Source organism: Pseudomonas avellanae BPIC 631, assembly GCF_000444135.1.
In the GTDB taxonomy this organism is placed as follows: domain Bacteria; phylum Pseudomonadota; class Gammaproteobacteria; order Pseudomonadales; family Pseudomonadaceae; genus Aquipseudomonas; species Aquipseudomonas avellanae.
Window position 1 is genome coordinate 1 of sequence record NZ_ATDK01000562.1, and the last position, 43397, is coordinate 43397.

Sequence of the window (43397 nt, forward strand, 5' to 3'; positions counted from 1 at the left end):
TTGTCTACACCCTCCTAGGGCGCGGTGACGTCAAACAGCGTATACGCCAGGGTCAGATGCTTCACATCGTCAGGCAAATCCCTATCCACGATGAAGCGCACCGGCATTTCGATGCGTTCGCCCGGCTGTAACGTCTGTTGAGTGAAGCAAAAGCATTCGGTCTTGTGAAACCAGGGCGCTGCCTTTCCAGGAGTAATGCCCGGTACGGCCTGGGCCTTCATCGGTTTTTCTGTAGGGTTTTGGGCCACGAAGATCATTTCGTTGACCGCGCCCGGATGCACATACATGCGGCCTGCGCGGGGATAGAACGTCCAGACCATGCCGGCAGAATTGGACGACGTGAACTGCACCTCGATCTGACGCGCCGTATCGATCGGCTGTTCGTCCGTAACGTCACGCAGCGAGTGATAAATCGGTGTCAGCGCAAATCCACACGCACACATGATCGCCACCAGCAGAAGCAGGCGGAAGACGAGCCGTTCAGAGGTGATGCGCTGAGTCATGAATGGCTCACTTTTGCGTTGGGCAATGTGTCGGGAAGAGGGCGGTCACCTTCAGAGTAGTCCGCTTATTGCAAAGACAAGGTGCCCGGCGCGTCGATGTTCAAGCACTTCGGTGCACGCGAGCAATGATTGTTTTTTGACCAAGTGATCAAAAAAAGGCAAAAACCCCGTTGATATAGCCAATGTATATAAATGTGCACCGGTTATGACAAAAGTGTCTTAGGCATTTAGTTAACCGAGCTAACGTATGATCTTCCCTAACTGCAGCACAGGGCGTAACGCCCTCAGGAGTTCCAACTGCCATGAACACCGCCGCATTGCGCGAGCAGATACAACGAGCCCATCAACATGAGGCCAAGACCGGCCACCTGTTGCAACAGTTGGAACAAAAGCTGCCCCATCTTCACCCCGCCATCCACTTGCCGGATGTCGATGCGAGAGAAGTGCTGGCGCGTTTCGTAACCGCTTATATTGATCTGGTGCCCGACCTGCTGGACGTTGCTCACGAGGTTGCGGTGGAAGCCGGGATCGAAGGGCAGATAAAACCGGTGCTGAAAATCGCCGAGCACTTTTTTGCCGCGCCGCCGCCGGTCATGGCCGGGCACGAGGGGCTGGAAAGCCTGCTGGATGAGGCTTACCTGGCGCACCGGCTGGTGGAAGAAGTGAATGATCTGTACATCAAGCATTTCGGTCAGCCGCTGATACCGTCCAATACCACGGTTGCCAGCGTGATCGCCCACCAGTTGATCGGCGAGCAATTTGCCAACGAGCTGGACGAAGCGGTGCATCATGCGGTCGATCAGCTTCTCGACGACGATAGCTTTGCGCTGGACTCGGTCGAAGCCTATCGCGAGAAACTGAGCAGCCCTGAAACCGGTGCAGCCTGGAAGCGCTGGCCAAGCCTGTCACGTCAATTGGGTATCGGCCTGGAGCTGGAACGCTCCGTCATCTGATTCAGACGCCCGCGTCATTGTCTTCGCCCGCAACGGAAGGAGCCGGATATCGCTCCGCTGCTACGCGAAGACCCATCCGGCTCCTTCGATTACCCTGTGTTGCGACGATCAGGTTGCGCCTGAACCAATCCCTGTGGTCGTGTAGACCCGCCCTTCAAGACGACGCTTCAAGCCACGCGGCTCAATGAGCAGCCGGGTTCCGTGAGCCGCGTTGGAGCGGCCCCACTCTTCCAGCAGTTCCAGACACGAGTGATCGATGTAAGACAGGTTGCCCAACGGCACATGCACGGTGCTGCCTTGCGGGATAGTGGCCAATGCCTGAGTCAGCGCTGGCACCTTGAGGAAGGTCGCAGCGCCCACCAGACGCAGCTCACACTCTTTTTCGCCCGCCAGCGGTACCACATTGATCTTCAGGCGCGATGCCTTGAAGGCCAGTTTGACCAGCGTCAGGCCGAAACCGACCAGCACACCTGTCAACAGGTCGGTAAAGACGATCGCCACGGCGGTTGCCGCATAGGTGAACATCGGCATCCGGCCATAGCGGCCCAGACCGCGAAACGCTTTCAGATCGACCAGTTTCAGACCGGTGTAGACCAATACGCCTGCAAGGCTTGCGACCGGGATGCTTTGCAATACGCTCGACAGCAGCAAGACGAACGCCAGCAGCCACGTACCGTGGAGTATGGTCGAGTAACGAGTCTTGGCACCGGCCTGAACGTTGGCCGAGCTGCGCACGATCACGCCAGTCATCGGCAACGCACCCAGCAGTCCGCAGAGCATATTACCCACGCCTTGAGCGCTCAGTTCCTTGTCGAAGTCCGAACGTTCGCCGCTGTGCATGCGGTCCACCGCCGAGGCAGAAAGCAGCGTTTCGGCACTGGCAATGAAGGCGACGACAATGGCGGCAACCAGAATCGCCGGGTCCGCCAGGTTCATCAGGTCCGCAGGGCGCAGCCAGTCGATGGCATCGGCCAGGTTATCGGGCACTTCAACGCGCTTGACCTGCAAGGCCATGAACAGGCTGATACCGGTGGCAATACCGACACCCAGCAGCGCGCCGGGCACGAAGCGCAAGGATTGTGGGCGCAGTTTCTCCCAGCCCCACATGATCAGCATGGTGCCCAGACCGAGCATACCGGCTTGCATGCCGGTGCCTGGCCCGATGGCCTGAACCAGTGTGGCGGGGAAGCCGATCAGGTTATCCAGCCCGGAAGGTTTAGGCCCGCTGTCGAACATGACGTGCGCCTGTGACAGGACGATCAGCACGCCGATGCCGGCGAGCATGCCGTAGACCACCGCAGGTGCGGTTACCCGGAACCAGCAGCCAAGCTTGAATCGACCCGCCAGCAACTGAAGCAAGCCTGCCAGCAGCAGGATCGGCCCGAGCATCGCCATGCCATGCTCACGCACCACTTCAAAGACCAACACAGCCAGGCCCGCAGCCGGACCACTGACCTGCAGTGGCGAACCGGCTATCCAGCCGACCACCAAGCCACCAATGATGCCGGTGATCAGACCTTTGGCCGGCGGCATGCCGGATGCAATCGCGATCCCCATGCACAGCGGCAGTGCAACCAGGAACACGACCACGGAAGCCAGCAGCTCACGCGGTAAAGCGGATTTCAATTCTTTAATACCCATGGCGCTTCTCCGGGATTTTTCAGACGAAGCAAGGCGGGCGGCTCGCATCATGCGTAGCCGCCACCCGCTAAAACAAGGTGCTTGCCGTCAGTAGTGACTGATATCAGTCAGCTGAAAAGCGTGCTTTCGGGGAAGCCATCGGCGTCGGGCCGGTGCCATCGAGCGGCACGAAGGTGTCACGCTCTGCGTCGTAGGCCAGAATTTCGCTGGTTTCGATGCTGTAGACCCAGCCGTGGATGAACAACTGACCACTGGCCATCTTCGCTGCGACCGATGGGTGGGTGCGCAGGTGATGCAGCTGGGAAATCACGTTTTCCTGGGTCAGGACCTGCATGGTTTCCAGCTCGCCGCTGCAATTGCAGTTTTGCTCGACCACTGTGCGGGCTACTTCGGCATGACGCAGCCAGGCTTTTACCGTCGGCATCTTGTCCAGGCTTGAAGGGTTGAGCACGGCACGCATTGCGCCGCAGTCGGAGTGCCCGCAAACAATGATGTGCTGCACGCCCAAGGCGACCACTGCATATTCCAGAGCAGTGGACACGCCGCCGTTCATCTGGCCATACGGTGGCACGACGTTACCGACGTTACGCGTCACAAAAAGGTCGCCTGGCGAGCTTTGAGTGATCAATTCGGGCACGATGCGCGAGTCAGCGCAGGTAATGAACATGGCCCGTGGCGACTGCGCAGTCGCCAGTTTCTTGAACAGTTCTTCCTGCTGAGGGAAGACTTCTTTACGAAAATGAACAAAGCCATCGACGATATGTTTCAACGCTACGTCGGCGCTGTCCGCGTGGCTGGATGTGCTGGACGACGTAGCCGAATGCTGTTTATCAGTGTCTCTCATGTCTTCATCCTCTCTGACGGATTGATGTCGATTCTTCATGTCTGTTTGACCAGAGCCGGATGTGATCACCTGTAACGGGCATCACGAAAAAATCCTTTGAGCGCTATCGCTGCTGTCACTCCGAATTACAGACTAATCGCCCAAGCTTAAGCGAAACTGAATGCGATGGCTCTGGGACGCGGGTTTGCACGATGGTACCAAGTTCGTTACAAGAGTGACATTTGTTCTCCGGGCGGACAAAACGCATCACAATCGAGTGTGAAGCCGTCACGTTTGTTCAATCCGAGCCGTCTGATTGCCAAGGCATAGCGTTGCGCCAGCAGATCGGCAAAAGCTCCTTCGCCACGCATCCTCGAGCCAAAACGACTGTCGTACAGTGCGCCGCCGCGACTTTGGCGAACAAGGCTCATCACATGGTCGGCGCGCTGCGGGTAATGCGCCTTCAACCATTCGTCGAACAGCGGCGCGACTTCCCGCGGCAAGCGCAGCATCACGTAACTGGCGCTCAACGCACCCGCGTCCTTTGCCTCACTCAACAGCGCTTCCAGTTCGTGGTCGTTGATCATCGGGATCATTGGCGCGCACAGCACACCGACCGGCACGCCCGCCTGACGCAATACCCGAATGGCCCGCAAACGGGCCTTGGGCGCTGCGGCCCTGGGCTCGAGAATGCATTTGAGCTCGTCATCCAGCGTCGTCAGGCTGATGAATACCGATACCAGACGCAATTTCGCCATTTCCGCCAGCAGATCCAGATCCCGCAGGATCAGCGAGCCTTTGGTAATGATGCTCACCGGATGACGATAGCGCAGCAATACCTCAAGCGTGGCGCGAGTGATGCGGTGTTCACGTTCGATAGGCTGATACGGGTCGGTATTGGCCCCCAGGGTGATAGGCGCGCAGCGGTAGCCTGGCTTGGAGAGCTGTTGCTCCAGCAGCGTCGCCGCGTTGGTTTTGGCGATCAGTCTGGTCTCGAAATCGAGCCCCGGCGACATGTCCCAATAGGCGTGGCTGGGTCTGGCGAAGCAATAGATGCAGCCATGTTCACAGCCCCGATAAGGGTTAATTGACCGGTCGAAAGGAATGTCCGGCGAGGTGTTGCGGGTGATGATGCTTTTGGCGGTTTCCAGCGTGACGGTGGTGCCCTGCGTCAGCGGGACTTCCTGATACCAGCCGTCATCCTCGGCCACAGACTGGCTGGGCGCAAAACGATTATGCGGATTGCTGGCGGTACCGCGACCACGAACCGGGGACGGGCTGGACATCTGGCATTACTCGGATACTGTTTATCCGTACAGTAAAGCATGTGCCTTGGTGTGTCGCCCAATCAGATCGGTGAAACACCGCTCGGCTGACGAGCGGCGTGCGTGCGGCCCGTTCAGGCATCGCCCTCGTGAGTCAGTTCCAGTACCCGGTCAACCAGCTTGTTGATGCCTGATGCGGCCTCGCCAATGCTTTTGGCGACCATGTAGGCGGGCGTGCTGACCAGTTTGCGTGCTGGGTCTTCGACAATGTCATCGACAGCGCATTGCGCATGGCTGCCGCCCATTTTGGTGATGGCAGCCGCTGTTTCAGGATCGTTGCCGATGGTGCAGATGACGCCTGGGCCATAGATCTTGGCGGCCAGTGCCGGAGTGATGCAGATCAGCCCGACCGGTTTGCCGGCTTCGGCGAACGCCTCGGCCAGCTCCAGCAGCCCGGCTTCTACTTGGCAGGCATGCCCTTCAAGAGCGAGGTCCGAGAGGTTTTTTGCCGAGCCGAAGCCGCCGGGGATGATCAGTGCGTCGAAATCGTCGGCGTTGGCCTCGCGAATGTCTTTCACTTCGCCACGGGCAATGCGCGCCGATTCGATCAGCACATTGCGCGATTCGGGCATTTCTTCGCCCGTCAGGTGATTGATCACATGGTGCTGAGCGATATCCGGCGCGAAGCACTGGACCTGCGCGCCACGTTGATCCAGGCGCAGCAGGGTCAATACGCTTTCATGAATTTCTGCGCCATCGTAGACGCCGCATCCCGAGAGGATAACAGCCACTTTTTTCTGCATCGATTCGGCTCCTTGGTGCGTGAGCTACCTGAAACGTGTCTTTATTGGTCTATGCATTGATCGTTTTACCGGCCGAGTGTTCAGTCGGCACGGCATTGGCGATATTCAGGTGGGCAGATGCGCAAGGGGGCAGCGAGGTCAGACAGCGGCTGGGCGCTGCCGCCGAGTGAGGCCTGTGGGCCTGCACTCGGGAATAGACAGTAGCGCTTTACTCGTCGGTTTTTTTCGTCAGATCGACGGGTACTGCTGCAGGCATATCCAGGTCGGACGCGGCCGCCGATGCACAGAAACGGTCCTTTTCTGCGCGCGCTTCACGGGCAATGCGAGCGTTCTTGAAGCGTCTGCGGATCCACAGGCCAAGGCCAAGCAGTATCAGCGTGCCCAATACCCAGAGCTCGTATTTCTTCACGTTGCCCAGCAAGCCTTCGAGAATCGCGCCGAAGTGGTAAGCCGCCGAGCCCAGCGCCGCCGCCCAGACTGCTGCGCCGATACCGTTCAGCACCAGATAACGGGCGGGTGGGTAGCCGGACAGGCCGATGGCCACGGGCATGACCGTTCGCAGGCCGTACACGAAGCGGAAGCTCAGCACCCAGATGTCGGGGTGTTTGCGCACCAGCCTGAGTGCCTTGTCGCCCATGAGTTGCCAGCGAGGCTTGCGTGCCAGTAGCTTGCGGCCGTGTTTGCGCCCCATGAAATACCACAATTGGTCACCCGCATAACTGCCACAGAACGCGACGAGGATGACGATATTGAGGTCCATGTATCCGCGGAACGCCAGAAATCCGGCAAGAACCAGAATGGTCTCGCCTTCAAAGAAGGTGCCGAGGAAAAGGGCAAAGTAGCCGAATTCGTTCAAGAAATTCTGGAGCATTGTCTGGATGCTGGCGAAATGAACGCGCAGCCTAACGCGCCCAACGCAATGATGAAAGTGTCGATATGTGTCTCGACGTTAAAGATTCTTACAACCACAATGGTTACATCCACGTAAATGTTGTGACCGCGACGTGCAGTCGCAGGTCGAACCATGACTGTCACACATTGGTCATAATGGCGGCTTATAACTGTCGCGCTTGCCCGCGTAAGCGGGCTCAGGAGTCTCGCCGTGAGCTTTACCCCCGCCAACCGCCTGTTTCCTCTCACTCGTCTGCGCCGTAATCGCCGCGACGACTTTTCCCGTCGACTGGTGCGTGAGAACGTCGTTACCGTTGATGATCTGATTCTTCCCGTATTTGTACTCGATGGCGAAAACCGTCGTGAAACCATCGCATCGATGCCAGGCGTCGAGCGCCTGAGCGTCGATCTGCTGCTCAAGGAAGCTGAAAGCTGGGTTGCGCTGGGTATTCCTGCGCTGGCGCTTTTCCCGGTGACCCCGCCGGAGAAAAAATCTCTGGACGGTGCCGAAGCCTGGAACCCGGATGGCATTGCCCAGCGCGCCACCCGCGCCTTGCGTGACCGCTTCCCGGAGCTGGGCGTCATTACTGACGTGGCGCTGGACCCGTTCACTACGCACGGTCAGGACGGCATTCTCGACGAAGAAGGCTACGTACAGAACGACATTACTGTCGACGCGCTGGTAAAACAGGCGTTGTCGCATGCCGATGCGGGCGCTCAGGTGATCGCGCCGTCGGACATGATGGATGGCCGCATTCAGGCCATCCGTGAGTCTCTGGAGCTGGCCGGGCATGTCAACGTGCGGATCATGGCCTACTCGGCCAAGTACGCCAGTGCCTACTACGGCCCGTTCCGCGATGCCGTGGGTTCTTCATTGAACCTGGGCAAGGCCAACAAGGCGTCCTACCAGATGGACCCGGCCAACAGCAACGAGGCGCTGCACGAAGTGGCCGCCGACCTTGCCGAAGGCGCCGACATGGTGATGGTCAAGCCAGGCATGCCTTATCTGGACATCCTGCACAGGGTCAAGGACGAGTTCAAGGTGCCGACCTTTGTCTATCAGGTCAGCGGTGAATACGCGATGCACATGGCAGCAATCCAGAATGGTTGGCTGAGTGAAGGGGTGATTCTCGAATCCCTCACTGCCTTCAAACGCGCCGGTGCCGACGGCATTCTTACCTATTTCGCCGTCCGCGCTGCTCAACTGTTGAAGGGGCAATAGCCTCACAGGAACATTCATGAATACCGAAGCACTCATCGAAGCCGCTGTTGAAGTCGATGTCCAGGAGGCTGCACCGGTGGTCGAGCCTGATATCGAAGTAATCCCGGCCATCGAGGCGCCTGCCGCTTCGTTGCCCGCCATCGTCGCTCCGAACCTGGACGACAGCAGCCTGTATATCCACCGCGAACTGTCGCAATTGCAGTTCAACATCCGGGTACTGGAACAGGCGCTCGATGAGTCCTACCCGTTGCTGGAGCGGCTGAAGTTTCTGCTGATCTTTTCCAGCAACCTCGATGAGTTCTTCGAGATTCGTGTTGCAGGCCTCAAGAAGCAGATCACGTTTGCCCGCGAGCAGGCAGGGGCCGACGGCTTGCAGCCGCATCAGGCACTGGCCAGGATCAGCGAGCTGGTGCATGGTCATGTCGATCGGCAATACGCGATCCTCAACGACATTCTGCTGCCTGAGCTTGAAAAGCATCAGGTCCGCTTCATCCGCCGCCGTCACTGGACGGCCAAGCTCAAGGCCTGGGTGCGTCGCTATTTCCGTGACGAGATCGCGCCGATCATCACCCCGATCGGTCTGGACCCGACGCACCCGTTCCCGCTGCTGGTCAACAAGAGCCTGAACTTCATCGTCGAGCTGGAAGGTATCGATGCCTTCGGTCGCGATTCGGGCCTTGCGATCATTCCGGCCCCGCGTCTGCTGCCGCGTGTCATCAAGGTGCCGGAAGATGTGTGTGGCCCGGGCGACAACTTCGTGTTCCTGTCGTCGATGATCCACGCCCACGCCGACGATCTGTTCCAGGGCATGAAGGTCAAGGGCTGTTACCAGTTCCGCCTGACCCGAAACGCCGACCTGGCGCTGGACTCGGAAGACGTGGAAGACCTGGCGCGCGCGCTGCGTGGCGAACTGTTCTCGCGTCGTTATGGCGACGCGGTACGTCTGGAAGTGGCCGATACCTGCCCTAAACACCTGTCGGACTACCTGCTCAAGCAGTTCAACCTGCACGAGTCCGAGCTGTATCAGGTCAACGGCCCGGTCAACCTGACGCGCCTGTTCAGCATTACCGGTCTGGACAGTCATCCGGAGCTGCAATACCCGCCGTTCACGCCAGCGATTCCCAAGCTGCTGCAGAACAGCGAAAACGTTTTCAGTGTGATCAGCAAGCAGGACATTCTGCTGCTGCACCCTTTCGAGTCGTTCACGCCGGTGGTCGACCTGTTGCGTCAGGCTGCCAAGGACCCGCACGTACTGGCGGTGCGCCAGACGCTGTACCGCAGTGGCGCGAACTCGGAAATCGTCGACGCGCTGGTTGATGCCGCCCGAAACGGCAAGGAAGTCACTGCGGTGATCGAGTTGCGTGCCCGGTTCGACGAAGAGTCCAACCTGCAACTGGCCAGCCGTCTGCAAGCCGCGGGCGCGGTGGTGATCTATGGTGTGGTCGGCTTCAAGACCCACGCCAAGATGATGCTAATCCTGCGGCGCGAGGCAGGCGAGATCGTGCGTTATGCGCACCTTGGGACGGGTAACTATCACGCCGGCAACGCACGTCTTTACACCGACTACAGCCTGCTGACCTCTGACGACGCGCTGTGCGAAGACGTCGGCAAACTGTTCAGCCAGTTGATCGGCATGGGCAAGACGCTGCGCATGAAAAAACTGCTGCATGCGCCGTTCACGCTGAAGAAGGGCATGCTCGACATGATTGCCCGCGAAACGCAGTTCGCGCTCGACGGCAAGTCTGCGCACATCATCGCCAAGTTCAACTCGCTGACCGATCCGAAGATCATCCGCGCGCTGTACAAGGCTAGCCAGTCCGGTGTGCGTATCGATCTGGTAGTGCGCGGCATGTGCTGCCTGCGTCCGGGTATTGCCGGGGTCTCGCACAACATTCATGTGCGCTCGATCATCGGCCGCTTCCTGGAGCACACGCGGGTGTTCTACTTCCTCAACGGCGGCGACGAGCAGATGTTCCTGTCGAGTGCCGACTGGATGGAGCGCAACCTCGACAAGCGTGTCGAGACCTGCTTCCCGGTGGAAGGCAAGAAGTTGATTCTGCGCGTGAAGAAGGAGCTGGAAAGCTACCTGACCGACAACACCCACAGCTGGCTGTTGCAGTCAGACGGGCGTTACGTGCGCAGCACGCCGACCGGCAATCAGAACGCCCGAAGCGCCCAGGCGACCCTGCTGGAGCGCCTGAGCAACCCGGTTCTCAGCGTACGCTGAAGACGATGCCGACTCGGGTCAGCCACTCCGCTTCCAGCGCGAAGTCGGCCTGAGTCAGTTGGTTGTTTTCCAGCCAGCCCTGCGGGAACTCGGCGTCCAGGTTCGGGCCGTCGGCACGCAAGGTCACCCGTGGCATCTCTTGGGTGCCGCGAATGTGGTGGAACAGAATCGCAAAGCGCAACAGCACGCACAGGCGAATCAGCTTGATGCCTTCAGCGCCGAACTCGGCGAACTTGTCCTTGGGAATGTTACGGCGATGACCGCGCACCAGCAGCGCGAGCATTTGCTGGTCTTCGCGTGAAAAACCGGCCAGGTCCGAGTGCTCGATCAGATACGCGCCGTGCTTGTGGTAATGATAGTGGGCGATGTCCAGCCCGACTTCATGCACCTTGGCCGCCCAGCTCAGCAGTTCGGCGTAGCTCTCGTGCTGCAACTCCCAGCTCTCGGCAACCTGCTCCAGCGCATGCAGCGCCTTGGCTTCTACGCGCGCGGCCTGTTCCAGATCGACGTGATAACGCTCCATCAGCGAGCTGAGGGTGCGCTCACGCACGTCTTCATGGTGATGACGGCCCATCAGGTCGTACAGCACGCCTTCACGCAGGGCGCCTTCGCAGTGATCCATGCGCTTGAGTTCCAGCGCATCGAAGATCGCTTCCAGAATCGCCAGACCAGCCGGGAAGATGGCGCGGCGGTCGGGTTTGATGCCGTCGAAGTCGATTTTCTCGACGTCGCCCATCTTGAACAGCTTGCGTTTGAGCCATGCCAGCCCTTCGGCATTGACCTCGCCTGCGCCATAGCCGTTGGCTTTCAGCGCCAGGCCGATGGCGCGAATGGTGCCGGACGAACCGATGGCTTCATCCCACTTGAGGCGATGCAGCGCGTGTTCGATGCTCATGATTTCGAGGCGCGCAGCGGTGTAGGCCTGGGCGTAACGAGCGGGTGTCACCTTGCCGTCGCGGAAGTAGCGCTGAGTAAAACTCACGCAGCCCATCTGCAGGCTTTCACGCAGCAGCGGCTCGAAGCGCTGGCCGATGATGAATTCGGTGCTGCCGCCGCCAATGTCGGCAACCAGGCGCTTGCCGGGGGTGTCGGCCAGCGTGTGGGAGACGCCCAGATAAATGAGGCGTGCTTCTTCGCGGCCGGAAATCACTTCTACCGGATGGCCGAGAATTTCTTCGGCGCGATGAATGAAGTCGTTGCGGTTGCGCGCTTCGCGCAGGGCATTGGTGCCCACAATACGCACGGCGCCGGGCGGCAGGCCGTTGATCAACTGCGCAAAGCGTTTCAGGCAGTCAAGACCGCGCTGCATGGATTCTTCGGTCAGTTGACGCTCTTCATCGATACCCGCTGCCAACTGCACCTTTTCGCCGAGGCGCTCAAGAATGCGAATTTCGCCCTGATTGGCTTTAGCCACAACCATATGAAAGCTGTTGGAGCCCAGGTCGATAGCGGCGATCAGTGAAAGATTCTTGGGTTTGGAGTGCGGCATGTTCAGGAGGTCCCGTTCGATAACCGCACCATCGTGCCACGATCCATGCCTGCCGCCAACGCGAAGCTGTTCAGGTCCGGGAAATACCCGGTATTACTCTCGTGACATGGCGCATGGCTATCCGATTGATGTGATAGTTCTGTCACTGCCGCCCCGGTCGCTCCCACAGTATCGTGCGACGCTCCGCGTCGCATGCCGTTCTGGACGCTCCGCGTCCGGTGTTGACGGTGCTGCGGGTCACGCCTGTTCCGTTGTCCCGATGAAATTCGCCAGTTCCGGGGTTTTCGGGTTGGCGAACAGTACTTTCGGGTCGCCGACTTCATGCACCTTGCCCTGATGCATGAACACCAGTTTGTCGCCCACTTCACGGGCGAAGCGCATTTCGTGGGTGACCATGATCAGGGTCATGCCGTCGGCCGCCAGTTGGCGCACGACGCTGAGCACTTCGTTGACCAGCTCCGGGTCCAGCGCCGAGGTGATCTCGTCGCACAGCAACACCTTGGGCGACATGGCCAGCGCTCGGGCGATCGCTACACGTTGCTGTTGCCCGCCAGACAGGCGATCCGGGTAAGCATCGAACTTCTCGCCCAGCCCGACACGCTCCAGCATCGCTCTCGCCAGTTTCGCGGCTTCTGCTTTTGGCACCTTCTGCACGACCTGCGGCGCAAGCATCACGTTCTCGCCAACGCTCAGGTGCGGGAACAGATTGAACTGCTGAAACACCATGCCGACTTTCTGGCGCAGGGTGCGCAGATCGGCGCGTGCCGCATCCAGGTATTCGCCATCGACTTCAATCACGCCGTCGTTGATCGACTCCAGCCCGTTGAGCGTGCGCAACAGGGTGCTTTTGCCCGAGCCGCTGCGACCGATGATCGCCACCACCTGGCCTTCCTCGACCGAAAGATCGATGCCCTTGAGGACGTGATGATCGCCATAGTATTTATGCAGGGCGGAAATTCTAAGCAGAGGCATGCAGTCTCCTTTCCAGATGGCGCGCGCACAGCGACAAGGGGTAGCAGAGGATGAAATAGCCCAGGGCAACGAAGCCATAGACCATGAAAGGTTCGAACGTGGCGTTGGCCAGCATGCTGCCGGTCTTGGTCAGTTCGGTGAAACCGATAATCGAAGTTACTGCAGTGCCTTTGACCACCTGTACGGAGAAGCCGACCGTCGGCGCAACCGCGATGCGCAGCGCTTGAGGCAGGATCACGTAGCGCATCTGTTCCAGCGGCGTCATCGCAAGACTGGCCGAAGCTTCCCACTGGCCCTTGGAGATCGACTCCACGCAGCCGCGCCAGATCTCGGCGAGGTAGGCGCTGGTGAACAGCGTCAGCGCCAGGGCTGCAGCGGCCCAGGGCGAAATGTCCATGCCCATCAGGGCGACCCCGAAGAACACCAGAAACAGCTGCATCAGCAGCGGTGTGCCCTGAAACAGTTCTATATAAAGCTTGGCGACCACGCGCGGGCCGGATTTTTCCGACGTGCGCATGACCATCACCAGCAAGCCGATCAAACCGCCGCCGATAAAGGCCACCAGCGACAGGGCGAGGGTCCATTGCAGGCCGATCAGCAGGTTGCGCAGGATGTCCCAGAGAGTGAAATCCATCAGCTGCTCCTCGAAATGTAGCGACGCCCGATCCAGGCCAGCAACTGGCGGATCAACAGCGCCATCGCCAGGTAGATCAGCGTGGTCACAATGTAGGTTTCGAACGAGCGGAAGTTGCGCGACTGAATGAAGTTGGCAAAGAAGCTCAGTTCTTTAGTGGCAATCTGCGAGCAGACCGCCGAGCCCAGCATGACGATGATGATCTGGCTGCTCAGCGCCGGCCAGACCTTGCCCAGCGCCGGAACCAGCACCACGTAGCGAAAGGCTTCGTAGCGATTCATCGCCAGCGCTGCCGACGCTTCAAGCTGCCCTTTGGGAATCGCCTGAATGCCTGCCCGAATGATTTCTGTCGAGTAGGCGCCCAGGTTGATCACCATCGCCAGCACGGCCGCCTGCCATTCCGAGATCTGCACGCCCAGCGACGGCAGACCGAAGAAAATGAAGAACAGCTGAACCAGAAACGGCGTATTGCGGATCAGCTCGACGTAAATCGCGAAGATCGTCGCGAAGGGCTGGATTTTCCAGGCCCTGACGACGGCGCCGACAATACCGAGGCTGACACCCAGCAGGGTGCCAATGGCAGTCAGTTCCAGCGTGAACAAAGCCCCGCGCAACAGCACATCAATGTTCTGCAGGACCGGTGTAAAGTCGAAGTGATAAGCCATTGGTGAATCCTGTGACCGGAAAGCGGTGATCAGAGATCGGCGGGCAGTGGTTCCTTCAGCCAGGTCACGGACGCTTTTTCCAGCGTACCGTCAGCCTTGGCGGCGTTGAGGATCTCGTTGACCTTGCTCAGCAGCTCTGGCTGGCCTTTGTTCACGCCAACATAAACAGGCGAATCCTTGAGTTTCACTTTCAGCGCGGGAATGCGCTTAGGGTTGCGCTCGCTGATTGCGACCATCACCACGTTACCGCTGGCGATCAGGTCGGTCTGGCCGGCCAGGTAGGCGGCGATGGTCGAATTGTTGTCCTCGAAACGTTTGATGGTTGCGTCTTCCGGTGCAACTTTCGACAGCTCGATGTCTTCGATCGCGCCACGGGTAACACTGATGGTCTTGCCTTTCAGGTCAGCGATGTCCTTGACCGGAGAATCAGGCGGGCCGAACACAGCCAGGTAGAACGGTGCATAAGCGCGGGAGAAATCGATGACTTTCTCGCGGTCCGGGTTCTTGCCCAGGCTGGAGATCACCAGATCAACCTTGCCGGTGGTCAGAAACGGAATGCGGTTGGTGCTGTTGACCGGCGTCAGTTCCAGCTTGACCTTCAGCCTGTCGGCCAGCAATTGCGCTGTGTCGATGTCCAGGCCGCGTGGCTTCATGTCCGGGCCGACCGAGCCAAAGGGCGGGAAGTCCTGCGGAACGGCCACCTTCAAGGTGCCACGCGCTACAACGTCGTCCAGGCCGTTGGCGTGGGCGGGTGTCTGACTCAGCATCAGACTGGCAAACAAGGCAGTAAGCAAGGCGCTGTAACGCTTGGTCATGTGAAGGCTCCGGGCGAAACGAAAGATGTTGGCCAGTCTCCAGTGCACAGCGCATGCCATCCGCTCGTAACGCGCCATAACTCAAGGTTTGCAGTGTGATTACGGTCTTACTGGTCTGACCAGTTGGCGGCGCGCGCGCCCCGCTTTGGCGCGCCTCAAGCCCCGGCCGCCCCAGCGCTGGGCGTCGCTTGCCCAATTGCCGGGATGACGTTAAAAGGAATTTTTACTGGACTGACTGGCCTGAACAGTGATGCCTAACACTTCACTCGCAGTACCCGAATCAGCCCTGCGGGCCATTCGCAAGTTGATTGCCGAGCAAGGGTACAAGCCTGGCGAAAGCCTGCCGTCGCAGCGCGATCTGGCGGTTTTGCTGGGTGTCAGTCGTGCATCGCTGCGCGAAGCCCTTTCATCGCTCAGCGCGTTGGGCGTGGTCAGCGTTCAGCCCGGTAAAGGCGTGTTCGTGCAATCGATTTCTGAACCAGAACAGCGCACGGGCGGATTTTCCTGGCCGTTCGACGCTCAGGTTTCCCCCGCTGATACCTTCCAGCTGCGTTATGCGCTGGAAGGTTTCGCTGCGGGCCTGGCCGCCGTGACCCTGACCGCCGACGAGCGCGACGTACTGGAAGACAACGTCGAAGCCATGCGCCTGGAGTTGCGCGGCGGCGACTTCGAGGCCGCGGCCCGGCTGGATTTCGAGTTCCATCGGCATATTCTGGTCGCGAGTGGCAATCAGGCTATGTTGGGGATCGTCACCGCAGGCGCCGATATTTTTCTCGAAAGCCAGAAAATGCCGTTCATACGTGCGGCCAGGGTCATGGAAACCTGGCAAGAGCATCGCAAGATCCTTCGCGCGCTGGCCCGCCATGCGTCGGGGCCTGCGCAAAAAGCCATGCAGGAGCACATACGAGGCGCAGCGCTGCGCACCGGTATCGTGTTCGTTTCGCCCTCCGGCTGAAAGCCCTTGATAACGCCCGTCATGCGCCACCATAGCCAGAGTCAATGAACCTTCGCTTCCTGAATGACTTGAGGCCCGCTATGATGAGCGTCGTTTTTAGCCTATGACCTCGGAGACTTCCATGAGCAACGACCTGATCAAACACGTCACCGACGCCAGCTTTGAAGCCGACGTACTCAAGGCTGATGGTGCTGTACTTGTTGATTACTGGGCTGAGTGGTGTGGCCCGTGCAAGATGATTGCCCCGGTACTGGACGAAATTGCCACTACCTATGCCAGCAAACTGACCATTGCCAAACTGAACATCGACGAAAATCAGGAAACCCCGGCCAAGCATGGCGTGCGTGGTATCCCGACGCTGATGCTGTTCAAGAATGGCAACGTCGAAGCGACCAAAGTGGGCGCTCTGTCGAGGTCGCAGCTGGCCGCGTTTCTCACTGCTAACGATGTCGTCCCCGTGTGAAGCGCTTCAAAGCCCCGCAAATAGCGGGGTTTTTTTCGGGTGTCGTACTAGACGCCTGGAAAATCAGGTGGTACATTCGGCCCCGCAACGGCTTCTCCGTTGCCCCCTGCTAGCCGTCGCCGACGCTCTCCTTTCGATTTAGTACGCGATCCTGTCGCCTTTTCTGCGGCGCGGCCTCATTAAGCCAAAAGCTTAATTTCCCCCTCCATACATGATTACGTCATTCCCCATATGAACCTGACTGAACTCAAGCAAAAGCCGATTACCGAATTGCTCGAAATGGCCGAACAGGCTGGCATCGAAAATATGGCCCGTTCGCGTAAGCAGGACGTCATTTTTTCCCTGCTTAAACGGCACGCCAAAAGTGGCGAGGAAATATCCGGTGATGGCGTGCTGGAGATTCTCCAGGACGGCTTCGGTTTCCTGCGCTCTGCAGACGCGTCCTACCTGGCCGGCCCGGATGACATCTACGTCTCCCCTAGCCAGATCCGCCGTTTCAACCTGCGTACCGGCGACACCATCGTTGGCAAGATCCGTCCACCGAAGGAAGGTGAGCGTTATTTCGCTCTGCTCAAGGTCGACACGATCAACTACGATCGCCCGGAAAACGCCAAGAACAAGATTCTGTTCGAGAACCTGACGCCGTTGTTCCCGACGATTCGCATGAAGATGGAAGCCGGTAACGGTTCCACCGAAGACCTGACCGGTCGTGTGATCGATCTGTGTGCACCGATCGGTAAAGGTCAGCGTGGTCTTATCGTTGCTCCGCCAAAAGCGGGCAAGACCATCATGCTGCAGAACATCGCGTCGAACATCACGCGTAACAACCCGGAAGTGCACCTGATCGTTCTGTTGATCGACGAGCGTCCGGAAGAAGTAACCGAAATGCAGCGCACCGTGCGCGGCGAAGTGGTTGCCTCGACATTCGACGAACCGCCAACCCGTCACGTACAGGTTGCCGAAATGGTGATCGAGAAGGCCAAGCGCCTGGTCGAGCACAAGAAAGACGTCGTTATCCTGCTCGACTCCATCACCCGTCTGGCGCGCGCCTACAACACCGTCATCCCGAGCTCCGGCAAGGTACTGACCGGTGGTGTCGATGCTCACGCACTCGAGAAGCCAAAGCGTTTCTTCGGTGCTGCGCGAAACATCGAAGAAGGCGGCTCGCTGACTATCATCGCCACCGCACTGGTTGAAACCGGTTCGAAGATGGATGAAGTCATCTACGAAGAGTTCAAGGGTACGGGCAACATGGAGCTGCCTCTGGATCGCAAGATCGCCGAGAAGCGCGTGTTCCCGGCCATCAACATCAACCGCTCCGGCACACGCCGCGAAGAGCTGTTGACCGCTGATGACGAGTTGCAGCGCATGTGGATCCTGCGCAAGCTGCTGCACCCGATGGACGAAGTCGCGGCTATCGAGTTCCTTATCGACAAGCTCAAGCAGACCAAGACCAACGACGAGTTCTTCCTGTCCATGAAACGCAAGTAACAGACAGGCTGGCTCAAAAAATGGTGTCCTCCGGGGCACCATTTTTTTTGCCTGTGCGCCGCGGATTTGCTGCCTTGGCGGGCGGGAGCAGGTACGATGTGCGTCTATTTGGATAAATGGCCGGGTTAATGAAATTCAAAGATCTAAGGGATTTCGTGCAGCAGTTGGAGCAGCGCGGAGAGTTGAAACGCATTCAGATGCCGATCTCGCCTGTGCTGGAAATGACTGAAATCTGTGACCGTACCTTGCGCGCCAAAGGCCCGGCCCTGCTGTTTGAAAACCCGGTTGGCTTTGATATTCCGGTGCTGGGCAACCTGTTCGGCACACCCGAGCGCGTGGCCATGGGCATGGGCGCGGAAGCCGTCACCGAGCTGCGCGAAATCGGCAAGTTGCTGGCGTTCCTCAAGGAGCCCGAGCCGCCCAAAGGCCTGAAAGACGCCTGGTCCAAGTTGCCCATCTTCCGCAAAGTCATCGCCATGGCGCCCAAGGTCGTCAAGGATGCACCCTGCCAGGAGATCGTCATCGAGGGTGATGACGTCGATCTCGGCATGTTGCCCGTGCAGACCTGCTGGCCGGGCGATGTCGCGCCGCTGATCACCTGGGGCCTGACGGTGACCAAAGGCCCGAACAAGGAGCGGCAGAACCTCGGTATTTATCGCCAGCAGGTCATTGGCCGCAACAAGATCATCATGCGCTGGCTCAGCCATCGCGGCGGCGCACTGGACTTCCGCGACTGGTGCGCCAAGCACCCTGGCGAGCCTTATCCGGTGGCCGTTGCGCTGGGCGCTGACCCGGCGACCATTCTGGGTGCCGTGACGCCGGTGCCCGACAGCTTGTCCGAATACGCCTTCGCCGGGCTGCTGCGTGGCTCGCGCACCGAGCTGATCAAGTGCCGTGGCAGCAACCTGCAAGTACCGGCCAGCGCCGAAATCGTGCTTGAGGGCGTGATTCATCCGGGCGAGATGGCCAACGAAGGCCCTTACGGCGATCACACCGGTTATTACAACGAAGTCGACAGCTTTCCGGTGCTCACCGTCGAGCGCATCACCCATCGCGTCAAACCGATCTATCACAGCACCTACACCGGCCGTCCACCGGACGAACCGGCTATTCTAGGGGTGGCGCTGAACGAAGTGTTCGTGCCGATCCTGCAGAAGCAGTTTCCGGAAATCGTCGATTTCTACCTGCCGCCCGAAGGCTGTTCGTACCGCATGGCGGTGGTGACCATCAAGAAACAGTACCCCGGCCATGCCAAACGCGTGATGCTGGGCGTCTGGTCGTTCCTGCGCCAGTTCATGTACACCAAATTTGTGATCGTCACCGATGACGACATCAATGCGCGTGACTGGAACGACGTGATCTGGGCAATCACCACCCGCATGGACCCCAAGCGCGACACGGTCATGATCGACAACACGCCCATCGATTACCTCGACTTTGCCTCTCCGGTGTCTGGATTGGGATCAAAAATGGGCCTGGATGCCACTAACAAATGGCCAGGGGAAACCAGCCGCGAATGGGGCAGGGCGATCGTCAAGGACGAAGCCACTACCCGTCGGGTGGACGAGATCTGGACTCAGTTGGGAATAGACTGATGCGCGTAACCTTGCAGCCCTCAGGTGCGGTACTCGAAACCCTGCCGGGCGAGCGGATTCTGGATGCTGCACAGCGCCTGGGCTATGAATGCCCGCAAAGCTGTCGCAACGGTAACTGTCATGTCTGCTCGGCCTTGCTGGTCGAAGGGCGGGTCATGCAATCGGGGCAGGTGCTCGATCACGGCGAGATTCATACGTGTGTGGCCGAGCCGCTGGCAGCGTGCGTCGTGCTGTGGGATGGCGTGCTGGCCAAAGGTGAACTGCCGGTGCGCAGCTTTGCCTGCCAGTTGAGCGAGTGTGTCGAAATCGGTGGCGACGTCTGGCGTGTGGGCCTGCGTGCGCCGGCCGGCAAGCCGCCGCGCTATCACGCCGGGCAGTACCTGATGATCGAGCGGGAGAACGGCGAGAAATCGGCGTTCTCCATCGCATCAGCGCCGCACAGCGGTCGTGAGCTGGAGCTGCACGTGCTGGCCCGCGAAGACAGCGCACGCAGCCTCATCGAACAGCTGCAACGCAACAAAATGGCAAGGGTCGAACTGCCGTTTGGCGACACCCACCTTGCCGAGCTGCCGGACGGGCCGTTGGTGCTGATCGCTGCCGGTACGGGCATGGCGCAAATGAACAGTTTGCTTGAGCACTGTCGCTCCACAGGCTTTAGTCATCCTGTGCACCTGTACTGGGGCGTGCGTCGCCCCGAAGATTTTTACCAGGTCAGCCACTGGGATGAGTGGGCGACCCTGCCCAACCTGTTCCTGCACAAGGTCGTCAGCGATCTGTACGGTTGGGAAGGGCGCTGCGGTCTGCTGCACGAGGCAGTTTGCGAGGACATCAAGGATCTCTCGGCGGTTCACGTGTACGCCAGCGGTTCGCCGGCAATGATTTACGGGACGCTGGACGCGCTTGTCAGTGCCGGTATGGATGCTCATCAGATGCGCGCAGACGTGTTTGCCTACGCACCACGTCCGTGATGCCGGACTGACGGCTGTATAACTGGAGTGTAAATTGCTACAACTGCTTATAGCGTCTGGCGATGTCAACGAGTCGCCAGATGCCTTTTTGAAAAGACAGGCCTGTGGTCTGTGGCAACAACCGAACCACGACACCCTGATGCCGCTCACCCATGAGCGAGTCAGCGGGGCTCGGTAAAAACTGACAGCCAGACTGTCAGGGAGGCAAATGGAGAACCCAATCAACGAGTTGGCCGCTGCAGTGCACGACGGCCTCGGTCTGACGTACCCGCCCATCATCGACATGGGCCCACAGCTCACCCGCGAGCAACTGCTCGCATCCATGAGCGCCACCATGCGCCGCCACAAGGGCGGTCCGGTCTGGCTGTTCGCTTACGGGTCGCTGATCTGGCGTCCCGAGTGCACCGCCGTAGAGAGCCAGCGCGGTCGAGTGCACGGTTATCACCGCGGGCTTTACCTGTGGTCGCACGAACATCGCGGCACGCCGGAAGTCCCTGGCCTGGTATTCGGGCTGGACCGCGGCGGCTCATGCACCGGTTTCGCCTATCGCCTGCCGGATGATTGCCTCGAGAAGTCGCTGCTGGCCTTGTGGGAGCGCGAAATGCCTTATCCCTCATACCGGCCGCACTGGCTCAACTGCCGCCTTGAGGACGGCCGACAGGTACAGGCATTGGGGTTCGTGCTGGAGCGGCATTTGCCCAGCTATGCGGGCAACCTGCCAGACAGCGTGCTCAGCCAGGTGCTGGCCAGCGCGAGCGGACGTTACGGGACCACTCGCGATTACGTGGAGCAGACCGCCAAGGCGCTGCGTAGCCACGCCATGCCAGACCTTAATCTGGAGGCGCGGCTCAAGCGCTGCAAGTCAGAGACTGCCTGACTAGCCTTTGATGTCGCGGGACGTACTGGCGACCTGTTTGTGCCGCAGCGTTGGCGCAAGGAACACCATCGCCAGAATGCACGCGCCGATCAGCAGCACGAAGCCGCCATCCCAGCCGAAGTGGTCAACCGTGTAGCCCATCGCCGCGCTCGCCGCGACAGAGCCACCCAGATAGCCAAACAGCCCGGTAAAGCCCGCTGCCGTGCCCGCCGCCTTCTTGGGTGCCAGTTCCAGTGCCTGCAAACCGATCAGCATCACCGGGCCGTAGATCAGGAAGCCGATGGACACCAGCGCGATCATGTCGACGGTCGGGTTGCCTTCAGGGTTCAGCCAGTACACCAGCGTGGCAATGGTCACCAGAAACATGAACACCATGCCGGTCAGGCCGCGATTGCCCTTGAAGATCTTGTCCGACATCCAGCCGCACAGCAGCGTGCCCGGAATACCTGCCCACTCGTACAGAAAGTAAGCCCATGAGGTCTTGTCGACCGTGAAGTGCTTGGCTTCTTTCAGGTAGGTCGGTGCCCAGTCCAGCACGCCGTAGCGCAGCAGATAGACGAACACATTGGCCATGGCGATGTACCACAGGAATTTGTTGCGCAGCACGTACTTGACGAAGATTTCCCGAGCGCTGAATTCTTCCTCGTGGCTTTCATCGTAGCCTTCCGGGTAATCGTTCTTGTAGTGCTCGATAGGCGGCAGGCCCACCGATTGCGGCGTGTCGCGCATCGTGGCGAAGGCGAATACCGCCACCAGCAGCGCAACCGCCGCCGGCACATAGAAAGCTGCATGCCAGTCGTTGGTCCAGCCCATACCCAGCAGAAACAGCGGACCAATCAGGCCGCCGCCCACGTTGTGCGCCACGTTCCACACCGACACCACACCGCCGCGCTCTTTCTGCGACCACCAGTGCACCATCGTCCGCCCACTCGGCGGCCAACCCATGCCCTGCGCCCAGCCATTGATGAACAGCAGCACGAACATGATCGTGACACTGGACGTCGCCCACGGCGCGAAGCCGAAGATGAACATGATCCCGGCAGACACCAGCAGGCCGAACGGCAGAAAGTAACGCGGGTTGGAGCGATCCGAAATGATCCCCATGAGGAATTTCGACAAACCGTAGGCAATCGCAATGGCAGACATCGCCAGGCCCAGTTGGCCGCGCGTGTAGCCTTCGTCGATCAGATACGGCATCGCCAGCGAGAAATTCTTGCGCAGCAAATAGTAGCCGGCGTAGCCGATAAAGATGCCTGCGAAGATCTGCCAGCGCAGACGCCGATAAGTGCTATCGACTTTTTCTTCGGGAAGGGGTGCCTGGTGTCTGGCGGGGCGGAAAAACCCGAACATGGAGAAGCTCCTGATTATTGTTTTTTTGCGAATGCGAATATTACATTTTCATTACAGAAAAAAGCAGTGCCTCCGGGCTGATTCTTTGTAGGAAATGCGGACGTTTGCCTGTTCTTTTATGAACATTGGGCGAATGTTTGTATGTGTTTCAAACGTTTGGGATTACTCCTACAGGTCTATCGGAAGACGTGTGCTTACGGGCCTGTCGGCGGCCTTCTACCATCGTCGTCATTGCGCCAACGGGGCGCACCAAGACGATGAGCCCATACAACAATGAGAATTTCCGCGATCATGATTGCCGCAGCGCTGACCCTGCCTGTCAGCGCAGCCGAGTCATTTCTTGTGCCGATGCACACGCCGACACCGGTTTTTCCCGCTGAGTTGATCAAGACCCGCTACGCAGGCAAGGTTCGGGCGCAACTGTGGGTAAAATCCGACGGCCAGGTCCGCGAAGTCAGGGCCATAGAGAGCGGCCACCCACAGCTCACCGAAGCGGTGGAGCAAACGCTCCGCCAGTGGCGCTACAAACCCTGGATCGGCACCGTCGGCGCGCCCCCGCTGGCCACCATCACCGTCCCGGTGATTTTCGGCTCCCACGGCTATCGGCGCTTCAACACCGAAGTCACCGTCGGCCTCGGCAACATCCGTTGCGGCTACCTCAACCACGAAGTGAAATCCGCCCGCCAGGACTATCCCAAGGAACCGCTGAGTAAGGTCGACGTGTTTTCCTACACCGGGCAAGCCTTGTTCGGCAGCCATGTTGCGCACCAGCGCACTGAGCCCGAGCGCAAGGCGTTGCTGGAACAACTGGGTGCAGCGATACCGGCAGTGGTGAGCAACTGCCGAAGCAACCCTGACCACCGGTATGGGAATTACCTGCCTGCGCCAGTCAGGGTGTTGATGGTGGGGCTGGCTGAGGGCAGCGAATGAGCCGCGGGCTGAGCGTGATTATGCTTGCGGGGCTGCTTTGGGCGGGGGCCGCACAGGCATTGCCGTCGTATCCGGTGCCGTTGTACATGCCGGAGCCGGACTATCCGGCGTCGATGCGTCATACCTTGGTAAAAAACAGTGTCACCGTCAGGATTTTCATTCAGGCCGATGGCGGCGTGCGCTTCCTCGAAGTGCGGGGGGCAACTGATCCGAGGTTCATCAGCCTGACCCGAAGTGCTGTTGAACAATGGACCTTCGAACCCTGGGAGCCACCGGACTCTCATCCCGAGGGCGAAGCAGTCACGGTCACGTTTACCTTCACAGGGCGACCACACACCAACCCGCCGCTGACATCCAATGCCGAGCTGAAGCAGGAGTTGTGCTGGCAGTTGAATAGGGAAATGTTCGAGGGTCGCAAATGGCGCAAGGACGTCAAGCCGGACGTGATAACGCGAACAGAGCTTTACCTGTCGAGCGGTCCGGTCATAGAGCAATTCCTCACCCTGGACGAGCGTCAGGCACTGGTTGTTGCGCTGCGGGAGGCGGCGCTGAGTATTGTCGCTCAATGTCAAAAGAATCCGACGCGCAGGTACGTGGATTATTTGCCGGAGAATGTGAGGAATGCTTTGTAGGAAGGGGAGTGTCAGTGAAGTACCAGGACCAAAGCCATTTCAGAATGCGGCCCTGTGGTTGACGACGACCCTGTGTTTCATCAGAATGTTCGCGAGGGCTCAATAAGAGCAGGGCCTGCTCGATTCAATGACGATACTGGCGAGCAGGTGTGGATTGTGCGAGGCGTCACTCGTGCGGTAGCGGCAACTGGCGACAACGGTTGGCTTTCGACCCCTTTCAGGCCCCGTGTCTGGACGTGCTAAGCAAGCGCTGCGACTACCAGCCCTCTCGTACTCTAAAAAAGGCGCCTATGGCGCTTTTTTTGGTTTCAGTGTCCCTACTCTGATCGCCGGTCGCCTCCTGAGTATTTTGTAGGCAGTGACCACCGAGTAGAAAAACCCTCGTTCAGCTTCTTCTTGTGGCGACAAAATTGCGCACCCTTTGGCATTGCGTACGACTGTGAGTCGATGTCCATCACGCGTCTGATAACCCTCGCAATAAATCTGGGCGCCTGCGCTCAAAATTCCGGCAACAAATGCAGATGCATCCTGAATGGTTTTGCAGCCAGACTTGGCCAGTTGATGACCGTGCCCCTGCCAAATATGGTTGACCCCAAAGCCGCTACTGAAGCCGAAATGCTTACCTACACGCAAATAGATTTCTCCGCCTGGCAAAGTCAGATTGCGGCTCTCGTACATAGAAATGTAACCGAAGCTCAACTCTCCTGAGGTCGGGTGAGGGATGCAATAATCTTTGTCTAGAGTGGAAAAATCATAAGCTGTCGGCATATCCGCCGCGGCCAAAACAGTTGGTGTAGCCTGATAAGCCAGGTCAGGCCCGGTCGGCGGCGTTAATGCTGACAAAATCAAGTCGTCCGTAACAAGCAAGGCCCGAGTCGGGAAAGCGGCTATTTTCTCACAGCTTTATTCGTGTTAACGGCGAAGTTGCTATCAGTTATTTCAAGGCGGCGTAGAGGTCAGGGCCGAGCATGACCTGAGTAACGGTCGGGTCTGTTTTGAAGGCTTGCATCAGTTCCACTTGATGCACAGTGCCGGGGCCAAGGCATCATCGCCTTGGCCCCGGCCTTGTCACGAGAGATTAGTGAGTAGTGCTCATATTCTGAATCGTTTCGAGCCGGCTCATGTCGAGCGCGCCGTGAGGGTTGATCGCGTTCGAGAAGTCTGTGATCGCGATTTCGATAGTGCCTCTCAGTACTTTGATCGCGTCATCGATTTCTCGCGATGCCTCAGGTCCAAACGTCACCTCGACCGCATGACGGGATTCGGCCTCTCTGGTGCGAGTTTCCTCGGCGTTGCGTAGGGCCAGTGCGTGCTCCGCTTCTTCGACCTGACGCTGTGCAAGTTGTAACGCAGCCTCTATGGCCCGTTGCTGGGCAGCTTGTTCTTCTGCATGCCGTCGAGCAGCTTCTTCTGCTTGGCGTTGTGCGGCTTCTTGAGCAAGGCGCTCAGCGTGTTGACGACCAAGTTCTAATAGCCTGGCAAGTAAGTCTTCGATGCTGCGCTTGAAGTTTTCCAAAACAAGAACGCTGTCAAAAACGCTGTCTATGAAAGATCTGACTTCGGCTACCAAATCCACAAGGCCGCCATTCCCGGGTGCGGTGCGCATCTTTTCCTTAGGCGTATTGGCAAACTCGATATCTGTCGGCCGCACAAGTGCTCGTTTACTGCTGATCAGATGGTTGGCGGCATGTATGTGTTTGTCAGTTATTTCAATATAATTCATCCCGCCCCAGTCGCCGACGTGAGCCGCAATCTCGGCTTGTAGATCGCCAGGTAATTGCTGTAGGTGATGACGTAGTTCTTCCATGAGTGATTTCCTTTTTTATGGTGGTTGAGCTGATAGTGTAATGGGTACTTAATTTTTGAATCCGGGCTTGTCATTTTTTGCTCGCCACTCTTTTATTTCTTTCATGACTCCTGCGGCGCTATCCTCTCGGCCTTCGGGTGGGTAATACAATAGGTCCGATTTTTCTGGATGCTCTGTCACTTCTGTAATGTGGTCGACAAGGCTAATAACGTATTCTTCAGCATTTTCTTTGGTAGCGCTTACGCCGTTAAAAAGCTCGTTCAAGACTTCCATGAACTCAGCTTCGGTATAGTCTTCAAGTTTTTCTTTTATATAATTGTGGTCAATTTTTATCATGTTGCATACGTAGTTCTGGTGCCATAGGCCCCAGATGCCGATTCGCCATTTGTAATTTTGTTCCTGTGATCGATTTCGGATTTTACGTTTTGAATCCCGGCTTGCCATTTTTAGCTCGCCATTCTTTTATTTCTTTCATGACTCCGGCAGCGCTGTCCTCGCGATTCTCAGGTGGATAACATATAAGATCCGATTTTTCTGGGTGCTCTGTCACCTCTGTAATGTGCTGTACAAGACTGATAACATATTCTTCATTGTTGTTTTTTTTGTCACTCACTCCATTAAATAGCTCATTTAAAATCTCCATGAACTCGGCTTCTGTGTATTCACTTAGCTCTGATTTTAATTTCATTGATTTTGTTTCCTGTGAGTTTGAATATGGTCTTTTGGTGTCATGATAATCAAGTTGTCCAAATCGTAAACTGCTCCACCTTCTTTGACCCAGTGGTTGTGGTGAATCTCATATTTCAAGCGTTTGCCTATTTGATGTTCTGCTGGGACATAGGGGGCGCGTTTCTCTGATACCTCTCTAAGGCTTGCTTTCCCAAGCTGTCGGCTCAACTCCGGGTCTTTTGATACTTCCAACCAGATCGCTTCCCTCAATTTGTCAAAACTTGTGAATGGTCGCCCTCTCAGCTTTTCCGCGATACTCGAAGGAATGGGCGTCGGTTGACTTGCGGTCGACCCTCTCAGCCAGGTAGCTGTCACCGCCTCACCATACCCACTCGCAACCCCCGGAATCGACCTCGGGTCCTTGAACAGCAGGTAGGTGTTCGGCAGCCCGGAATCAATGGGTGAGATGAGAATGTAATCATCAGGATCATCTCTATCAATCGCCGGGTAAGCTTCAAGCTCGGGTACAAAAGGTGTCACCACGTTGCCTGGATCTTTCGGCAACGCGGGTGGCCCTGCGGGTGAGCTTGTGGAACTGTCCGCCGGTTGTGCTATTGGCGTCCATATCAGTGCCGGTGTCGATTCCCCGTCACGGATAAACTCGTAGGAATTGTTCTGTGCGTTGTAGGTGAAACTTCTTACACGCACCTTGGTGCCGACGGTCACACCGTCCGCAGACACCCAGCGCACAGCGCCGCTTGTTCCGGCTTCGTGGGACATCAGCCGATGAGGCACATCCAGCGTGCCTTTGACGCTGGCAAGGTATTGCAGATCGATATGCGGTGGCAGGTTGAGCTGCGACAGAGGTGTGGCGATCACAGCAGGCGGCAGCTCGGAGTCGCCCAGCGGTTGTGGATACATCGCCAACAACGTAACCAGATTGCTGCCCAGCGTTCTGGTCGCAACCCTGATGAGCTGGTCCTTCACGATGTTGGTCGCAATGGTTCTGATGCCCGATGCTGCAGTGGTGGTTGCAGCGGGGGCAACAGCTGACCACAGCGTGTCGATGCCAGCGGCCTGTCGCACTGATGCCCGCTCCGCATGCTGACTCGCCGCCTTGTTGGCCAGCGACAATTCAGCATGACGCATGGACAGCGCTGCTGATTGCTCATTGAGCAGCGTGATCGAATCGGCAAGAAGCTTTGCTTCGTAGGTTTGAGATAAAGCGTTTACCCACGCTTCATGGGCCTGTTGCACACGTTGAGGATCCCCCTGGCTGTAGTGCACCAGATAGTTCAGGTGGTCTTTTTGTGTAGCATGTTCAAGTTCTTGACCGGTCAGACTCAGAGCCTGAGTGCGACGTTCTTCCAGTAACGGCTGTTTGGTTGTGAGTAAGTAGTTGACGCGGGTTTCTTCTGAAGTATCAGTTCAAGAGCCTGCTTGTCGCTTGGGTAATCAACATTCAGGTCATGATCCGGCGCTATTTCTTTTTGAAGAGTATTCGGCAGCGATGCAGAAGCTAGTAAATAGTTTTGTGCAAATCCAGATTGTAACGACGGATAGGCATTTGTCAGCGCTTCAAGAGCCAGTCGATGGGCCTGATCCTTTTCGGCCTGTGCACGTACTTGCGCTTCAATACGTTCTCGCTCGGCGGCTTCTACCATTGCCTGGGCATGTGCCTCAGCCTGTAACCTTAGTTGGTGAGCTGCTTGTTCCGCTTCTTGCCGCCGAGCTAAAGCCTTGGCTTCCTTTTTTGCGCGGGCACGAGCGAGCGCTGCCCTTCTGGCTCCTTTATTGCCTAAGCCACCAAAACCACCACCAGAACCGTTCCCGGAGCCTTGGCCAAATCCATTCTGGTTTCCATCTGATCCTGTCTTTCCAGGTTTATTATCGTTGCCTTCAGTGACATATATATTTTTTTCAGGAGGATCATCGTTACTCATATTATCGCTCATACAATTTCCTTTTGTTTGTATGGCGATAGGCTAACAAAGGCTTTTTTCTAAAAGGTCATAATTATGTATGGATAATTTGGTATTTTTCTGATTTATATTGTCTGGTGGATTTGCAGTTTTCAAGTCAGAAATAAGGTCGCTGTGATTATTTAATGATGCTGAGTGGTTTATATGTTTTCCGTGCTTACTTTCCAATAAAGAAGGCGACGCGAGCAGTATGAGGTTTTTTTCTCAGCGCGCACAAAGCGTCAGTCACGGACATCGTGAGCGCCGCGTACTTGTGGGAGTGAGCTTGCTCACGAAGAGGTCAGTGCAGCCGGTGAAGATCGCACAGACACCTTTCGTTCCGAACTCGTCAGTAGGAATGCCTTTCGTGGGGCTCCGCGTCACCATTCGCGCCATGACGCATTTGATGCACAGTGTCCAGAAATGCATGCGCGAGCATTGGAACAAAAGGGTTTTGCTGCCTTGTAAATACGCTTTCGCGAGCAAGCGAAGCGTCGCCTGGCTCGGTCCCACATGTCAGGTAATTTCGCATGTTTTTGAGTGAGTTTCAGGCAGTCTTGCCTACCAACACCACCACCTTCCCCACAGCCCTACGCCCACCCAACAAATCAATCGCCTCCCCAGCCCGTTCCAGCGGGTAAACCGTCGACACCAGCGGCTTCAACTTCCCTTCTTCAAACCACGCAAACAACTGCTTGAAGTTCGCCGCGTTGTCTTGCGGTTGCCGCTGAGCAAACGAGCCCCAGAACACGCCGACCACCGATGCGCCCTTGAGCAGGGTCAGGTTGACGGGCAGGTCCGGGATGCGGCCGCTGGCGAAGCCGACGACCAGCAGGCGGCCGTTCCAGGCGATGGCGCGGATGGCTTGGTCGAAGAGGTCGCCGCCGACCGGGTCGTAGATCACGTCGGCGCCGTTGCCGTTGGTGAGGCGCTTTACTTCGTCCTTGAGGCTGGTTTCGCTGTAGTTGATCAGATCGTCTGCACCGGCGTTTCTGGCGACCTCGAGTTTCTCGGCGCTGCTGGCGGCGGCGATGACGCGTGCACCGAGGGCTTTGCCGATTTCCACGGCGGCCAGGCCCACGCCACCGGATGCGCCGAGCACCAGCAGGGTTTCGCCAGGTTGCAGGTTGGCGCGTTGCTTGAGGGCGTGCATGGAGGTGCCGTAAGTCATGCTGAATGCAGCGGCGGTGGTGAAGTCCATGCTCTGCGGGATCGGCAGCACGTTGTAGTGAGGCACGGCGACCTGTTCGGCAAAGCTGCCCCAGCCGGTGAGGGCCATCACGCGGTCGCCAGGTTTGAAATGGGTGACTTTTTCACCGGCTGCCGCAATCACGCCTGCGGCCTCGCCGCCCGGTGAGAAGGGGAAGGGTGGTTTGAACTGGTATTTGCCTTCTATGATCAACGTGTCGGGAAAATTCACCCCGGCAGCGTGCACATCAAGGAGGATTTCGTTCTTTTTGATCTCGGGGCTGGGCACGTCTTCCAGCACCAGCGTGCTGGCAGGACCGAAGGCTTTGCATAACAGGGCTTTCATCGGGCTATTCCTTTTCCGGTAATGGCCGATAAAGTCAGTTAAGCGGGTTCCCGGGTCAACAAGCATGGCCCTGCCTGATAAACACACATAAGCTGTAAGCTACGTGGCAAACCGTATTAAGGAGTGGACTGTGAAAGCGTGGATTCTGGTATTGCTGGCCTTGTCATTGCCCGCCATGGCGCAGGAAGAGGCCAAGGAAGAAGGCGGCCCGCCCAAAGCGGCTTATGTCTCGCTGACGCCGCCGTTCGTGGGCAACTACGCGCTGGATGGCGGCCCCAAACTGCGTGTCTACAAGGCAGACATTGCTTTACGTGTAACCGGTGCCGATGCCGAGGCGGCGGTGAAGCGCAATGACGCCTTGATCCGCAATCAACTGGTGTCGCTGTTCACTCAGCAGACGGTTGATTCGATGAGCAGCGCAGAAGCGAAGGAAAACATTCGTCAGGAAGCGCTCAAGCAGGTTCAGCGCGTCATGAATGATGAAGAAGGCAAGCCGATTGTCGAAGACTTGCTGTTCAATAACTTCATCGTTCAGTAAGTCTCTGTCAGCGCAGTGCCAGGATCGCCGCCCATTGTTCGGCGGTGACTGGCATGACTGACAGTCGGCTGCCTTTTTGCACCAGAGGCAGTTGCTCAAGCTGGCTTTGCTGTTTCAGATAGCCCAGCCCCAATACGTTCTTGAAGATATCCACAAACCCGATATCGATGGCACTCCACGGGTTTTTCTCCGTAGTGGCCTTGGCATCGTGATAGTGGCTGTCGGGGTCCAGTGCGGTGGGGTCTGGGTAAGCGGTTTTGACGATTTTGCCGATACCGGCAATTCCCGGCTCCGGGCAACTGGAATGGTAGAAAAAGAATTCGTCGCCCTCGGCCATGGCTCTCAGAAAATTACGCGCCTGATAGTTGCGTACACCGTCCCAGCGAGCTTTGCCCAGTCGTTGCAGGTCGCTGATCGAGAATTCGTCAGGCTCGGATTTCATCAGCCAGTAGGCCATTGCGCTTGCTCCAGAGACAAAAGGTTCACGGTATTACCAACCGTTTGATGACAAACCGACAGTCGGCTTGCGCCACTATTTGCGTACTGGTTCACGTTACCGCAAAATGCCGCCCTTTAAAGCTCCACGCTGCTGCACGGCCTCTACAAAACCGATGCTGACATCGTATTGATTTGCCTAAGGAGGGCAGTCAATGAAACGCAAGCCTGATTTACTCTGGATTCTGGTTATTTTGTTTGGCTTGGGTGTTGTGACGACCGGTTATGCACAGAGCTTGTGGACCAGCAAGGATGACGCTCCCGTCGAGATTACCCAGCAACAGCAAAAAGTCCCCGGCAGGCATTGAGCCCTGTCTCTACTCTGATCGTCGAGCGCCTGACTGGCTGAAACGATCAGAGCCTCTGCGTCAAATACCATTGCTTGTTCGATACAGTGCCCTGTAGCGGTACATCCCAACTGGCCTGCGCCAGTCGATCCACTTTCTGACACTCATGAGCCAAACCCAGCAATACCGGCTTGCGCCAGGTTTTTCTGCGCGCCAGATACGCCAGGCTGCGGTCGTAAAAGCCGCCACCCATGCCCAGGCGACCGCCTTCGTCATCGAAACCCACCAGCGGCATCAGTATCAGGTCGAGTGCCCACACGGGGCGTTGCCTGGCGCGGTTGATGCGCGGTTCGGGAATGCGAAAGCGATTGGGGATGAATTTCTCGCCGGGACGCACACGCTGGAAAACCATGCGGGTGCGTGGCCATGCGTTGAGCACCGGCAGGTAAGTCGCCTTGCCGCGACGCTGTGCTTCGCGCAGCAACAGGCGTGGGTCGATCTCGCCGTCCATCGGCAGGTACAGGGAGACGTGCCGGGCACGCCGGAACAGCGGGTGTTGCGCCAACTGCTGATAGAGGCCGCGGGCGGCTTCGCGTTGCTGGCTGCGAGTGAGCACTCTGCGCGCCTTGCGTAGCTGGCGGCGCAGTTGCGGACGTGTAAGCGATTGGGCGCTGATCATGAGCAAGAGGTCATGCAGGCTGATCCGGAAAGGAGGTTGAAACCAGAGCAGGATCGTCGTTGCCAGACAGCAGGGCTGGCAACGGATTGAATATGGACTCCCCGACGAACCGCTGTCGGTGTAGCCCTTGAACCCGAAAGTTCAAGGTGGAGATTGCAGGAGGTTTTAAGGCTTTCCGTCGAGCGGACATGCACACCAACCCCAACGTGCAACCCCCGTGGTTGTGCGTATCGGCTCAGGGACATGACCGACTGGCAAGCACTCCAGGGAGCAGCGCGAGTATACAGAAATGCCCCGCAATAATCAGCCCCGAGTTGAATCCGGTGTGCCAGGCGTGTCTGTGGCCAGTACCAGATCGACCTTGTCGAGCAGATCGCGAACCTGTTCGCGGGTCGAGCCGCTGCTCTGTACGTCAGGCAGATGCTCTTTGTGCAGCAGGTCGTGAGTGATGTTGAGGGCGGCCATGACGGCGATGCGATCGGCGCCGATGACTTTGCCGCTGCTGCGGATTTCACGCATTTTGCCATCCAGGTAACGGGCGGCGCTGACCAGGTTGGTGCGCTCTTCCTGAGGGCAGATGATCGAGTATTCCTTGTCGAGGATCTGAACGGTAACGCTGTTGCCATTGCTCATGAGTCTTGCTCCAGGGCTTTGAGGCGCGAAATCATTGACTCGACCTTCTGCCGGGCGATTTCGTTTTTTTCAATGAGTTGGGCGCGTTCCTCGCGCCAGGACTTTTCCTGAGCTATTAGGAGTGCGTTTTGGCCTTTAAGTTGCTCGGCATACTTCAGGAGCAGCTCCACACGTTTCATCAGCGCTTGCAGGTCGGTGTCTTCCATTGTTTTCCACTGAATACTTTCTGATGAATGGCAGGGGGAGCGATGCTTATCGTCAAGCTCGAACCGCCGTCCGGGTGATCTTGTCGCGCGGATAGTCTAGGATACAAGGCCTTCATTCTAGACATTGCGCCGTTTGGCGACTAGCTACCCATGCCCATTCAGAATTCTCCGTATAAAGCGTTCGCCACCCTGCTCAATAGCGGTGGCCATAAAGTATCCCCTGCCGAGCTGCACGGTCTGCTGTTGGGCCGCAGTTGCGCGGGCGCCGGCTTCGATAACGAAGGCTGGTTCGCCGACGCCTCGATGCTGCTGGAAACCGAGCCGCAAGACAACATTCGTGCAGCGCTTGTCGGCCTGCAAGAGATGGTCAAGGGCGAACTCACCGGCGATGACATGACCGTCGTGCTGTTGCTGCCGGGTGACGACGAGCCGCTCACCGAGCGCGCCGCCGCGCTGGGCCAGTGGTGTCAGGGTTTCCTCGCAGGCTTTGGTCTGGCCATCGGTGACAAGGTTCTGGGCAGCGAAGCGAAAGCCGTGCTCGAAGACCTGGCTGCCATTGCTCAGGTGCAGGACGCGCTGGAAGAGTCCGAGGACGGCGAGACCGACTACATGGAAGTCATGGAATACATGCGTGTTGCGCCGCTGCTGCTGTTCACCGAGTTCAACGAGCCTGCCGAGCCGCAACCCAAGCCTTCCCTGCACTGATAGCCCATCATTGCGACACCGGCCCGGGCTGGCAACCGCCCGGGCCGGTGGACTTTATCAGGACTCCCGCTGCCCATGACCCAGATTCCGAAGGCCGAATACGCCCGCCGTCGCAAGGCCCTGATGGCGCAGATGGAGCCAAACAGCATCGCCATTCTGCCGGCCGCTGCGGTGGCGATTCGTAATCGTGATGTCGAGCATGTCTACCGGCAGGACAGCGACTTCCAGTACCTGAGCGGCTTTCCCGAGCCCGAAGCGGTGGTGGTGCTGATTCCCGGACGCGAATATGGCGAGTACGTGTTGTTCTGTCGTGAGCGCAATCCCGAACGTGAACTGTGGGATGGCTTGCGCGCCGGGCAGGAAGGTGCGATTCGCGATTTCGGTGCGGATGATGCTTTCCCGATCAACGACATCGACGAAATTCTGCCGGGGCTGATCGAAGGCCGTGACCGGGTGTATTCGGCGATGGGCAGCAACCCCGAATTCGACCGGCACCTGATGGACTGGATCAACGTGATCCGCTCCAAGGCGCACCTCGGTGCCCAGCCGCCCAAGGAATTCGTTGCGCTGGATCATCTGCTGCATGACATGCGCCTCTACAAGTCGGCGGCGGAAGTCAAAGTCATGCGCCGTGCGGCAGACATCTCGGCGCGTGCCCATGTGCGTGCGATGCAGGCCTGCCGTGCCGGTCTGCATGAGTTCAGCCTTGAAGCCGAGCTGGATTACGAGTTCCGCAAGGGCGGCTCGAAGATGCCGGCCTACGGCTCCATCGTCGCCTCGGGTCGCAACAGTTGCATCCTGCATTACCAGCAGAACGATGCTGTTCTGCGCGATGGCGATCTGGTGCTGATTGACGCAGGCTGCGAAATCGATTGTTACGCCAGTGACATCACCCGCACCTTTCCGGTGAGCGGCACGTTTTCGCCCGAGCAAAAAGCCATTTATGAACTGGTGCTCAAGTCTCAGCACGCAGCGTTTGACGCCATCGGCCCCGACAGGCACTGGAACCAGGCGCACGAAGCAACGGTCCAGGTTATTACCGCAGGGCTGGTCGAGTTGGGCCTGCTGCGCGGCGATGTCGATCAGTTGATCGAGAGTGAGGCCTACAAGATGTTTTACATGCACCGTGCCGGACACTGGCTGGGCATGGACGTGCACGACGTCGGCGAGTACAAGGTCGGCGGCGAGTGGCGCGTACTGGAGGTTGGCATGACGCTGACCGTCGAACCGGGAATCTACATATCCCCCGACAACCTGGAAGTCCCGAAGAAATGGCGAGGTATTGGCGTGCGAATCGAGGATGACGTTGTGGTAACCCGACAGGGCTGTGAAGTTCTGTCCGGCGGCGTGCCCAAGACCGTGGCCGAGATCGAGGCGTTGATGGCCGCTGCCAGGGTGCAGGTCGCATGAGCCGCTTCAATATTGCCATCGTGGGCGGCGGGTTGGTTGGTGCAAGCCTTGCGCTTGCGCTGCAGGCCGGTGCCAAGGCGCGTGGCTGGAAGATCGTGCTTATCGAACCCTTCGCCCCGGGAGACGCCTGGCAACCCAGCTACGACGCGCGTTCTTCAGCGCTGTCGTTCGGCGCACGGCGGATCTACGAACGTCTGGGCCTCTGGCAGCAGATCTCCCGACGTGCCGAGCCCATTCTGCAAATTCAGGTGTCGGACCGCGGCCGCTTCGGCGCGACCCGCTTGTCTGCAATCGAAGAGGGCGTTCCGGCGCTCGGCTATGTTGTGGAAAACGCCTGGCTCGGTCAGGCGCTCTGGGCGGGGCTGGACCGAGACGTAGTCAGTTGGCGCGTGCCGGCCGAGGTCAGGCAGATGCAGCCGCTGGCCGATGGTTATCGCTTGACCCTCAGTGATGAAACCGAGCTGGAATGCGATCTGGCCGTGCTCGCCGATGGCGGTCGTTCCAGCCTGCGCGAGCAACTGGGTATCGGTGTGCGGCAGCGGCCTTACGATCAAAGCGCGCTGATCGCCAACATCACGCCGGGCGAGGCGCATTGCGGGCAGGCGTTCGAACGTTTCACCGACGACGGGCCGATGGCCTTGCTGCCATTGCCGGACAATCGCTGTGCGCTGGTCTGGACGCGACCGGGCAACGACACTCAACGCCTTGCCGAACTCGACGACCGCAGTTTTCTGGAAGAGCTGCAAGGCGTGTTCGGTTATCGCCTCGGCACCCTGCGTCAAGTCGGCGCGCGGCATGTCTACCCGTTGGCGCTGGTCGAGGCCGAGGAGCAAGTGCGCTCGCATCTGGTCATTCTGGGCAACGCGGCGCACAGCCTGCACCCGATTGCCGGGCAGGGGTTCAACCTTTCCCTGCGCGACGCCGATGCACTGGCCCAGACGCTGCTGGAGAGCGACGCGCCGCTCGGCGATCTGCCGACTCTGCAGCTCTACCGCGAACGCCAGCGTCAGGATCAGCAATTGACCGTGGGTTTCTCCGACAAGGTGACGCGGCTGTTCGGCAGCACTCAGTCGGCCGTCACCACCGGACGCAACCTCGGCTTGCTGGGGCTGGACCTCTTGCCCGCCGCCAAGCGCTGGTTTGCGCGTCAGGCAATGGGTCTGGGGACTCGATCCGATGTTTGACTCACATACTTCACATACACGGCTTCGGCCACAAGCGAGAACGCTTTGACCATGGAAACGCGCGCGGATGTGTTGATTGTCGGGGCCGGAATGGTCGGCAGTGCTCTTGCGCTGGCCTTGCAGGGCAGTGGCCTTGATGTGCTGGTGGTCGATGGCGGGCCTTTGAGTGTCAAACCCTTCGACCCGCAATCGACGTTCGAGCCACGGGTCAGCGCTCTGTCAGCGGCCAGCCAGCGCATTCTGCAACGGCTTGGCGTGTGGGAAGGCATCGCGTCGCGTCGCACCAGCCCTTACGCGCACATGCACGTCTGGGATGGCAGCGGCACCGGGCAGATCCACTTCTCGGCCTCCAGTGTGCACGCTGATATGCTGGGCCATATTGTCGAGAACCGAGTGGTGCAGGATGCGTTGCTCGACCGTTTGCACGACAGCGATATCGGCCTGTTGGCCAACGCGCGGCTTGAGCAGATGCGTCACTCCGGCGATGACTGGCTGCTGACGCTGGCGGACGGTCGTTTGCTGCGTGCGCCGCTGGTGGTTGCCGCTGACGGTGCTAACTCTGCAGTGCGACGCCTGACCGAAACGCCGACGCGCGAGTGGGATTACCTGCACCACGCCATCGTCACCAGTGTGCGCACGGCCGATTCCCACAAGAAAACCGCCTGGCAGCGTTTCACGGATGACGGCCCGCTGGCGTTTCTGCCGCTGGACCGTGAGGGCGAGCACTGGTGCTCCATTGTCTGGTCGGTGACGCCCGCTGAAGCCGAGCGCTTGATGGTGCTGGAAGATGATCTGTTCTGCCGTGAGCTGGAGCAGGCGTTCGAGGGCCGGCTGGGCCAGGTCTTGTCTGCCGACGCGCGCCTGTGCGTGCCGCTGCGTCAGCGTCACGCCAAGCGCTACGTCGCCAAGGGCCTCGCGCTGATTGGGGACGCGGCGCACACCATTCACCCGTTGGCCGGGCAGGGCGTGAACCTGGGCTTCCTGGATGCGGCGGTGCTGGCTGAAGTGTTGAGCCAAGCGGCGCAGCGCGGCGAGCGCGTGGCAGACCTGCGCGTGCTGGGCCGCTACGAGCGTCGCCGCATGCCGCACAACCTGGCGTTGATGGCGGCGATGGAAGGCTTTGAACGCCTGTTCCAGGCCAACCCGCTGCCATTGCGCTGGCTACGTAATACCGGCTTGAAAATGGTCAACCAAATGCCCGAGGCCAAGGCCTTGTTCGTGCGCGAGGCTTTGGGGTTGTCGGGGGATCTGCCTGAGTTGGCACGGCTTAACGCTTATTAAGATCGGACGCAGAGCGTCCAGAACAGCATGCCGACTCAGAGCGTCGCACGATGGTTGCACTATCCTCACCGCCCCAACGCGCTCCGATACTGCCCCGGTGTCAGTCCGGTCCAGCGTTTGAACGCGCGGCTCAGGCTTTCGGTGTCGGTAAAGCCCAGCAGGTAGGCGATTTCGCTCAGTGAGCTTTGCGGGTCGTTCATGTGCAGGAGTGCCAGGTTCTGGCGGCATTGATTGAGTAGCAAGTCGTAGCAGCAACCCTCGTCCGCCAAGTGGCGATGCAGGCTGCGCGTGCTCAGGTGCAGTGCTGTAGCGATGCTCTCGGCGGTCGGCTCGCCATCCGGCAGCAGGGTTTCGATGGCCGAGCGCACGCGCTGCTCCCAGATCAGCGAAGGCAATGGATCGCCATTGGCTTTTTGCTCGTTCACTTGGACAGGGCCGTCATCCAGGTGGCTGTCGAAATCATCGCCGCCAAACTCCAGCAGGTTCTCCTGCGCCGAGAACATCACCGGCGAACGAAACAGGTCTTCCCAGGGCTGCGGATTGTCAGGCGCAGGGCGTTGCAGGTGCACGGCCAGTGGCGCATAACCTCTGCCTAGCCGACTGCGGCAAGTGCGCACGTAGATGGCCGCGAATGCATCCAGCAATTCATGCGCAGGTAGCTGACACGATTTCGGCGTGCCGAAGCGAAACTCGTAACGCTCACCGACCGCTCTGAAGTCCAGTTCCAGCGAGTCTTCAGCCATTGCGCGATAGCGCACGATACGCTCGAAAACCTCGCGCAGAGAGCCGCTGGCCACCAGCGTATAGCCCAGCGCATGGAACGCTGTGGGGCTGACAAAACGCGAGACCCGCAGGCCCAGCGCCGGATCTAGGCTGGCGTGCACCGCCAGTTGCCAAAGCCTGGCGATAGCGTCGGCCGGAAATTGCGCGCCGGGGTCACCCAGCGATTCCATATTGATACCCGCGCTCTTGCACAGTGCATGGCTGTCCACACCCAGCGCATCGAGTTGCTTGCGCAAGGCACGGGTCCAACTGGCGAGACTGCTTGGCTCAGGCATACGGGGCGCCTTTTCCTGCATTCAGCGTCGGACTGTCGCCGACCAGGCATCGCAGGGCACTCCTTTGCCCGATGTCACAGCCAGAGAATGAAAGCATTTGTGACAGTTGTGCAAGCCCCCGGAGCTGATTCTCGACGCTGCGCTATGAATTGCAGTGCCTCATAGCCTGCAGTCAGTGGTGAATAGGTCCAAATGAGCTATAAACGCTGCCTTTCCAAGCAGTCATCGTATAACGTGGCGGGTAAGCGTTCAGGCTTCAACATTCGCAAGCGCTTGCCAAGCGGAGTAAACGGCGTTTCTGGCATTTGACACTGTCATGGCAAATGACTATAAATGCGAGATGTTGTACGACAACATAAGACTTCTCTAAAATTACAACCATAAAAATAATTCAAAGAGTAACAAGGCCATGATCAGACCAAATTGTCAGGCAATAACCCTGTCTGGATCGCTCGATACGTCGCCTAAGGCGTCTGAATATCGTCGAAATCTATCGATTACCCCCTCTGCAGAATCCGCAATCTGACGTTACATAAAAGCTGCCGCCTCACGGTTCTGGCCGCGGGACGCTCATCGCCAATCTAAAAATAAACAGGGTGAAGAGATGAAGATAAAAGGAATTCGGTGGTGGATGGTGGGGCTGGTTACGGCCGGCCTGGTCGTCAATTACCTCGCACGCAACACGCTGTCCGTTGCAGCGCCGACGCTCATGAGCGAGCTGAGCATTTCCACCGAGCAGTACGCGCACATCGTGGTTGCCTGGCAGTTGTGCTACGCAATCATGCAACCGGTGGCGGGCTACATCATCGACGCAATAGGCACCAAGATGGGCTTCGCGATTTTCGCTGTTGCCTGGTCGGGCGCCTGCGCTGCGGCAGCGTTCGCAACGGGCTGGCAGAGCCTGGCAATCTTCCGTGGCCTGCTCGGGCTGACCGAAGCGGCGGGCCTGCCTGCGGGCGTCAAGGCGACGACCGAATGGTTTCCGGCCAAGGAGCGCTCGGTCGCCATCGGCTGGTTCAACATCGGCTCGTCATTCGGCGCATTGCTCGCGCCACCGTTGGTGGTCTGGGCGATTCTGCACAGCGGCTGGGAACTGGCGTTTCTGATTGTCGGTGGCCTGGGCATCGTGTGGAGCGGGCTGTGGCTGCTGCTCTACAAGCACCCGCGTGACCAGAAGCGTCTGGGCGATGCCGAGCGCGATTACATTCTCAGCGGCCAGGAATCGCGCCTCAAGGATGCTCCTGCCCAGAAAGGCAGCTGGAAACGCCTGTTCAAGAACCGCAATTTCTACGCCATCGCCTCGGCGCGCATTCTGTCCGAGCCCGCTTGGCAGACCTTCAACGCGTGGATCCCGCTGTACCTGATGACCGAACGGCACATGAACATCAAGGAAGTCGCGATGTTCGCCTGGCTGCCGTTCCTGGCGGCTGACATCGGCTGCGTGCTGGGCGGCTATCTCAGCCCGCTGTTTCACAAGTACCGCAAGGTCTCGCTGTTCACCTCTCGCAAGATGGTCATGCTGTTCGGCTGTTCATGCATGATCGGCCCGGCCTGTATCGGGCTGGTCGAAAGCCCTTACACCGCCATCGCGCTGCTGTGCATTGGCGGCTTTGCGCACCAGACCCTGTCGGGTGCGCTGTACTCGATCACCTCCGACTCGTTCGGCAAAAACGAAGTCGCCACGGCCACCGGCATGGGCGGGATGTTCGGGTTCATGGGGGCGGCCGCGTTCACGATGGTGTTTGGCGTGCTGGTCACCAAGATCGGCTACAGCCCGCTGTTCGTGGTGCTGGCGATCTTCGACGTGGTGGCCGCGATTGTGGTCTGGACCGTGGCCCGTGAGGTGCCGCAAAACGAAGAGCCCGTAGCGCTGAGTGTTGGCGAGTCGGGTGCTCGCGCCGTTCCGGCAGCCTGAGTGCCGTCGTAATCCTGTAACGAAGCGCGGATATTCTTTGCCCTGAAAGTGATTTTTTATTAGAGGCCGTTCCTCGAAGGCAGGGGACGGCTTCTTTTTTTGTCTGACAGCTTATATTCGTTTTGGGAATTAACAAATAGCTTCTTATTCCTTAGCGAATATGACTTGAGTCCCTATACTCGTCTCATGAACGCATACATGCAGGAGGCGAATCCATGCATAACGAGTCGATCCGGTATCTGATCGTGCCAGGCTGGCAAGGGTCTCCTGATGATCATTGGCAGACCCATTGGCAAAACAGCCTGCCCAGCAGCACACGCGTAGAACAAGCCGACTGGCTCAAACCGCGCCGTGAAGACTGGGTGGGCGAGCTGCAGCGCACCATTACCGCGCAGAGCACGCCAGTGATCCTTATCGCTCATAGCCTGGGTTGCGTGACGGTCGCGCACTGGGCGCAACTCGCGCCGCTGGAAACCCTTCGCCAGGTGCAAGGCGCGTTGCTGGTTGCGCCTGCCGATGTCGAGCGTCCGAATTGCCCCCCTGCATTGCGCAACTTCGCGCCGATTCCTGCCGATCTGCTGCCGTTTCCGACGCAGATTGTCAGCTCCGACAACGACCCTGCTGTCAGCTCCCAGCGCGCTATTGAAATGGCTCGCCATTGGGGTGCAGAGCTTGGGTTTCTGAACCAGGCCGGGCATATCAACGTCAAGTCCGGCCATCAACGCTGGGAGCAGGGCTTCGCTTATCTGTACCGACTGCAAAATCGTCTGGAGCAGCACGCGCGTCGTCGCGCATGAGCGGATTACGTATCTATCGGGCCTGCCGGGCCCTGTCTTTTTAACGCTTGAGCCGTCGCAAGGGCTCAGGCGGGAGTGTGTCATGAGCCTTCACGAAAATTTCGGCCAGCCGCTGCTGACCTTTCCCGATGCGGAAAAAAGCCCACTCAGCATTCGCGCCAAGGCGCTGGTGTTCATCGACCCGCGCTCACGCCGCTTGCGTGAAGAAATGGAGCAACTGGCCCCGCGTGAGCTGCCGGTGCTGATCCGCGGTGAATCCGGGACCGGCAAGGAGCTGCTGGCACGGCATATTCATCGCGGCAGTGATCGCTCAGGCCTGTTCGTTTCAGTGAACTGCGGCGCCATCAGCCCGACCTACGCCGATGCCGAGCTTTTCGGTTACGCCGCCGGGGCGCACAGCGGCTCGGTCAGCAGCCGCGCAGGCTGGTTTGGTTCGGCCAATGGCGGCACCTTGTACCTGGACGAGATCGGCGACTTGCCGTTGCCGATTCAGGTCAAGCTGCTCGCCGCGCTGGAAAATCACGAAGTCACCCGAGTTGGCGCGCACCAGCCCAGCCCGGTCGATGTGCGCCTGGTCGCGGCCACCAGCATCGATCTGGCGCAAGCGGTAGCCGCCGGAAAATTCCATGAGCGGCTTTATCATTACCTCAGCGAAGGGAAGCTCGACCTGCCCGCATTGCGCGAACAGCCGGGCAACATCCTGCCGTTGGCGGAATATTTTGTCGGCATCTACAGCCAGCGCCTGAGCCTGCCCGTGCAGTTGATCAGCGAAGACGCGCAACGCACGCTGGAAGCCCATAGCTGGCCCGGCAACACTCGCGAGCTGGAAAACGTCATTCACTTTGCATTGCTGGTCAGCAGCGGCGACGAGATTCGGGCCGAAGACATCAACCTGCCCGACATCGCCACCCCGCTGACGCTGATCGAACGCCAGGCAAAGCTGTTGGTCAGCAACGGAGATCGCGAGCAGCTTTCTGCGCTGCGGCAATTGCTGGAAACGGTGACGTCGCAGCTTGAGCAGAGCCCTGCGTGAGGGCTTTAGACAAAAAGATATAAGCACTCGACTAAAAAGTCTTTCATCGGAATATAAAATCTCGGTAATGTCAGCGTGATGTCGCAGTGATCGGATCGCGCGACGGCAAACCATTGAATAATAAGGCGTCGTTTTTGGATGACGCTCTCGGATTTCGCTAAGGACATTGCATGAAAAAGACGTTTTTGATCACCGCTCTGGCGGCTGCACTTTCGATTGGCCTGGCTCACGCAGGCGAAAAACTGGTCGTCGGCGCAACGCCTGTACCGCACGCGGAAATCCTTGAGCTGATCAAGCCGACCCTGGCCAAAGAAGGCGTGGACCTGGAAATCAAGGTCTTCACTGACTACGTACAGCCCAACGTTCAACTGAACGAAAAGCGTCTGGACGCCAACTACTTCCAGACCAAGCCTTACCTAGACGGCTTCAACAAAGGCAAGGGCGCCAAACTGGTGACCGGCGTTGGTGTACATGTCGAACCGTTCGGCGGCTACTCCAGCAAGTACAAGAAACTGGCTGACCTGCCTGAAGGCGCAACCATCGCCATCCCGAACGAAGGCAGCAACGCCGGTCGTGCCCTGCTCCTGTTGCAGAAAGGTGGCCTGATCACCCTGAAGGACCCGACCAACGCCTTGGCAACACCGAAAGACATCGCGACCAACCCGAAGAAGTTCAAGTTCCGCGAACTGGAATCGGCTGTACTGCCACGCGCCTTGAGCCAGGTTGACCTCGCCCTGATCAACACCAACTACGCGCTGGAAGCCAAGCTCAATCCGAAGAAGGATGCGCTGATCATTGAGGGCGCTGATTCGCCGTACGTGAACTTCCTTGTCACTCGCGAAGACAACGCCCACACCGACGCCATCGAAAAACTGTCGAAAGCGCTGACCAGCCAGCAAGTCAAAGACTTCATCAACAAGAAGTACGACGGCGCGGTACTGCCTGCGTTCTGACCCACTGACTCTCGTTCCCGCACTGAGGAACGATAACCTCAACTATCGTGCGACGCTCTGCGTCGCATGCCGTTCTGGACGCTCCGCG

At 58.5% G+C, this 43397-nt stretch carries 43 protein-coding genes, 1 other RNA gene and 1 pseudogene; 21 read left to right on the forward strand and 24 right to left on the reverse strand.

Going from position 1 to position 43397, the window contains the following annotated elements; translation table 11 throughout:
• Nucleotides 1-14: 14 nt before the first annotated feature.
• Nucleotides 15-503 carry a cytochrome c oxidase assembly protein gene (locus DW49_RS0125210; RefSeq protein ID WP_005621423.1) on the reverse strand — a complete coding sequence of 163 codons (489 nt, stop codon included), beginning with the start codon at nt 501-503 and terminating at the stop codon, nt 15-17.
• Between the two features lie 302 nt (nt 504-805).
• On the opposite strand from DW49_RS0125210, the gene DW49_RS0125215 reads away from it, so the two are divergent.
• Nucleotides 806-1456, forward strand: a complete 651-nt coding sequence (locus tag DW49_RS0125215) for a hypothetical protein (protein WP_005621421.1) — start codon at nt 806-808, stop codon at nt 1454-1456.
• Nucleotides 1457-1564: 108 nt separating this feature from the next.
• On the opposite strand, the gene DW49_RS0125220 is transcribed toward DW49_RS0125215, so the two are convergent.
• From DW49_RS0125220 to DW49_RS0125240, 5 genes are all read right to left on the reverse strand, one after another.
• Nucleotides 1565-3097 (reverse strand): SulP family inorganic anion transporter, encoded by a 1533-nt coding sequence (locus tag DW49_RS0125220; protein ID WP_005621419.1) that lies wholly within the window; start codon nt 3095-3097, stop codon nt 1565-1567.
• Nucleotides 3098-3200: 103 nt separating this feature from the next.
• Nucleotides 3201-3941, reverse strand: coding sequence for a carbonic anhydrase (locus DW49_RS0125225; RefSeq protein WP_003380033.1), 741 nt, complete (start codon nt 3939-3941; stop codon nt 3201-3203).
• 206 nt (nt 3942-4147) lie between these two features.
• Nucleotides 4148-5206 (reverse strand): PA0069 family radical SAM protein, encoded by a 1059-nt coding sequence (locus tag DW49_RS0125230; protein WP_005621416.1) that lies wholly within the window; start codon nt 5204-5206, stop codon nt 4148-4150.
• A gap of 113 nt (nt 5207-5319) precedes the next feature.
• A complete protein-coding gene (gene elbB, locus DW49_RS0125235) occupies nt 5320-5988 on the reverse strand; it encodes an isoprenoid biosynthesis glyoxalase ElbB (RefSeq protein ID WP_005621414.1) in 669 nt (222 codons plus the stop codon).
• A gap of 208 nt (nt 5989-6196) precedes the next feature.
• Nucleotides 6197-6859 carry a DedA family protein gene (locus tag DW49_RS0125240; protein WP_024420004.1) on the reverse strand — a complete coding sequence of 221 codons (663 nt, stop codon included), beginning with the start codon at nt 6857-6859 and terminating at the stop codon, nt 6197-6199.
• Between the two features lie 231 nt (nt 6860-7090).
• Between DW49_RS0125240 and hemB the strand changes: the two genes are divergently transcribed.
• Nucleotides 7091-8101 carry a porphobilinogen synthase gene (gene hemB / locus DW49_RS0125245; protein WP_005621410.1) on the forward strand — a complete coding sequence of 337 codons (1011 nt, stop codon included), beginning with the start codon at nt 7091-7093 and terminating at the stop codon, nt 8099-8101.
• A 16-nt stretch (nt 8102-8117) separates the two neighbouring features.
• Nucleotides 8118-10328, forward strand: coding sequence for a polyphosphate kinase 1 (gene ppk1, locus DW49_RS0125250; protein ID WP_005621409.1), 2211 nt, complete (start codon nt 8118-8120; stop codon nt 10326-10328).
• Here ppk1 and ppx read toward each other — a convergent pair.
• From ppx to DW49_RS0125275, 5 genes are all read right to left on the reverse strand, one after another.
• Nucleotides 10315-11817 carry an exopolyphosphatase gene (gene ppx / locus DW49_RS0125255; protein ID WP_005621407.1) on the reverse strand — a complete coding sequence of 501 codons (1503 nt, stop codon included), beginning with the start codon at nt 11815-11817 and terminating at the stop codon, nt 10315-10317. The two genes, ppk1 and ppx, sit on opposite strands and share 14 nt — an antisense overlap.
• 237 nt (nt 11818-12054) lie before the next feature.
• Entirely contained in the window at nt 12055-12789 is a 735-nt protein-coding gene (locus DW49_RS0125260) for an amino acid ABC transporter ATP-binding protein (RefSeq protein ID WP_003380043.1), read from the reverse strand.
• Complete coding sequence (locus DW49_RS0125265) at nt 12776-13426, reverse strand: amino acid ABC transporter permease (RefSeq protein ID WP_032617726.1); 651 nt, start codon at nt 13424-13426, stop codon at nt 12776-12778. The genes DW49_RS0125260 and DW49_RS0125265 overlap by 14 nt, the downstream gene beginning before the upstream one ends.
• Entirely contained in the window at nt 13423-14088 is a 666-nt protein-coding gene (locus tag DW49_RS0125270) for an amino acid ABC transporter permease (protein WP_005621402.1), read from the reverse strand. Before DW49_RS0125270 ends, DW49_RS0125265 begins: the two co-directional genes overlap by 4 nt.
• A gap of 29 nt (nt 14089-14117) precedes the next feature.
• Nucleotides 14118-14903 carry a transporter substrate-binding domain-containing protein gene (locus DW49_RS0125275; RefSeq protein ID WP_005621400.1) on the reverse strand — a complete coding sequence of 262 codons (786 nt, stop codon included), beginning with the start codon at nt 14901-14903 and terminating at the stop codon, nt 14118-14120.
• 250 nt (nt 14904-15153) lie between these two features.
• On the opposite strand from DW49_RS0125275, the gene DW49_RS0125280 reads away from it, so the two are divergent.
• The 6 genes from DW49_RS0125280 to DW49_RS0125305 all read left to right on the forward strand — a co-directional run bounded on the left by DW49_RS0125280 (nt 15154) and on the right by DW49_RS0125305 (nt 21252).
• Nucleotides 15154-15858: a FadR/GntR family transcriptional regulator gene (locus tag DW49_RS0125280; protein ID WP_003380050.1), complete on the forward strand. Its 705-nt coding sequence runs from the start codon at nt 15154-15156 to the stop codon at nt 15856-15858.
• A 121-nt stretch (nt 15859-15979) separates the two neighbouring features.
• A complete protein-coding gene (gene trxA, locus DW49_RS0125285; protein ID WP_005621398.1) occupies nt 15980-16321 on the forward strand; it encodes a thioredoxin TrxA in 342 nt (113 codons plus the stop codon).
• A gap of 231 nt (nt 16322-16552) precedes the next feature.
• On the forward strand, nt 16553-17812 hold the full coding sequence (rho, locus tag DW49_RS0125290; protein WP_002551560.1) for a transcription termination factor Rho: 1260 nt from the start codon (nt 16553-16555) through the stop codon (nt 17810-17812).
• Nucleotides 17813-17940: 128 nt separating this feature from the next.
• A complete protein-coding gene (ubiD, locus tag DW49_RS0125295) occupies nt 17941-19407 on the forward strand; it encodes a 4-hydroxy-3-polyprenylbenzoate decarboxylase (RefSeq protein WP_024420150.1) in 1467 nt (488 codons plus the stop codon).
• Nucleotides 19407-20375 (forward strand): CDP-6-deoxy-delta-3,4-glucoseen reductase, encoded by a 969-nt coding sequence (locus DW49_RS0125300; protein ID WP_005621392.1) that lies wholly within the window; start codon nt 19407-19409, stop codon nt 20373-20375. The genes ubiD and DW49_RS0125300 overlap by 1 nt, the downstream gene beginning before the upstream one ends.
• 208 nt (nt 20376-20583) lie before the next feature.
• The gene (locus tag DW49_RS0125305) at nt 20584-21252 is read left to right on the forward strand and encodes a gamma-glutamylcyclotransferase (protein ID WP_003380057.1); all 669 of its coding nucleotides are present in this window, start codon (nt 20584-20586) and stop codon (nt 21250-21252) included.
• Here DW49_RS0125305 and glpT read toward each other — a convergent pair whose 3' ends face one another.
• Nucleotides 21253-22602: a glycerol-3-phosphate transporter gene (gene glpT, locus DW49_RS0125310; protein ID WP_005621390.1), complete on the reverse strand. Its 1350-nt coding sequence runs from the start codon at nt 22600-22602 to the stop codon at nt 21253-21255. It lies immediately after the preceding gene.
• Between the two features lie 273 nt (nt 22603-22875).
• On the opposite strand from glpT, the gene DW49_RS0125315 reads away from it, so the two are divergent.
• Together DW49_RS0125315 and DW49_RS0125320 are read left to right on the forward strand one after the other, a co-directional pair.
• The gene (locus DW49_RS0125315; RefSeq protein ID WP_005621388.1) at nt 22876-23532 is read left to right on the forward strand and encodes an energy transducer TonB; all 657 of its coding nucleotides are present in this window, start codon (nt 22876-22878) and stop codon (nt 23530-23532) included.
• Nucleotides 23529-24164 carry a hypothetical protein gene (locus DW49_RS0125320; RefSeq protein ID WP_005621386.1) on the forward strand — a complete coding sequence of 212 codons (636 nt, stop codon included), beginning with the start codon at nt 23529-23531 and terminating at the stop codon, nt 24162-24164. The genes DW49_RS0125315 and DW49_RS0125320 overlap by 4 nt, the downstream gene beginning before the upstream one ends.
• 288 nt (nt 24165-24452) lie before the next feature.
• On the opposite strand, the gene DW49_RS1000000131260 is transcribed toward DW49_RS0125320, so the two are convergent.
• The 6 genes and pseudogenes from DW49_RS1000000131260 to DW49_RS0125365 all read right to left on the reverse strand — a co-directional run bounded on the left by DW49_RS1000000131260 (nt 24453) and on the right by DW49_RS0125365 (nt 30135).
• A complete protein-coding gene (locus DW49_RS1000000131260; protein WP_229687535.1) occupies nt 24453-25031 on the reverse strand; it encodes a hypothetical protein in 579 nt (192 codons plus the stop codon).
• Nucleotides 25032-25242: 211 nt separating this feature from the next.
• Nucleotides 25243-25971, reverse strand: a complete 729-nt coding sequence (locus DW49_RS0125335; RefSeq protein ID WP_003380062.1) for a hypothetical protein — start codon at nt 25969-25971, stop codon at nt 25243-25245.
• Between the two features lie 48 nt (nt 25972-26019).
• Nucleotides 26020-26307 carry a bacteriocin immunity protein gene (locus DW49_RS0125340; protein ID WP_024420147.1) on the reverse strand — a complete coding sequence of 96 codons (288 nt, stop codon included), beginning with the start codon at nt 26305-26307 and terminating at the stop codon, nt 26020-26022.
• 82 nt (nt 26308-26389) lie between these two features.
• Complete coding sequence (locus DW49_RS0125345) at nt 26390-26659, reverse strand: bacteriocin immunity protein (RefSeq protein WP_020312367.1); 270 nt, start codon at nt 26657-26659, stop codon at nt 26390-26392.
• A pseudogene (locus DW49_RS0125350) lies at nt 26656-28304 on the reverse strand (S-type pyocin domain-containing protein). Before DW49_RS0125350 ends, DW49_RS0125345 begins: the two are co-directional and overlap by 4 nt.
• Before the next feature lie 844 nt (nt 28305-29148).
• Nucleotides 29149-30135, reverse strand: a complete 987-nt coding sequence (locus DW49_RS0125365) for an NADPH:quinone oxidoreductase family protein (protein ID WP_005621379.1) — start codon at nt 30133-30135, stop codon at nt 29149-29151.
• 130 nt (nt 30136-30265) lie between these two features.
• On the opposite strand from DW49_RS0125365, the gene DW49_RS0125370 reads away from it, so the two are divergent.
• Nucleotides 30266-30673, forward strand: coding sequence for a flagellar basal body-associated protein FliL (locus DW49_RS0125370; RefSeq protein WP_005621377.1), 408 nt, complete (start codon nt 30266-30268; stop codon nt 30671-30673).
• Nucleotides 30674-30680: 7 nt separating this feature from the next.
• Here the strand turns inward: DW49_RS0125370 and DW49_RS0125375 are convergent, their stop codons facing one another.
• A complete protein-coding gene (locus DW49_RS0125375) occupies nt 30681-31130 on the reverse strand; it encodes an EVE domain-containing protein (protein WP_024420400.1) in 450 nt (149 codons plus the stop codon).
• Between the two features lie 193 nt (nt 31131-31323).
• Here DW49_RS0125375 and DW49_RS1000000133220 point away from each other — a divergent pair, with 193 nt between their 5' ends.
• On the forward strand, nt 31324-31476 hold the full coding sequence (locus DW49_RS1000000133220; RefSeq protein WP_004655149.1) for a hypothetical protein: 153 nt from the start codon (nt 31324-31326) through the stop codon (nt 31474-31476).
• Between the two features lie 46 nt (nt 31477-31522).
• Here DW49_RS1000000133220 and DW49_RS0125385 read toward each other — a convergent pair whose 3' ends face one another.
• The 4 genes from DW49_RS0125385 to DW49_RS0125395 form a co-directional block, all read right to left on the reverse strand.
• Complete coding sequence (locus DW49_RS0125385; RefSeq protein ID WP_005621375.1) at nt 31523-32134, reverse strand: 5-formyltetrahydrofolate cyclo-ligase; 612 nt, start codon at nt 32132-32134, stop codon at nt 31523-31525.
• A 94-nt stretch (nt 32135-32228) separates the two neighbouring features.
• Nucleotides 32229-32407: non-coding RNA, 6S RNA (gene ssrS / locus DW49_RS1000000131265), on the reverse strand.
• A 30-nt stretch (nt 32408-32437) separates the two neighbouring features.
• Entirely contained in the window at nt 32438-32767 is a 330-nt protein-coding gene (locus tag DW49_RS0125390; protein ID WP_003380079.1) for a cell division protein ZapA, read from the reverse strand.
• Complete coding sequence (locus DW49_RS0125395; RefSeq protein ID WP_005621374.1) at nt 32764-32973, reverse strand: TIGR02449 family protein; 210 nt, start codon at nt 32971-32973, stop codon at nt 32764-32766. The genes DW49_RS0125390 and DW49_RS0125395 overlap by 4 nt, the downstream gene beginning before the upstream one ends.
• Before the next feature lie 150 nt (nt 32974-33123).
• Here DW49_RS0125395 and DW49_RS0125400 point away from each other — a divergent pair, with 150 nt between their 5' ends.
• The 4 genes from DW49_RS0125400 (at nt 33124) to DW49_RS0125415 (ending at nt 37553) form a co-directional block, all read left to right on the forward strand.
• Nucleotides 33124-33678 carry a YecA/YgfB family protein gene (locus DW49_RS0125400; protein ID WP_005621372.1) on the forward strand — a complete coding sequence of 185 codons (555 nt, stop codon included), beginning with the start codon at nt 33124-33126 and terminating at the stop codon, nt 33676-33678.
• A 75-nt stretch (nt 33679-33753) separates the two neighbouring features.
• Nucleotides 33754-35088, forward strand: a complete 1335-nt coding sequence (pepP, locus tag DW49_RS0125405; protein ID WP_005621371.1) for a Xaa-Pro aminopeptidase — start codon at nt 33754-33756, stop codon at nt 35086-35088.
• Nucleotides 35085-36272 (forward strand): 2-octaprenyl-6-methoxyphenyl hydroxylase, encoded by a 1188-nt coding sequence (gene ubiH, locus DW49_RS0125410; protein WP_003380083.1) that lies wholly within the window; start codon nt 35085-35087, stop codon nt 36270-36272. The genes pepP and ubiH overlap by 4 nt, the downstream gene beginning before the upstream one ends.
• Before the next feature lie 51 nt (nt 36273-36323).
• The gene (locus DW49_RS0125415; RefSeq protein ID WP_005621368.1) at nt 36324-37553 is read left to right on the forward strand and encodes a 2-octaprenyl-3-methyl-6-methoxy-1,4-benzoquinol hydroxylase; all 1230 of its coding nucleotides are present in this window, start codon (nt 36324-36326) and stop codon (nt 37551-37553) included.
• Between the two features lie 65 nt (nt 37554-37618).
• On the opposite strand, the gene DW49_RS0125420 is transcribed toward DW49_RS0125415, so the two are convergent.
• Entirely contained in the window at nt 37619-38611 is a 993-nt protein-coding gene (locus tag DW49_RS0125420; protein WP_005621366.1) for an AraC family transcriptional regulator, read from the reverse strand.
• Nucleotides 38612-39242: 631 nt separating this feature from the next.
• On the opposite strand from DW49_RS0125420, the gene DW49_RS0125425 reads away from it, so the two are divergent.
• The 4 genes from DW49_RS0125425 to DW49_RS0125440 all read left to right on the forward strand — a co-directional run bounded on the left by DW49_RS0125425 (nt 39243) and on the right by DW49_RS0125440 (nt 43309).
• Complete coding sequence (locus DW49_RS0125425; RefSeq protein ID WP_005621364.1) at nt 39243-40526, forward strand: MFS transporter; 1284 nt, start codon at nt 39243-39245, stop codon at nt 40524-40526.
• Nucleotides 40527-40741: 215 nt separating this feature from the next.
• Nucleotides 40742-41323, forward strand: a complete 582-nt coding sequence (locus DW49_RS0125430) for an alpha/beta hydrolase (protein WP_005621362.1) — start codon at nt 40742-40744, stop codon at nt 41321-41323.
• Between the two features lie 82 nt (nt 41324-41405).
• On the forward strand, nt 41406-42356 hold the full coding sequence (locus tag DW49_RS0125435) for a sigma 54-interacting transcriptional regulator (RefSeq protein WP_003383506.1): 951 nt from the start codon (nt 41406-41408) through the stop codon (nt 42354-42356).
• 170 nt (nt 42357-42526) lie between these two features.
• Entirely contained in the window at nt 42527-43309 is a 783-nt protein-coding gene (locus tag DW49_RS0125440; RefSeq protein WP_005621359.1) for a MetQ/NlpA family ABC transporter substrate-binding protein, read from the forward strand.
• Nucleotides 43310-43397: the final 88 nt, after the last annotated feature.

What these genes read in the sequence shown, in the direction of transcription:
- trxA (WP_005621398.1), top strand. Translation starts at nt 15,980, where the DNA reads ATGAGCAACGACCTGATCAAACACGTCACCGACGCCAGCTTTGAAGCC.
- DW49_RS0125375 (WP_024420400.1), bottom strand. Translation starts at nt 31,130, where the DNA reads ATGGCCTACTGGCTGATGAAATCCGAGCCTGACGAATTCTCGATCAGC.
- rho (WP_002551560.1), top strand. Translation starts at nt 16,553, where the DNA reads ATGAACCTGACTGAACTCAAGCAAAAGCCGATTACCGAATTGCTCGAA.
- DW49_RS0125210 (WP_005621423.1), bottom strand. Translation starts at nt 503, where the DNA reads ATGACTCAGCGCATCACCTCTGAACGGCTCGTCTTCCGCCTGCTTCTG.
- DW49_RS0125400 (WP_005621372.1), top strand. Translation starts at nt 33,124, where the DNA reads ATGCCCATTCAGAATTCTCCGTATAAAGCGTTCGCCACCCTGCTCAAT.
- DW49_RS0125340 (WP_024420147.1), bottom strand. Translation starts at nt 26,307, where the DNA reads ATGATAAAAATTGACCACAATTATATAAAAGAAAAACTTGAAGACTAT.
- ubiH (WP_003380083.1), top strand. Translation starts at nt 35,085, where the DNA reads ATGAGCCGCTTCAATATTGCCATCGTGGGCGGCGGGTTGGTTGGTGCA.
- DW49_RS0125220 (WP_005621419.1), bottom strand. Translation starts at nt 3,097, where the DNA reads ATGGGTATTAAAGAATTGAAATCCGCTTTACCGCGTGAGCTGCTGGCT.
- DW49_RS0125440 (WP_005621359.1), top strand. Translation starts at nt 42,527, where the DNA reads ATGAAAAAGACGTTTTTGATCACCGCTCTGGCGGCTGCACTTTCGATT.
- glpT (WP_005621390.1), bottom strand. Translation starts at nt 22,602, where the DNA reads ATGTTCGGGTTTTTCCGCCCCGCCAGACACCAGGCACCCCTTCCCGAA.
- DW49_RS0125270 (WP_005621402.1), bottom strand. Translation starts at nt 14,088, where the DNA reads ATGGCTTATCACTTCGACTTTACACCGGTCCTGCAGAACATTGATGTG.
- DW49_RS1000000133220 (WP_004655149.1), top strand. Translation starts at nt 31,324, where the DNA reads ATGAAACGCAAGCCTGATTTACTCTGGATTCTGGTTATTTTGTTTGGC.
- DW49_RS0125315 (WP_005621388.1), top strand. Translation starts at nt 22,876, where the DNA reads ATGAGAATTTCCGCGATCATGATTGCCGCAGCGCTGACCCTGCCTGTC.
- DW49_RS0125390 (WP_003380079.1), bottom strand. Translation starts at nt 32,767, where the DNA reads ATGAGCAATGGCAACAGCGTTACCGTTCAGATCCTCGACAAGGAATAC.
- DW49_RS0125335 (WP_003380062.1), bottom strand. Translation starts at nt 25,971, where the DNA reads ATGGAAGAACTACGTCATCACCTACAGCAATTACCTGGCGATCTACAA.
- ubiD (WP_024420150.1), top strand. Translation starts at nt 17,941, where the DNA reads ATGAAATTCAAAGATCTAAGGGATTTCGTGCAGCAGTTGGAGCAGCGC.
- DW49_RS0125365 (WP_005621379.1), bottom strand. Translation starts at nt 30,135, where the DNA reads ATGAAAGCCCTGTTATGCAAAGCCTTCGGTCCTGCCAGCACGCTGGTG.
- DW49_RS0125240 (WP_024420004.1), bottom strand. Translation starts at nt 6,859, where the DNA reads ATGCTCCAGAATTTCTTGAACGAATTCGGCTACTTTGCCCTTTTCCTC.
- DW49_RS0125280 (WP_003380050.1), top strand. Translation starts at nt 15,154, where the DNA reads ATGCCTAACACTTCACTCGCAGTACCCGAATCAGCCCTGCGGGCCATT.
- pepP (WP_005621371.1), top strand. Translation starts at nt 33,754, where the DNA reads ATGACCCAGATTCCGAAGGCCGAATACGCCCGCCGTCGCAAGGCCCTG.
- ppx (WP_005621407.1), bottom strand. Translation starts at nt 11,817, where the DNA reads ATGCCGCACTCCAAACCCAAGAATCTTTCACTGATCGCCGCTATCGAC.
- DW49_RS0125215 (WP_005621421.1), top strand. Translation starts at nt 806, where the DNA reads ATGAACACCGCCGCATTGCGCGAGCAGATACAACGAGCCCATCAACAT.
- DW49_RS0125230 (WP_005621416.1), bottom strand. Translation starts at nt 5,206, where the DNA reads ATGTCCAGCCCGTCCCCGGTTCGTGGTCGCGGTACCGCCAGCAATCCG.
- elbB (WP_005621414.1), bottom strand. Translation starts at nt 5,988, where the DNA reads ATGCAGAAAAAAGTGGCTGTTATCCTCTCGGGATGCGGCGTCTACGAT.
- DW49_RS0125435 (WP_003383506.1), top strand. Translation starts at nt 41,406, where the DNA reads ATGAGCCTTCACGAAAATTTCGGCCAGCCGCTGCTGACCTTTCCCGAT.
- DW49_RS0125300 (WP_005621392.1), top strand. Translation starts at nt 19,407, where the DNA reads ATGCGCGTAACCTTGCAGCCCTCAGGTGCGGTACTCGAAACCCTGCCG.
- DW49_RS0125420 (WP_005621366.1), bottom strand. Translation starts at nt 38,611, where the DNA reads ATGCCTGAGCCAAGCAGTCTCGCCAGTTGGACCCGTGCCTTGCGCAAG.
- DW49_RS0125225 (WP_003380033.1), bottom strand. Translation starts at nt 3,941, where the DNA reads ATGAGAGACACTGATAAACAGCATTCGGCTACGTCGTCCAGCACATCC.
- DW49_RS0125305 (WP_003380057.1), top strand. Translation starts at nt 20,584, where the DNA reads ATGGAGAACCCAATCAACGAGTTGGCCGCTGCAGTGCACGACGGCCTC.
- DW49_RS0125395 (WP_005621374.1), bottom strand. Translation starts at nt 32,973, where the DNA reads ATGGAAGACACCGACCTGCAAGCGCTGATGAAACGTGTGGAGCTGCTC.
- ppk1 (WP_005621409.1), top strand. Translation starts at nt 8,118, where the DNA reads ATGAATACCGAAGCACTCATCGAAGCCGCTGTTGAAGTCGATGTCCAG.
- DW49_RS0125320 (WP_005621386.1), top strand. Translation starts at nt 23,529, where the DNA reads ATGAGCCGCGGGCTGAGCGTGATTATGCTTGCGGGGCTGCTTTGGGCG.
- DW49_RS0125275 (WP_005621400.1), bottom strand. Translation starts at nt 14,903, where the DNA reads ATGACCAAGCGTTACAGCGCCTTGCTTACTGCCTTGTTTGCCAGTCTG.
- DW49_RS0125385 (WP_005621375.1), bottom strand. Translation starts at nt 32,134, where the DNA reads ATGATCAGCGCCCAATCGCTTACACGTCCGCAACTGCGCCGCCAGCTA.
- DW49_RS0125425 (WP_005621364.1), top strand. Translation starts at nt 39,243, where the DNA reads ATGGTGGGGCTGGTTACGGCCGGCCTGGTCGTCAATTACCTCGCACGC.
- DW49_RS0125430 (WP_005621362.1), top strand. Translation starts at nt 40,742, where the DNA reads ATGCATAACGAGTCGATCCGGTATCTGATCGTGCCAGGCTGGCAAGGG.
- DW49_RS0125260 (WP_003380043.1), bottom strand. Translation starts at nt 12,789, where the DNA reads ATGCCTCTGCTTAGAATTTCCGCCCTGCATAAATACTATGGCGATCAT.
- DW49_RS0125345 (WP_020312367.1), bottom strand. Translation starts at nt 26,659, where the DNA reads ATGAAATTAAAATCAGAGCTAAGTGAATACACAGAAGCCGAGTTCATG.
- DW49_RS0125415 (WP_005621368.1), top strand. Translation starts at nt 36,324, where the DNA reads ATGGAAACGCGCGCGGATGTGTTGATTGTCGGGGCCGGAATGGTCGGC.